Below are 55,348 nucleotides of genomic sequence, written 5' to 3' on the forward strand. Positions count from 1 at the left end.
GGTCCCCCCCCCGGCGCCCCCCCCACCCCAAACTTGGTGGGGGCCCCCCCGGGGGGGGGGGCCCCCGCCCCCCCCCCCCCCCCCCCCCCCCGGGGGGGGCCCCCCCCCCGGGCCCGGGGGGGGGGGGCCCACGGCCGTTGTGCGGCTCCCGGACGGGTCAGGGGGTCAGCTGTTGGCGCCGGTGAAGTAGTTCTGCAGGCCGGGGACCTTGAGCGAGCCGCCGAACTGGCCCGCCTGGGTCACCGTGGCGTCGGTGAAGAAGGCGAAGGGCACGTTCAGTGGCGGAGGGGTCTCCGGGCTGAAGGTGACGGGGATGATGCCGAAGAGGTTGCCCTTCAGGCTCTCCGTGTACATGGTCACCGTGCCGTTGCGGATGGTGGAGGTCGAGCCCTCCTCCGCCTTGACGTGACCGGTGGTGCCGGCCGGGCCCTTCGTCAGCTGGTGCAGGTCCCGGATGTCGATGGTGTCGGCGGTGAACTTCAGCACCTTCTTGATGCTGCCGCTGTACGTCTTCACCTCGACGATGCCCTTGTAGTCGAGCCCGGTGAGCGTCAGCTTGGAGGTCTCCAGCGTCCACGGGTCGTCCGGGAGCAGCGGGATGCCCTGCTCCAGGTCGGCCGCGGCGAGCGCCTCGGGGTCGGCGGTCGGGCACGGGAAGCGCTCCTTGGCGCCGTCCGGGATGTCCTCGTCCTTCACGGGGTCGAGGCCCTTGACGTCCTCGTCGAGCTCCTCGACGTCCTCGCCCGCCTTCTCCGCGGCGTCACGGATGGCGTCGGTGGTCTCGCCCGCCGCTTCCTCCGCCTCGTCCGCGGCTTCCTTCACGGGCTCGGTGGTGGCGGTGGACTCCGAGGGCGCGGGGGTCTCCTCGGTGGCGGATGGGGACGGCTCGGCCGTCGCCTCGTCCTTGCCGTCGAAGAGGTCCTTGAGCGCGTCGCCGACACCCAGCGGGTCGAGCGGGTCGGTCGACTCCGTGGGCGTGGGAGTGGCCGTCGGTGCGGCCTTCTCCTCGGCCTTCTCCTCGGTCCCGTCCTCGGCGGACGGGCTCGCGGAGGGCTTCGGCGCCGTGGTCCCGTCGTCCGTGCCGCCCTCGTCGGTCGTGCCCTCGCCGGCGTCGTCCTTGCCCGCGTCCTCGGACGGGGTGGCGCTCGGCGTCGGCTCCGCCTCCGGTTCCTGCGATTCGGCCGGCTCGTCCGAGCGGGTCACGCAGGGGCCGGGCGCGAAGGGGATGTCCGAGCTGTCGTCGGCCATGGCCAGCTTCGGGGTGAGGCCCATACCCACGAAGACCGCCGTCGGCATCGCGGCGAGCGCGAACGCCTTCTTGCCCGCGGGCATGTGCAGCTTCGTCAGCAGCGACTTCCTGGGCGCCGCGTGGCGGGGGCCTCTTCGGTCCGGAAGGTCCTCCGGTCCGAGGTCGTTCATCCGCGTCTCGTCACCCCGCACGATGACTCCCGCCGTCGGCGTCGGCCACGTCGAACAGCAGCGGCTTGTGCGGGGCCTCCGCGGTGTCGTGGAACCCCTGGCCCTGCGCCGGCATCTGCGGGGCCTCGCCCTGGGCGCCTTCGGGCGCCGTGGCGGCCTTGGCCTCGCCCGGCACCCAGGCGATGGAGAGGGCTCCGCCCAGGAGGGAGAACAGGAAGCCGATGATGAAGCCGCCGATGTTGGCGACCGGTATGGAGATCAGTGCGAGCAGGATCGCGGCGACACCGGCGAACACCCGCACGATGCTGTGGAACCACATCGTCAGGCCCAGTGTGACGAGCAGGACCCCGATGATCAGCGACCCCGCACCCGCAGTGGTGGACATCGCGATCGTCATGTTGCCGAGGTGCATGTTGGCGTACGGGAAGTACGCGATGGGTACACCACCCAGGATGGTGAACAGGCCCGCCCAGAACGGCCGGTTACCCCGCCAGGTGCGGAATCCCCGCCGGTAGACGGTGAGGTAGTGCTCGTTCTGCCCTGTGGACTCGGGGCTCATGGAAAACAGCTCCCTGGAACCGGTACTGCTGTGAGAAGAGAAGGGGTGGGCAGCCGGAGTCCCTCACGGAGCTCCGGCCACCCGGGCGAGTGCTAGAAGCACTCCTTGACGCCCTTGTGCAGCTTCAGGCTCAGGTTGCTGAGCTTGAAGGTGCCGGCCGTGGTCGCCCACGCCGTCTGCTCCACGTTGCTCAGCGTGGCCGTCTTGGCCCGCTGCGCGAAGCCGTTCGGGTTGACGGCCCTCTCCGTACCGGCCTGGATGCCCGGCTTGCCCACCGAACCGGCTGCGACGCCGATGTCGATCTGCTCGAAGTACGCGTCCGCGTCGAGCTGGGCGACGTCGAGGTACAGGTTGGTCGCCTCGACGGGCTTGTCCGGGTCAGTGCCGGCCTTCAGCTGGAGGCTGACGCTGCCCAGCCCGAAGGGCAGGTCCGGCGTCACGACCGACTGGCACATGTTCGTGATCGTGGCCTTGCTGAAGCCCGAGACGGCCACCGGGTGCGCCGCGTCGTTGCCCTTGAGGTCCTTGCCGACAGCGACGCTGCCGTACTGGACGAAGTCCTCACCGACCAGCTTGTCGGTGGAGACCTTGAAGCTCTGACCGGAGACGCTGAACGACGCGGCGAGCGCACCCTGCGCCAGGCCGACGCCGACTGCGGCGGTCGCGACGACGCTCGGCACCATGACCAGAGCGAAACGCTTCCATCTGGTACCACCGCGAACCTGCGAACTCATATATTTCCTCCTTCTCGGACGTACATCTCCGGTACGGGCATGTGCCCGCCCTGGGATGGGAGAAGTGCTACGTCCTCGGGAAGGAGAGCGCCTCGGACCGGAGGCGCGTACCGCATCCGAATCACCGGCGATCACCCCCGAGCGACAACCACTGGCCGCGCGTCTGCGCAGCCGGTTCGGACAGGCCCTGCCCAGGGGCAGGAACCCCCCTGTCCGCGATCGGCGCCACTGCCGCCGACCACCCGGTGGGGACCCAACGGACCCGTCTGCGCCGACTGGCCGTCGAGCGGGCGGGTATTGGACCGAGCGTGGCCGATCGTGGTGCATTCGCGGCCGTGACACAAGGGGGGTCGTTACTCGCTAGTAACGACCCGATAACCCGGACACGACAGGGGGGTACCGTCCGGCCACGCAGGGTGGCACCAAAGGGACGCGAGAAGCGGGGGATTACAGCCCGAAACCGGACAGACCCCAGGAGGTGATTTACTGCGAGTAACAGGGCGTACTTTTATCAAGTTTTGGTAAAGCGAGCGCGTTTTTGTCGTTCACCCGCGAAAACGGCCGCGGTGCCCGGAGGGCTCCACGGCCGTGTTGTCACATCAGAACAAGACCCGCGCCAGAGCGGTCCGGGACGCGACGACGCGGGGGTCGTCGGGGCCGATCACCTCGAAGAGCTCCAGGAGCCGCACCCGTACCGCGTCGCGGTCGTCGCCGACGTTGCGCCGCACCGTCTCCACCAGCCGGCCGAAGGCGTCCTCGACGTGACCGCCCACGAGGTCCAGGTCGGCCGCCGCCATCTGCGCCGCCGGCTGGGCCGGGTTCTCCGCGGCCTCCTTGCGGACCTGCTGCGGGTCCATGCCCGCGACCCGGCCCAGCAGTTCGGCCTGGGCGAGGCCCAGCTTGGCCTCGGTGTTGACCGGGTCGTCCGCCAGGATGCCCCGGTAGGCCGCGACCGCACCGTCGAAGTCGTTGGCGTCCAGCGCCTGCGCGGCGGCCTCCAGCTGCGCGTCGTACGGTCCGGCGGGCACCTCGGCGGGGGCGCTCTGCGCGTCCGCCGCCCCGGCGTCCGGGTCGACGACGAGACCGGTGAGGCCGAAGCGCTCCTCGCCGACCTGGATCAGCTGGTCCAGCGTCTGGCGGATCTGGCTCTCGGGAGCCGCGCCCTGGAAGAGCGGGAGGGCCTGTCCGGCCACCACCGCGAAGACGGCCGGGATGCCCTGGATCCCGAACTGCTGCATCAGCATCTGGTTGGCGTCGACATCGACCTTGGCCAGCACGAAGCGGCCGTTGTACTCGGCGGCGAGGCGCTCCAGGAGCGGGCCGAGCTGCTTGCACGGCTCACACCACTCGGCCCAGAAGTCGATGACGACCGGGACTTCGGTGGAGCGCTGGAGGACGTCGGTCTCGAAGCCCGCCTCGTCGACGTCGATCACCAGGGAGGCCGGGGACACGCCGCCGCCACCCCCCTGCCGGGCCGACTCCGCGCGGGCCTGCTCCGCCTTCGCCTTGGCCTCGCCGGCCGCCTTCACAGCGGCGAGGTCGACGACGCCGCTCATGGACATGTTCCTAGGCTGCATACGTACATCCTCCCCCCTGAGCACACCGATCCGGAAAGCGATCCCCGAACCGCTCCCGCCCACAGCCGCACCGGCGTGCGCGGCGCGTGGACGCAAACGGCTCCGAGGCCCTGGAACACCCCGTGTTCGGTGCCGGGTCCCCACCCGGCACCAGTGGCTGTCACTCGTTCGTGGCGTCACGACGGCGGACCGTCGCTTCTTACGCTACGACCCGTAGCGTAACTGCCCGCACCCCCCACGAGGCAAGAGCGCACGGTGATCTGTCTCACGGGCTCCGGGCCCGGTCAGCGGTACTTACCGGCCGGTATGGTCACCGCATGCTGAGCCGCAGTCCCACCGAACCAGCCCGATCCGGACGTCCCCGCAGTGCCGAGGCCGACGCCGCGATCCTGGAGGCGACCCGCGCGTCGCTGGTCGACCTGGGCTGGTCGAAGCTGACCATGGGCGACGTGGCGACGCGGGCGGGCGTCGCCAAGACGACGCTCTACCGCCGCTGGGCCGGCAAGAACGAGCTGGTCGTCGACGCGGTCGCCGTGCTCTTCGACGAGCTGGAGCTGCCGGACCTGGGCAGCCTGGCGGCCGATGTGGAGGCCGTGGTGCTGCAGTTCGCGGCACTGCTGGAGCGGCCGGAGACCAAGACGGCACTGATGGCCGTCGTGGCGGAGTCGACCCGCGACGAGGCGCTGCGGGACCGGATACGCAACTCGATCGTGGCCCGGCAGAAGCACCTCGTCCTCCAGGGCCGGGAGCGGGCGCAGGAGCGCGGGGAGCTCCCCGTCGAACCGGACCCCGGGGTGGCCGCCCGCACCGTGGACCTGATCTTCGACGTGATAGCCGGCGCGGTGGTGCACCGCGCACTGGTGAGCGCCGAGCCCGTCGATGCCGACTGGGCCCGGCGCTTCACGCTGCTGCTGCTCTCGGGGCTGGGCGCGGAGTCCTCGCGGGAGGACTGACCGCGACCCATCAGAAGCCGGGCGGCTCCGTGTAGACGCCCCACTCGTCGCGCAGGACACCGCAGATCTCGCCGAGGGTCGCCTCGGCCCGTACGGCGTCCAGCATCGGCGCGATCATGTTCGACCCGTCCCGCGCCGCGGCCAGCATCGCGTCGAGGGCGCCGCGCACCCGGGCGTCGTCGCGGCCCTCCTTGCGCGCGGCGAGCTCACGCACCTGCTCGCGCTCGACCTCGTGGCTGACCCGCAGGATCTCCAGGTCCCCGGTGACGGAGCCGTGGTGGACGTTGACGCCGACGACCTTCTTCTCGCCCTTCTCCAGCGACTGCTGGTACCGGAAGGCGGACTCGGCGGTCTCGCCCGTGAACCAGCCGTCCTCGATGCCGCGCAGGATGCCCGAGGTCATCGGCCCGATCGGGTGCCTGCCGTCCGGGTGGGCCCGGGTGCCGCGCTCCCTGATCTGCTCGAAGATCTTCTCGGCGTCGGCCTCGATGCGGTCGGTGAGCTGCTCGACGTACCACGAACCGCCCAGCGGGTCGGCGACGTTGGCGACGCCGGTCTCCTCCATGAGGACCTGCTGGGTGCGCAGGGCGATCTCGGCGGCCTGCTCGGACGGGAGGGCGAGCGTCTCGTCCAGGGCGTTGGTGTGCAGGGAGTTGGTCCCGCCGAGCACGGCGGACAGCGCCTCCACCGCGGTGCGTACGACGTTGTTGTACGGCTGCTGGGCGGTGAGCGAGACGCCGGCCGTCTGGGTGTGGAAGCGGAGCCACTGCGCCTTGTCGGTCCTGGCGCCGTAGGTCTCCTTCATCCAGCGGGCCCAGATGCGACGGGCGGCGCGGAACTTGGCGATCTCCTCGAAGAAGTCGAGGTGCGCGTCGAAGAAGAAGGACAGCCCGGGTGCGAACGTGTCGACGTCCAGGCCCCGGGAGAGGCCGAGCTCCACGTAACCGAAGCCGTCGGCGAGGGTGTACGCGAGCTCCTGCGCGGCCGTCGCCCCGGCCTCGCGGATGTGGTAGCCCGAGACCGAGAGCGGCTTGTACGCCGGGATGTCGCGGGCGCAGTGCTCCATCAGGTCGCCGATGAGGCGCAGGTGCGGCTCGGGCTGGAAGAGCCACTCCTTCTGCGCGATGTACTCCTTGAAGATGTCGGTCTGGAGCGTGCCGTTGAGCACCGCGGGGTCGACACCCTGGCGCTCGGCCGCGACCAGGTACATGCAGAAGACGGGGACGGCGGGCCCGCTGATGGTCATCGAGGTGGTGACGTCGCCGAGCGGGATGTCCCGGAAGAGGACCTCCATGTCGGCGGTGGAGTCGATGGCGACCCCGCAGTGGCCGACCTCGCCGAGCGAGCGGGCGTCGTCGGAGTCGCGCCCCATCAGGGTCGGCATGTCGAAGGCGACACTGAGCCCGCCCCCGCCGTTGGCCAGGATGGTCTTGTACCGCTCGTTGGTCTGCTCGGCGTTGCCGAAGCCGGCGAACTGGCGGATGGTCCAGGTGCGGCCCCGGTAGCCGGTGGCGTGCAGGCCCCGGGTGAACGGGTACTCGCCGGGCCAGCCGATCCGTTCGAATCCCTCGTACGTATCGCCGGGGCGCGGCCCGTACACCGGCTCCACAGGGTCCCCGGAGAGGGTGGTGAAGTCCGCGTCGCGCTTGCGGGCCTTGTCGTAACGGGCCTGCCAGCGACGGCGGCCTTCCTCGATCGCGTCAGCGTCCATGGGACAAATTTACTAGGACGTCCTAGTAAATGTCGATGGCAAACCGCCCGGCGCATCGCGCGGGGCGGTTCGGCGGCGCGGATCAGACCTTGACGGCCTGGGCGGACCCGTCGGTGATCAGCGGCTGGACCTCGCGGACCACCTTGCGCTCGACGAAGAACGCGGCGGTCGGGATCGTGCCGGAGATCAGCACCCAGAGCAGCTTGCCGACCGGCCACTTCGCCTTGGAACCGAGGTCGAAGGCGAAGATCAGGTAGATGATGAACAGGACGCCGTGGAGCTGCGAGACCACGAGGGTCAGGCCCTCACCGGTGTCGAATCCGTACTTGAAGACCATGCACACGCACAGGATCATCAACATGACGGCGGTGACGTAGGCCATCACCCGATAGCGGGTCAGCACGCTGGATTTCATGGCATCGAGCGTAACCGGACGGCGGGGGCGATCTTGCAGCGCCCCGGGCCCGGAGGGAGCGGCGGCCCCCGTCACTCCTTGTCCTCGAAGTCCTGGGCGGCCACCCGCAGCGGCCGGAGCATCGCGAAGATCTCGGCGCACTCCTCGTCGTCGTACACCCCGAGCCCGAAGTCCATCGCCATCAGGTCCTGGCTCGCCGCCTCGACGACCTCGCGGCCCTTGTCCGTGATGGAGGCCAGGGTCCCGCGCCCGTCGTTGGGGTTGGGTCGCTTGGCGACCAGCCCGGACCGCACCAGCCGGTCCACGGTGTTGGTCACGGAGGTGGGGTGCACCATGAGGCGCTCGCCGATCTTGGACATCGGCAGCTCCCCGGCCTGCGAGAAGGTGAGGAGCACGAGCGCCTCGTAGCGGGCGAAGGTCAGTCCGTACGGTTTGACCACCGCGTCCACCTCGGCGAGCAGGATCTGCTGCGCACGCATGATCGAGGTGATCGCCCCCATGGAGGGCACCGGCCCCCAGCGCCGGTGCCAGAGTTCCTCGGCGCGGGCGATGGGATCGAAGGGGAGGCTGAGCGGCTTCGGCACGGGACGACCTTACCCACTGGTCACATGGCGGTCAGCCCTGTCTCGCACTTCGGTACCGGACACGCGTTCTACGGACCTCCAGGGCGAGCAGCAGGGTGCAGAGGCTTCCGGCCGCCCCCGAGACCGCCACCACCTGGTGCACCGGGAAGAACTCCGCGGCCAGCCCCGCCAGCGCCATGCCCAGCCCCTGGACCGTCATCAGCCCGGCGGTGAGCAGGGTCATCGCGCGGCCCCGCAGCGGTTCGGGAACCGCCTCGACGAACCACTGGTCGAGCCCGATGACGTACGCCGCCCCGGCCCCGGCCAGCACGAGGGCCCCCACGGTCACGGCCGTGCCCGGGCGGAAGGCGTACAGCACCAGGGGCAGCAGCCCGAGCACCGCCACCGGCAGCACCATCCGGGAGCGGGCCCGGGGGCCGAGCGCGGTCCCCACGTACAGTTCCGCGCCGATGTGCCCGACGGCCATCGCCCCCATGAGCAGCCCGAGGGTGGCGGGGCCCGCCCCGAGCGCGTCCGCGTACGGGGCCGCGAGGGCCTCCGGGGCCACCACGAAGAAGGCGGGCACCCAGAACAGGAGCAGCAGCCCCCGCACCCGCCGGTCGCCCAGGACGGCGCGGGCGCCGGCGAGCGACTCGGCCGGCAGCGAGCCGTTCCCCCGCCCTGCCGTACGGGCGGGCCGGTCCCTGGTGCCGAGGCGCAGCAGCGCGGCGGAGCAGAGGAACGTGACCACGGTGACCGTGATCGCCCCGCGCGGGGACAGGGCCGCCAGCAGGATGCCACCGGCGCCGAAGCCGACCAGCAGGGCGCTCTGCGACACCAGCCGGAGCAGCGAGCGCCCGAGGACGTAGAGGTCGCCCTCTCCGAGGATGTCGGTGAGCGCCGCGGTACGCGTGCCGGTGAAGACGGGCGCCACCGCGGCCACCACGCAGCGCAGCGCCAGGAGCCCCCACACGGGCGTGCCGGGGACCACCATCACGGCCACGCATCCGGCACAGATCAGATCGCAGGTGACCAGGACCCGGCGGGCCGGGTACCGGTCGGCGACCCCGGCGAAGAGCGTGCCGCCGACGATGTACGGGAGGAAGCCCAGCGCGAAGGTGAGGGCGGACAGCAGGGGTGAACCGGTGAGGTCGTAGACGAGCACGGTGAGCGCCAGCTCGCTGACGACGACGCCGAGGAGGGAGAGCAGGTGCGCGGCGAAGACCGCCCGGAACTCCCGCACGGCGAACACGGCCCGGTATCCCCCGCGCCCCGGCTCCTTCCCCGGGGCCGGGCCCGGGCCGGCGCAGGGTGGCCGCTCCGGAGGCGGGGCGGACGGCGCGCCGGGGGCGCGCGCTTCGCGGGGCGTACCCGCCGCGGTGGTGGTCTCGTTCGGCATGGAGGCAGCGTGGAGCAGGGCCCCGGCCCCTCCGTAGACTTTCGGCTCACACCGAATCTTCGAGGGGCGTATGCCGTTCCATCTGCACTTCGACGAGAGCGATCTCCTGCGCTGCCGCTTCGCGCTCTCTCCGCTCTGGGAGACCCAGGAGGCGGTGCGCACGCTGCACCGCCCCGGCCGCCACGGCTATCACCTGCCCTGGCTCCGGCGGATCGAGCAGGAATCGGCCGGACTGGACCTCGCACCGCTGTGGGCGCTGATGCCGGACGGCGGGCACAATCCGGACTTCCTCTGCCCCCCGCCGCTCGGACCGCTCGCCACCTTCGGGCAGGAGATCGCCGCGGTGCGCGCGACCGATCCGGTGACCGCCCGCGACGACATGGCGCGGGCACTCGCCGACGTACCGGGCGGAACGCACTCCCCCACGGGCCGGCGCCTGCTGGCCGACCCCGCGCGGGCGGTCCAGGAGCTGGCGGATCTGCTGGAGCGGGCCTGGCAGGTGCTGGTCGAGCCGCACTGGCCCCGGCTGCGCGCGCTCCTCGAGGCGGACGTCGCCTACCACTCGCGGCGCATGGCCGAGGTGGGCTTCGAGCGGCTGCTCGGCGAGATCAGTCCCCGGCTGCACTGGAGGGACTCGACGCTGACCGTGGCCGGCACCCGGGGGAACCACAGCAGGGTGCTGGGCGGACAGGGCCTGGTCCTGATGCCCAGCGCCTTCGTGTGGCCGGACGTGGTCGGCGGCTACGAGCCTCCCTGGCAGCCCGCCGTGATCTATCCCGCCCGTGGCATCGGAGGGCTGTGGGCCCGGTCGGCCGACCGCACCCCGGACGCGCTGGCGCGTCTGCTGGGCCGGGCCCGCGCCGATGTGCTCTGTGCCCTCGCCGAACCGGCCGGGACGAGCACGCTGGCCCATCTGCTCTCGCTGGCCCCGTCCTCCGTGTCGGCGCATCTGTCGGCCCTGCGCGCTGCGGGTCTGCTCACCTCACGGAGGTACGGGCACCAGGTGCTCTACGAGCGCACGCCGCTCGGCATCGCGCTGGCGGCCCAGGAGACCTGAGCCGCCGGCGGTCCCTGGTCAGCTCCCCGCGGCAGGGGTCCCGCCGGCGGAGGCCAGCGCGCGTTCCGCCTCCTGGGCCGGACGCGCGGGCCGGGGCCGGTACCCGGCCGCCCCACGGGTCCCGCGCTCACGCGGCGGCGCGAGGGAGCGCACGGCGGCCGGTGCGAGGGCGAGCAGCAGGACCGCCGTCGCCCCGGGCAGGATCTGCGGGTGGAGGACGGCCGAGAGGCAGCCGAGCGCACCGAGCGGCCGGGCGAGGGCCGCCAGGGGCCGGTGGGCGAGCAGCAGCGTGTAGCCGGTGAGCCGCCCGGGCGGCACCCGGAACAGCGTCGTCCCGTACTGCCGCGACAGCGGCCCCCACGCGGGGCGGGGCCTCCGGCCGGAGGCGTCCCCACCGGCCGTCGCGTCCGGGACGGCCGGCACGTCCGGCGTGCGGACGGAACGCCAGTGGCGCCCGGTCAGCGGGTTGCGGCGCCGGTGCATCTCCAGGCCGGTGACCAGGTCCGCGGTGGGCGAGTTCCTGAAGCCCCCGGCCCCGCGCAGCGCGGCGACGCGGACGACGCTCCCGGCGCCGGCCAGGACGGGCGCCCCGTAGCGGTTGCCCGCGCGCTGGACCAGGGCGCGGAGGCCGTGCTCGCGGTGCAGCCGCGGACCGACGGCGAAAGCGGTGTCCGGGTCGCGGAAGTAGCCCGTCGTCCGCTCCAGGAACTCCGGCCGGGGCACGTGGGCGGTGTCCGCCGAGGCGAGCAGGTCGTAGGCGTCACCGTGCTTGGCGAGCCAGGCGTTGAGGTTGCCGTGCTCCGACCCGGCCCGGTGCGGCCCTTCCTCCCGGTTCCACTCGGGCACCCCGAGGCGCGTGAAGTGGTGCACGCCCAGTTCGGCGCAGAGCATCCTGGCCTCGGGGTCGTCGCCCTCGTCGAGCAGCCAGACGTCCAGGGGCCCGCGGTGCCGCATCCCTACGGCGCCCTCCAGGACGGCCCGCACCGCGGAGAGCGGCCGGCGGCCCGGAACGTACGTGGTGAGGAAGGCGACCCGGATGCCGGACTCCGGCGCCACCGGGACGGGATCCCCGGCCACGGCCAGGGCGTGGAGGGTCAGGACGGCGACGGCCGAGGCGTACAGCGTGATCAGGCAGGCGCACACCAGGGTCAGGGAGTCCGCGAGGACGAGCCATCCCTGCGCCTGCGCCCGTCCGGCTCGGTACACGGGCAGGAGCGCGACGAGCAGCAGCAGCCCCGCGAGCGCGGGGGCGAGCACCTGCGGGAGGACCGCTCGTATTCGCGGGCGTCCGGTGCGGGTGCGGCCGCGAAAGCGCACGCGGTACCCGGTCGCGGGCGGCTCGGTGAGCGGTCCGGCGGGACGCCCGCGGCGTTCGTGGTCGTGTCTGTCCGACGGCATCGCGCCTCCAACGGTCGGATATGCCGGTATCCCCACAGAAGGGGAGACGGCGCGAGGTGTCGACCCGGCGCGTCCGAGTGAGCGGTTTTCTTCGCCCGAACGCGACGGGCCCCCGGGCGCCGGGTGGCGCCGGGGGCCCGTTCCGGGGTGGGCGCCCCGCGCGGGGGTGCGGGGTGTGCGGATTCGCGCGGGGTGTCGCCGGTGTGCGTCCCGCGCGGGGCTGCGTCAGCCGGCCAGGTGGCGTTCCACCGTCTCGACCTTGGAGGTCAGGCCGTCGGTGACGCCCTGCCGGATGTCGGCCTTGAGGACCAGGGAGACCCGGCCCGCACGGGCCTCGACGGCGGCCACGGCCCGCTTCACGACGTCCATGACCTCGTCCCACTCGCCCTCGATGGAGGTGAACATGGCGTCCGTGCGGTTGGGCAGCCCGGACTCACGGACGACCCTGACGGCGTCGGCGACGTACTCGCCGACGTCCTCGCCGACGCCCAGCGGACTGACGGAGAAGGCGACGATCACGCGTTCACCGTGCCCTCGGCGCGGGCGCGGGCGGCGATGACGCCGTCGGCCTCGTACTTCTTGAGCAGCTTCTCGCCGTAGAGCCCGCCGAAGGGGACGACCGCGAGGAGGAAGAACAGGGCCACGCGCTTGAGCGGCCACTTCGCCTTGACCCACACGTCCAGGAGGAACACCACGTAGATGGTGAAGAGAAGGCCGTGCAGCGCGCCGAGGGGCGGCATCAGGAAGTCGATGTCCGAGATACGCATGAGCAGCGAGCCGAAGATCAGCAGCGCCGGGAAGGACAGCGCCTCGGGAAGCGAGATGAGGCGCAGCCGGTGCAGGGCGGAAGCGGTCTTGATGTCCACGAGGGCACCTTCGGTGGGAGGGGCGTGTCGGCTTGTGAACGCAGGCACAAGCACAGCCATTGTGGCATCGCGCCCCGCCCCCTGGATCGGGGGGTCCGTGTCCGGCCCGTGCGGCACGTATCGGCGCATATCAGGGTCGTCTCGAGGTCGGGATCGGCCCCCGGGCCCTGTCCGCGGGACTCCCCTGGGGCTACCGTCGGACCGTGGCGATGTTCCGACTCCAAGGCAGCAAGACGCTCGCCGTCGACCTGACAGGCGACGCCGTCAAGGCGAAGAACGGCTCGATGGTCGCGTACGACGGCCGGATGGCGTTCAAGAAGATGTCCGGCGGCGGTGAGGGCCTCCGCGGGATGGTGACCCGCCGGCTGACCGGCGAGCAGATGGAGATGATGGAGGTGAAGGGGCAGGGCACCTGCTATTTCGCCGACCGGGCGAGCGAGATCAACCTCGTCTCGCTGCACGGCGAGACGCTGTACGTCGAGGCGAGCAATCTGCTGGCCGCCGACGCCGGGCTGCGCACCGGCACCAGCTTCACGGGCCTGCGGGGCGGGGCGAGCGGCAACGGCCTGTTCACCACGACCGTCGAGGGCACCGGGCAGGCGGCGATCATGTCGGACGGCTCGGCGGTGGTGCTGCGGGTGACGCCCCAGTACCCGCTGAACGTCGACCCGGGCGCCTACATAGCCCACCAGGGCAGGCTCCAGCAGCACTTCCAGTCCGGGGTGAACTTCCGGACGCTCATGGGCGAGGGCTCGGGCGAGTCCTTCCAGATCCGCTTCGAGGGCGAGGGGCTCGTCTATGTGCAGCCCAGCGAGCGCAACACCGTCGGGGGCGATGTCTGATGCCGTTCCGTGAGATCAACTCGAAGATGGTCGAGGCCCAGGTGGTGCCGGGCCAGAAGATGTACAGCCAGCGCGGCGCGATGCTCGCCTACCGCGGCGACGTCTCCTTCACCCCCGACATCCAGGGCGGCCAGGGCGGCCTGGCGTCGATGATCGGCAGGCGGGTGGCCGGCGAGGCGGCCCCGCTGATGACGGTCGAGGGCAGCGGCACCGTGATGTTCGGGCACGGCGGGCACCACATCCAGGTGATCACCCTGGCCGGCGACACCCTCTACGTGGAGGCCGACCGGCTGCTCGCCTTCGACGGGTCCCTCCAGCAGGGCACTATGTTCATGGGCTCGCAGGGCGGGGTGATGGGCATGGTCCGCGGCCAGGTGACCGGCCAGGGCCTGTTCACCACGACGCTCAAGGGCCACGGCGCGGTCGCGGTGATGGCCCACGGCGGGGTGATCGAGCTGCCGATCACCCCGGGCAGGCCGGTCCACGTGGACCCGCAGGCGTACGTCGCCCACCACGGGGACGTGACCAACAAGCTGTCCACCGCGCTCGGCTGGCGCGACATGGTGGGACGCGGCTCGGGCGAGGCGTTCCAGCTGGAGCTCGACGGCAACGGTGCGGTGTACGTCCAGGCGTCGGAGGAGAAGCTGTGAGCACGCCGGTGGTTTTCGATCCAATGACGCTGCCCTCGGACGACAACGTCAACGCGTACACCTTCTGCGTGGAGCTCAAGGGGAGCCAGTGGTTCCTGCAGAAGGGCAAGATGATCGCCTATTACGGGCAGATCGACTTCAACGGCATCGGGCACGGCCGGTTCGAGCGGCTGATCCGCACGAGCTTCCACTCGCCGCTGCACGCGAGCGACTGGGTGGTGGCCGAGGGCAGCGGGAAGATGCTGCTCGCGGACCGGGCCTTCGACGTGAACTCCTTCGACCTGGAGGACGGCAACCTCACGATCCGGTCCGGCAACCTGCTGGCGTACCAGCCGACGCTGGCGCTGAAGCAGTCCATCGTGCCGGGATTCCTGACCCTGATCGGCACGGGGAAGTTCGTCGCCGCCTCCAACGGCCCCGTCGTCTTCATGGAGCCGCCACTGCGCGTGGACCCTCAGGCGCTGGTGGGCTGGGCCGACTGCCCCTCCCCGTGCCACCACTACGACCACGGCTACATGACGGGCGTCATGGGCGGGCTGCGCTCCCTGACCGGGATCGGCGGCACCTCGGGCGAGGAGCACCAGTTCGAGTTCGTCGGGGCCGGTACCGTACTGCTCCAGTCGACCGAGGTACTGATGCCCGAGCAGGCGACGGGCGCGGTGCCGCACCAGCCGGGCGTGCCCGGCGGCGGCCCCGGGGCGGGGGGTCAACACGGCTCCACACCCCGCACGCCCGGTCAGCTGGGGGACCTCCAGCGCCGCTTCGGATTGTGAACGGTAGTCTGCGGAGTGTGACGCCCGGCCTCACGTGCGCGGGGTCACACTCCCCGACTTCGTCCGTCTTTCAACTTCTTAGGTAGAATCCATACATGGAGACCGAGACGGCCACCCGCTGGCTTACCGATGCGGAGCAGTGCGCCTGGCGCACGCACCTGGACGTCAGCAGGCTGCTGACGCATCAGCTGGAGAAGGACCTCCAGCCGTTCGGCCTGACCATGAACGACTACGAGATCCTGGTCAATCTCTCCGAGTCCGAGGACCAGCGGATGCGGATGAGCGATCTCGCCGCCGCCACCCTCCAGTCCAAGAGCAGGCTCTCGCACCAGATCACCCGCATGGAGAACGCCCAGCTGGTGCGGCGTGAGCACTGCGAGTCCGACCGGCGCGGGCTGTTCGCCGTCCTCACGGACCTCGGCGCGGAGACGATGCGCAAGGTGGCGCCGCACCACGTCGAGTCGGTGCGCAGGCACTTCATGGACCTGCTCTCCCCCGAGCAGCTCACCGCGCTGCACTCGGCGCTGACCCCGATCGCGGACCACCTGCACGGGCGGCGCGGCAAGCCGTAGCGGGACGCGGTCTCAGCCGGGCCGGCGCCCGCTCCCACCGGGGCCGGGCGCCGCCGGGAGCCGCAGGGTGAACCGCGCTCCGCCGCCCGGTGCCGCGCCCACCGTGAGCGTGCCGCCGTGCCGGGCGGCCACGTCCCGGGCGATGGCCAGGCCGAGCCCCGCTCCCCCGTCGTCACGGCTGCGCGCGTCGTCCAGCCGTACGAAGCGCTCGAAGATGCGCTCCCGCTCGGCCGGGGGCACACCGGCGCCGTCGTCGACGACCTCCACGAGCACCTCACCCCCCTCCCGGCGCACCGTGACGGCGACCGAACCCTCCGCGTGCCGCTGGGCGTTGTCCAGGAGATTGCCGACGACCCGGGCCAACTGCGAGCGTGAACCGGCGACTTCGCACGATCCCCCGTCCGCGACGGTCACCTCGGTCGGCATCCGGTCCGCCGGCCGCTGGGAGGCCTCCTCGCGCACCAGCGCCCCGAGGTCGACCACCGCCCGCCCCGGCCGCTCCCCCGCGTCCAGCCGGGCGAGCAGCAGCAGATCGGCGGCCAGCCCCTGGAGCCGCACGGTGTCGGCCACCGCGCCCGGCACGTCCAGCAGCTCCGGATGGGCCTGCCCGACCTCCAGCTGGGTACGCAACGAGGCGATGGGGCTGCGCAGTTCGTGCGAGGCGTCGGCGACGAAACGCCGCTGCCGGTCCACCGACGCCTCCAGCACCGCCAGGGTCTCGTTGGTCGTACGGGCCAGCCGGGCGATCTCGTCGCGCGAGTCCGGCTCGGGGACCCGGCGGGCGAGGTCCTCGGACGCGGTGATCGCGGCCAGCTCCCGCCGGATGCCCTCCACCGGGCGCAGCGCGCGCCGGGTCACCAGCCAGGTCACCCCGGCGACGACCAGCAGCATCAGCGGCAGCCCGGTCAGCATGGCGGTGCGTACGGTGCCCACGGCCTCCTGCTCGGCCGCGAGCGGGGCGCCGGCGTGGACGGTCAGGGTGACGTCGCGCTCGGTGGTGACCTCCACGGCGGCGAAGCGGTAGTCCGCGCTCTCGCCGTCGACGGTGGCCGAGCCGTTGGCGAAGTCGGGTGCCCCGGAGGAGACCTGGCTGCGCGCCGGGTCGTCGTCATCGTCGTCGTCGTCGTTGCGCGCCGGGGCCGACGGTGCCGGTGCGACCGCCCCGGTGCCCGTTCCCGAGATGGCCTCCAGGTCCTGGGAGACGGCCACCACACGCCCCGCCTCGTCGGTCACCTGGACGGGACGGGTCTCCTCGTCGCCCAGCTCAAGATCCGTGTAGGGCACTCCCAGGGCGATCTGGCCGGCCACCTCACGCGCGGCCACCTCCGCCTCCAGGCCGGCCCGGTCGGTCAGATTGCCCCGCAGCACCGTCAGGACGGCGAGGCCCGCGAGGACCAGGGCGACGGCGACGACCAGTGTGGCTCCCAGCGCGGCCCTGGCGCGTACGGACCTCACGGCGTCTCCAGCCGGTAACCCGCGCCCCGCACCGTACGGATCGAGGCGGCGCCGAGCTTGCGCCGCAGGGTGCTGATGTAGACCTCGACGATGTTCGGGTCCCCGTCGTACGCGAAGTCCCAGACGTGCTCCAGGATGTCCGCCTTGCTGACCACCTCGCCGGCCCGCAGCACGAGCTGTTCCAGGACGGCGAACTCCTTGGCCGTGAGCGCGACTTCTTCGTCGCCCCGGTGGACCCGCCGGGCGGAGGTGTCCATCCGCAGCGTGCCGGCGCTCAGCACGGGCGAGGCGGAGCCGCCGCGCCGGCGCAGCAGCGCCCTGATCCGGGCGACGAGCACGACGTACGAGAACGGCTTGGTCAGATAGTCGTCGGCGCCGGTGTCGAGCCCCTCCGCCTCGTCGTACTCCCCGTCCTTCGCGGTCAGCATCAGGATCGGCGTCTCGTGCCCGGCCGCGCGCAGGGCGGCGCAGATCCGGTAGCCGTTCATCCCGGGGAGCATGATGTCGAGGACCACCAGGTCGTGGACGCCCTGGCCGGCCAGGTGGAGCCCCTCCAGACCGTCGTGCACGACGTCCACGGCGAAGCCCTCGGCGGTGAGTCCCCGTGCCAGGGACGTCGCCAGACGCTTCTCGTCCTCCACGATCAACAGGCGCATGGGAACAGCTTCCCGCACCGGACCTGAAGAAGCCTTCAGGCGGCTTCAGCCTGCGTTCAGCATCGCCGGGCCAGTGTGGATCCCGTCGCACCGCACATCCCATCGGGGAGGAACACACCCATGAAGCGCAACATCGCCATCGCCACCCTCACCGCCGCCGTACTCGTCGGCGGCGGGCTCGTCACGACCGCGGCGTTCGCGGACTCCGACGACGGCGTGAAGGAGGGCAGGACGGCGGCCCCGGAACGGGCGGCCGCCGACTCCGCGCCGGCGGGGAACACCGCGACGGCCGGGCGCGCCGGGATCGACAAGGCCGTCGCCGCCGCGCTGAAGGCCGTCCCCGGCACGGTCACCGAGGCCGAGCGGGACGATGACGACGACAGCGCCCGTACGGTCTGGGAACTCGACGTGTACGGCGCCGACAAGGTCTGGCACGACGTGACGGTGGACGCCGCGAGCGGCAAGGTGCTGTCCGACCGCGAGGACGACGGCGAGGACCGTGACCGGCACGCGCCCCGTTCGGCGGGCGTCTCGCTGGACGCGGCCGTGAAGGCCGCACTCGCCCAGCAGCCGGGCACGGTGACGTCGGTGGACCTGGACGACGACGATGACGACGCCGGGCGCGGGGCGCCGCGCTGGGACGTCGAGGTCACGGGCAAGGGCGGCAAGGCGCACGAACTGCACGTGGACGCCGGGAGCGGCAAGGTCACCGTGGACCGGGACGACGACAGCGACGACGGCGACGACGACTGACCTCCCCCGGCGGCGGACACGGTCCCGCCGGGCGCGGCCTCAGGGCGCGAACCCGGAGAGGACCGTGCCGTCGTCCGGCGAGGAGAGGAACAGCGCCTCGTCCACGGCGATCAGGGCGGGTGTGGTCCCGCGGACGGGCAGCGAGAAGGTCTTGCCCGGGCCGGGAGGGTTCTCGCCCTCGGCGTCCAGTGCGTAGGAGTCCACCGTCACGTCCGCGTGGACGAACGCGCTGGAGCCCACGATCGAGACGTTCCCGGCCGCGTCGTCGAGCAGCGTGTCGACGTGGTGCCACCGTTCCTCACCGTCGCTCAGCCGGAAGGCCCGCACCCGGCCGGGCGTCGAGACCACCACCGTGCCGTCCTTCGTCACGGCCGGCTTCATCGCACCCTCCATGCCCCCGGCCAGGACGCGAGGGCGGGCGGGGCCGGACAGGTCCGTGACCGTGAGGCTGTCCCCGGCGACACAGATCAGCTCACCGCCCTTGAGGACAGGATGACCGCATCCCGCCTTCTTCTCTCCTCCACCCGGCAGGCGCTCCCCCGTCCCGGCGTCGAAGACCCGGACGTCCCTGCCCACGGCCACCACCCGGCCGTCACCGGCGAGCAGCGTGAACTCGAAGTCGTCGTAGTCCACGGCCCACTTCCGGGGCTTCTTCCCGCCGGTGAGCTGCTGGGCCACCAGGGTGCCGGCCGAGCCTCCCTTCACCCGGGCGACGTAGTAGAGGACCCCGTTCGCGTACACGGCGCCCGTGCCCAGGCGGCCGTCCGGCAGGGGCCGGCGCCACACCCGCTTGCCGTCGCTGAGCCGCAGCCCGACCAGCTCGTCCCGTACGAAGGCGTAGACCGTGCCGTCCTCCACCGCGGCGATGGACCGGCCGTCCGTGCCGGCCTCGGCCTCCCGCCCCTCGGGGAGGTTCCAGCGTTCGGCGCCGGTCGCGGCGTCCAGAGCGGTGACGCCGTGCTCACCGGAGCAGACGAGGGTGCCGGCCGACAGCACGCAGCCGTACTCGCCCGTGCCCTCCTCGGACTTCCACGGCTTCCAGCCCGCCGGACGCGCGGCGAGCTTCCCGTCGCGGGACCCGAAGTCGTCGGTACGGCCGGCGTCCGCCCCGGGCACGACCGTGGGCCCGGAGGAGGCCGGCGCGGACGCCGAGGCCGACGCACCGGGCCGGCCGGCGGCCGGACCGCCGTCGCCGTCGAGCAGACCGGGCAGGTACACGGCCCCCAGGACAGCGCAGACCACCGCGATCGCGGCCGACGCCACCAGCGTCCCCCGCCGCCGGGCGGGCGCCGGGGGCGCGGGAGGTTCCTGCGGCGGTGCGGACGGCCTCGGCGGGGCCGCCCGCACCGACGCCGCGCAGCGCAGGGCCTGTTCGGTGTGGGCGGCGAACTGCTCCCGGAGCGCGTCGTGCCACGGGAAGGGGCCGGGCACACCTCCCGGCAGGAGCAGCCCTGCGAGTTCGTGCGGGGTGGGCCGGTCCTCGGGACGGGGCGCGAGGCAGCGTTCGACCACCGCCCGCAACCCGGCCGGTACGCGGTCCAGTTCGGGCTCACCGTGGGCGATCCGGAAGATGACCGCCGCCATGTCCGGATCGTCGAACGGGCCGCGTCCGCACGCGGCGAAGGCCAGCACCGCGCCGAGGCAGAACACGTCAGAGGCCGGTACCAGCGCACGGGAGCCGTTGACGTGTTCCGGCGAGATGTAGCCGGGGCTGCCGACCACCACCCCGGTCCGGGTCAGCTGGGTGGCCTCGAAGGCCTGGGCGATCCCGAAGTCGATCACCTTGGGGCCGGCGGCCCCCAGCAGGACGTTGCCCGGCTTGAGGTCGCGGTGCAGCACCCGCACGGCGTGCATGTCGGCGAGTGCCAGGGCGAGGCGCGCACCGGCGGCCCGGACCACGGCCTCGGGCAGCGGGCCGGTGCGGGTGACCGCCTCGGCGAGCGACGGCCCCGGCACGTACTCCGTGGCGAGCCAGGGCGTGACGCCGGTGGCGTCCCCCGCGACGAGGGCCGCCGAGTGGGGACTGCGCACGGCACCGGCCGCCGCGATCTCGCGGCGGAAGCGGATCCGGAACCCGTCGTCGAGGTCGAGCCCGGGGAGCACGGTCTTCAGTGCGACCAGCCCGGCGAGGGGCGCGCCGGGGACCGGCGCGGCACCGTCCTCACGCGCGAGGTACACCTCACCCATGCCGCCCGCGCCGAGCAGCCCCAGGAGCCGGTAGGGGCCGACGTGGGTGCGGCTGCCCGGAGGCAGGGGCCCGATCATGAGGCGTCCGGGCCGGGCACGGCGACGGAGACGGCGATGCCGTGGCGGTAGACGATGTGGACGACCCGGCCCGCCGGGAAGATCTCGGGGGGCGTGTTCTCCTTGCCCAGCTCGGTGCCGAAGTCCGGGTCGTACGGGTCCTCGATCTCCGGGACCGGTACGTCCTCGATCGGGGTCCGCCTCAGCGGCCCCGGGGCACCCCCGTCGCCCAGCGCGACGCTGTACAGCGCGTCGGTGTCCGCCCAGAGGAGCGTGCCGTCGGCCGACGCCGGGGCGGAGACCGGGTTCTCCTCGCGCGCCTCCGCGTCCTCACCCAGGCCGTAGCGGCCGATGACCTTGCCGTCGGCCCGCCCGACCAGGACGATCTCCGGTTCCCCGGTGTCCGCCGCCGCGTCCTCGCCCGCCGGGGCCGACGCGCCCGTCCGGTAGACCGTCACCCGGTCGGTCTCCGCCACCACGGCGGCGTCCGCGCCCACCCCGGCGGGCGCGTCCTCACGGCCGGTTCCGTCCTGGGTCTGCGGGCAGTGGACGGCGAAGGCGGGCGGCGTCTTCCCGGGGCAGCCGGTGTCCCGTCGCGCACCGTCCTTCGTGCCGAACGCCTGCAGGCCCTTCTCGTTGCTGACGTACAGCACCCCGTCCTGGGCGCCCAGCGGCCAGAAGTCGCCGCGCTCGGCCTGGGCCAGGTCCTGCCCGACGAGCGGCTTCCGCCACTTCTCCGTCCCGTCCCGCACGTCGAAGGCGGCGATCTCGGATCCGTCGGGCAGGTCCCCGATGTCCGCGAAGACCATCCCGTCCGCCACCCGCGGTGAACTCCACGCCATGTGGGCTCCGCCGGTCCGGGCCTCCCAGCGGGTCGTACCGGTCTTCGCGTCGACGGCGAGAAGGCGGTTACCGGTGGCGAAGTACGCCGAGCCCGCGTCCACCACGGGGCGGGTGGAGCCTCCGGGCATGAAGAACTGCCCGGTGGGACTGATCCGGGCGCCCCCCGCCCCCTGTTCCTCGACGGCCGCGTACGTCCAGAGGCTCTTTCCGTTGGCGGTGGAGAGCGCCTCGTACGATCCGTCCGCCATACGGCAGACCACCGCGTCCTGGCCCGCGGCGCAGCCGAGCGGGGTACCGGAGAAGGTCGCGTGCCACGCCTTCCAGCCGGGGGGACCCGAGGGCGTGGGGCTGGTGCCTCCCCCGGCGTCCCCGCCCCCGCCGTCGCCGCCGTCCCGCAGGGCGAGCAGGCCTCCGGTGGCCGCTCCGGCCAGGACGACCGCCGCGAGGATCCCGCCGAGGAGCCGGCGACGGCGGGCGGGACGGGCCGGGGCGGTACCGGGCGGCAGTCCGGGCCCCTGGGTGGGCAGTTGGTCCACCGGGGTCCGGCTGCCGGTCGCCGCCTCCGTCGGGGTGTACCCCGGGAGCAGCGGCCCGCCGAGGGCCCGTACGGAGGCCAGCTCCCGCTCGTACTCCGCGATGTGGGCCGCGACCGGCCCCGGCCAGCGCACGGAACCTTCCGGCGCGAGGCGGGCGGCGAGCTCCGCGGGGGTGGGCCGGGCGGCCGGATCGGCCACCAGGCAGTCCTGGAGCACCGCGCGCAGGGCGCCGGGGACCCCGTCGAGGTCGGCCTCCATGTACTTGACCCGGTAGAGCACCGCGGCCACCGGGCCGTCGCCGAACGGGTCGTGGCCGGTGGCCGCGAAGCACAGGACGGACGCGAGGCAGAAGACGTCGGAGGCGGGCACCACCCGTCCGCTGCCCGCCACGTGCTCGGGTGACATGAAGGCGGGGCTGCCGATCATGCGGCTGGTGGTCGTGAGCGGGGTGTCGCCCGCGCCACGGGCGATCCCGAAGTCGATCAGACGGGGCCCGCCCGCGGCGAGCAGGACGTTGCCGGGCTTGACGTCCCGGTGGACGACACCGGCCGCGTGGACGGTCTCCAGGGCCCGGGCGAGCTCCGCCCCGAGCATCCGGACCTCTTCCTCGTCCAAGGCGCCCGAACGGCGTACGGCGGCCGAGAGCGTGGGGCCCGCGACGTAGCCGGTGGCCAGCCAGGGCACCTCCGTGCCGGCGTCCCCGTCCAGGACGGGGGCCAGGGCGGGGCCGGTGACCGAGCGGGCGACCTCGATCTCTCGGCGGAAGCGCCGGCGGAAGCCGGGGTCCTGGGCGACGTCGCGGCGGACGGTCTTGACGGCGACGGGCGCGGAGCCCTCGGCCGAGTCGCCCTCCGGGCCGTCACCGGCGCCGTCGCGCAGTCCGAGGAAGACCTCCCCCATGCCGCCCGCGCCGAGCCTGGCCAGGACCGTGTACGGCCCGATCCGCCTCGGTGAATCCTCGCGCAACGGCTCCAGCATGCGTCCCCCCGAGTGCATGACGAAGACGCGCACCGTACGCGCCCCGTGCGCGGAATCCTTTCACGGCCCGCCGTACGGGGAGCGCGGTCTCCCCGGCGCCGGTCCCCCGCGGCCGGGGGGGTTCCCGGGCGGCCCGCACGCCGCCCGGGGACCTCAGCTGCCGTCGGTGAGTCCCGCGACCAGTTCGTCCGCCGCCGCGTACGGGTCGAGGCCTCCGGCCACGATCCGTCCGGCGAGGGCGTCCAGCCTGCGGTCGCCGTGCAGATCGGCGATCCGCTCACGGAGCGCGGTGACGGCGATCGTCTCGACCTCACGGGCCGCACGCGCCGTGCGCCGCTCGGCCAGGACGCCGTGCTCCTCCATCCACGCCCGGTGCTTCTCCAGGGCCTCCACCACCTCGTCGATGCCCTCGCCCCGGGCGGCGACCGTCTTCACGATCGGCGGACGCCAGTCGCCGGGCCCCCGGGACTCGCCGAGACCGAGCATGTGGTTGAGTTCGCGGGCGGTGGCGTCCGCGCCGTCACGGTCGGCCTTGTTGACGACGTAGACGTCGCCGATCTCCAGGATTCCGGCCTTCGCCGCCTGGATGCCGTCGCCCATGCCCGGGGCGAGGAGGACGACGGAGGTGTCGGCCTGGGAGGCGATCTCCACCTCCGACTGTCCCACCCCCACCGTCTCCACGAGGATCACGTCGCAGCCCGCGGCGTCCAGGACCCGGATCGCCTGCGGTGCCGACCAGGCGAGTCCGCCCAGATGGCCCCGCGTGGCCATCGAACGGATGTAGACCCCCGGGTCGGAGGCGTGCTCCGACATCCGGACCCGGTCCCCGAGGAGCGCGCCCCCGGAGAACGGCGACGAGGGGTCGACGGCCAGCACCCCGACCCGCTTGCCCGCCCTCCGGTAGGCGGAGACCAGCGCCGAGGTGGAGGTGGACTTGCCGACCCCCGGCGATCCGGTCAGGCCGACGACGTAGGCACGGCCCGCCAGCGGCGCCAGCGCGGCCATGACCTCGCGCAACTGCGGCGAGGCACCCTCCACCAGGGAGATGAGCCGGGCCACCGCACGCGGCCTTCCCTCACGTGCCTGCTCGACCAGGGTGGGGACGTCCACCTTCACGCTCGGCCTCCTCGCTCGTTCGTACCGGCTACTTGCCCGGTACGCGGATGATCAACGCGTCGCCCTGACCGCCGCCGCCGCACAGCGCCGCCGCTCCGGTACCGCCGCCACGCCGCTTCAGCTCCAGCGCCAGGTGCAGCACCACACGGGCGCCGGACATGCCGATGGGGTGACCGAGAGCGATCGCGCCGCCGTTGACGTTGACCTTGTCGGAGGTGACGCCGAGGTCCTTCATCGACTGGACCGCGACGGCCGCGAACGCCTCGTTGATCTCGATGAGGTCGAGGTCCTCGACGCCGATGCCCTCCTTCTTCAGGGCGTGCCGGATGGCGTTGGACGGCTGCGACTGCAGCGAGTTGTCCGGGCCCGCCACGTTGCCGTGGGCGCCGATCTCGGCGATCCAGTCCAGGCCCAGCTCCTCGGCCTTGGCCTTGCTCATGACGACGACGGCCGCGGCACCGTCGGAGATCTGCGAGGAGGTGCCCGCGGTGATCGTGCCGTCCTTGGTGAAGGCGGGGCGCAGCTTCGCGAGCGACTCGGCGGTGGTCTCGGGCCGGATGCCCTCGTCCTTGGAGAAGAGGACCGGGTCGCCCTTGCGCTGCGGGATCTCGACCGGGGTGATCTCGGCCTCGAAGATGCCGTTCTTCTGCGCCGCGGCGGCCCGCTGGTGGGACAGGGCGCCGATCTCGTCCTGGTCGGCACGGGCCAGGCCGAGGCGGCTGTTGTGCTTCTCGGTGGACTCACCCATCGGGATGTTCTCGTAGGCGTCCGTCAGACCGTCGTACGCCATGGAGTCGAGCATCTCGATCGCACCGTACTTGTAGCCCTCACGGGACTTCGGCAGGAGGTGCGGGGCGTTGGTCATGGACTCCTGGCCGCCGGCCACCACGACGTCGAACTCACCGGCGCGGATCAGCTGGTCCGCGAGGGCGATCGCGTCGAGCCCGGAGAGGCACACCTTGTTGACGGTGAGCGCCGGGACGTTGAGCGGGATTCCGGCCTTGACCGCGGCCTGGCGTGCCGGGATCTGCCCTGCCCCGGCCTGGAGCACCTGGCCCATGATCACGTACTCGACCTGGTCTCCCCCGATCCCGGCCCGGTCCAGCGCGGCCTTGATGGCCACGCCTCCGAGGTCGGCTCCGGAGAAGCTCTTCAGCGAGCCGAGGAGACGGCCCATGGGCGTCCGCGCGCCCGCGACGATCACTGAGGTGGTTCCGGTCGTTCCTGACATGAGGCGCAGCCCCTTGGGATCGGTTGTGAACGAGGGTTTACCTGAATGTACTGAGCGGTACGGCGCCCGTCATCCGGCTGTCGGTGTGATCGCGCGCACGTTGCGTAACCATCGCCGGAGCGCTGCACTGGTTCCATGCTGACGCGAATCGACCACATCGGGATCGCCTGTTTCGACCTCGACGAGACAGTGAAGTTCTACCGCGACACCTACGGCTTCGAGGTGTTCCACTCCGAGGTCAACGAGGAGCAGGGCGTCCGGGAGGCCATGCTGAAGATCAACGACACCTCGGACGGCGGTGCTTCCTACCTCCAGCTGCTCGAACCGACCCGTGAGGACTCGGCCGTGGGCAAGTGGCTGGCGAAGAACGGGGAGGGCGTGCACCACATCGCCTTCGGGACCGCGGACGTCGACGCGGATGCCGCGGACATCCGCGGGAAGGGCGTCCGGGTGCTGTACGACGAGCCCAGGACGGGGTCGATGGGCTCCAGGATCACCTTCCTGCACCCCAAGGACTGCCATGGTGTGCTGACCGAACTTGTCACCTCGGCGAAGGAGCACTGACCCGACCCATACCCGGCCCGGTAGAGTGGGCGGTTCCGGGCCGGGGCCGGGTCGGGGCCGTGCCGCGTCCTCGCCGTTGATCTGTCACCATTCCCCGGGGGACCGTTCGCCGGTGAGCGGTACTCGCATGGAGAATGCGACCAGGGTTGGGGTCTCCCCTGCTCGAACGAAGTGCAGAGCTCGGGGAAGGATGGGACCGCGCAGTGCGGGGCTACGAGAGCCAGCAGAGCCACCGAGCTGAAGACGACCATCTCTCGCGGTTCGAAGCCGAGATGGACCGGCTGAAGACCGACCGGGAGAAGGCCGTCCAGCACGCCGAGGACCTCGGCTACCAGGTCGAGGTCTTGCGCGCCAAGCTGCACGAGGCGCGGCGCAATCTGGCGACCCGTCCCGCACACGACAGCGCGGACATCGGCTACCAGGCCGAACAGATGCTCCGTAACGCCCAGATCCAGGCCGATCAGCTGCGTACGGACGCCGAGCGCGAGCTGCGTGAAGCAAGGGCTCAGACGCAGCGGATCCTCCAGGAGCACGCGGAGCACCAGGCCCGCCTCCAGGCGGAGTTGCACGCCGAGGCGGTGCAGCGGCGCCAGCGGCTGGACCAGGAGCTGGCGGAGCGCCGGCAGACCGTCGAGTCCCACGTCAACGAGAACGTCGCCTGGGCCGAGCAGTTGCGCGCCAGGACCGAGGCCCAGGCCCGCCGCCTGCTGGACGAGTCGCGCGCCGAGGCCGAGCAGTCGCTCGCCGCCGCCCGCGCCGAGGCCGCCCGGCTGGCCGACGAGACCCGCAGGCGCCTCAACTCCGAGGCAGAGGCGGCCCGTGCGGAGGCCGAGGGGACGCTGCTACGGGCCCGCAGGGACGCCGAGCGGCTGCTGGAGGCGGCCTCCTCGCAGGCGCAGGAGGCGACCAGCCACGCCGAGCAGCTGCGCTCGGCAACCACCGCCGAGACGGACCAGACCAGGCAGCAGACCGCGGAGCTCAACCGCGCCGCCGAACAGCACATGCAGGAGGCCGAGACCCGGCTGCGCGAGGCGCGGCTGGAGGCCGAGAAGGTCCTCGCCGAGGCGAAGGAGGCCGCGGTCAAGCGGCTGGCCGGCGCCGAGTCGCAGAACGAGCAGCGCACCCGTACGGCCAAGTCGGAGATCGCCCGGCTGGTCGGCGAGGCCACGAAGCAGGCCGAGACCCTCAAGGAGGAGGCCGAGCAGGCGCTCGCCGACGCCCGGGCCGAGGCCGAGCGGGTGGTCTCCGAGGCCGCCGAGAAGGCCCGCACACTGGCCGCCGAGGACGCCGCGGCCCAGCTCGCGAAGGCGGCGCGCAGCGCCGAGGAGGTCCTGACCAAGGCCTCCGAGGACGCCAGGTCCACCACCCGGGCCGCCGGCGAGGAGGCGGACCGGATCCGCCGTGAGGCCGAGGCCGAGGCGGACCGGCTGCGCGGCGAGGCGGCCGAGCAGGCCGATCAGCTCAAGGGCGCGGCCAAGGACGACACCAAGGAGTACCGGGCCAAGACGGTCGAGCTCCAGGAGGAGGCCCGCCGTCTCCGGGGCGAGGCCGAGCAGCTGCGCTCCGAGGCCGTGGCCGAGGGCGAGCGGATCCGGGGCGAGGCACGCCGCGAGGCGGTCCAGCAGCTGGAGGAGGGCGCCCGTACCGCCGAGGAGCTGCTCACCAAGGCGAAGGCCGACGCGGAGGAGCTGCGGGGGTCCGCCAGCGCCGAGAGCGAGCGGGTGCGGGCCGAGGCGGCCGAGCGTGCCGCCACCCTGCGCAAGCAGGCCGAGGAGGCCCTGGAACGCAGCCGCGCCGAGGCGGAGAAGGTGCGCGCCGAGGCGGAGGAACAGGCGACCGCCCTGACCGCCGCGGCGGAGACGGCGGCCGAGGCCCTGCGCGAGGAGACCGAGCGCGGGATGGAGGCCCGCAGGGCCGAGGCGGCCGAGGAGCTCGCGCGGCTGCACGCCGAGGCCGAGTCCCGGGTCGCCGCCGCGGAGGAGGCGCTCGGCGAGGCGCGCGCGGAGGCGGAGCGCATCCGCCGCGAGACCGGCGAGGAGTCCGAGCGGCTCCGCGCGGAGGCCGCGGAGCGGCTGCGCGCGCTCCAGGAGCAGGCGACGACGGAGGCGGACCGGCTGCGGACCGAGGCCGCGGCGGACGCCGCGCAGTCCCGCGCCGAGGGCGAGGCCGTGGCCGTACGGCTGCGCACCGAGGCAGCCACCGAGGCGGAGCGGCTCAAGAACGAGGCGCAGGAGACCGCCGACCGGGTGCGCTCCGAGGCCGCCGCCGCGGCCGAGCGGGTCGGCGCGGAGGCGGCGGAGGCGCTGGCAGCCGCCCAGGAGGAGGCCAACCGGCGCCGCCGCGCGGCCGAGGAGGCGCTGGATTCCGCGCGCGCCGAGGCGGAGCAGGAGCGCGAGCGCGCCCGCGAGCAGAGCGAGGAGCTGCTCGCCTCCGCCCGTAAGCGGGTCGAGGAGGCACAGGCCGAGGCGCACCGCCTGGTCGAGGAGGCGGAGAGCCGGGCCTCCGAGCTGGTCTCGGCCGCCGAGCAGACCGCTCAGCAGGTGCGGGACTCCGTGGCCGGTCTGCAGGAGCAGGCCGAGGAGGAGATCACCGGGCTCCGTTCCGCGGCCGAACACGCGGCGGAGCGGACGAGGACCGAGGCGCAGGAGGAGGCGGACCGGGTCAGGTCCGACGCCTACGCGGAGCGCGAGCGGGCCACCGAGGACGCCAACCGTGTCCGTTCGGTCGCCCACGAGGAGGCCGAGGCGGCCAAGGCCCTGGCCGAGCGGACCGTCTCGGAGGCGATCGCCGAGTCGGAGAAGCTGCGCTCGGACACCTCGGAGTACAGCCAGCGGGTCCGTACGGAGGCCTCCGACGCCCTCGCGTCGGCGGAGCAGGACGCCTCGCGCGCCCGCGCCGAGGCACGCGAGGACGCCAACCGCATCCGTTCCGAAGCGGCGGCCCAGGCCGACCGGCTGATGGCGGAGGCGGCCGGCGAGAGCGAGCGGGTCCGCGCGGAGGCCACCGATCAGTCGGAGCGGTTCGTCCGCGAGGCGACCGACGAGGCGGAGCGGCTGCGCGCGGAGGCGGCGCAGACCGTCGGGTCCGCCCAGGAGCACGCCGCCCGCACCCGCGAGGAGGCCGAGCGGCTGCGCGCCGACGCCGAGGCCGCGGCGGAGCAGCTGCGAGCGGAGGCCCGCCAGGAGGCGGACCGGATGCTGGACGAGGCACGCGAGTCGGCGGCCAAGCGCCGTGCCGACGCCGCCGAGCAGGCCGACCAGCTCGTCGAGAAGGCCCAGGAAGAGGCGCTGCGCGCCGCCACCGAGGCCGAGGAGCAGGCCGACAGGATGGTCGGTGCCGCGCGCAACGAGGCGGTCCGGATCACCTCGGAGGCGACCGTCGAGGGCAACTCCCTGGTGGAGCGGGCCCGTGCGGACGCGGACGAACTGCTCGTCGGCGCCCGCCGGGACGCCACCGCCACCCGGGAACGGGCGGAGGAGCTCAGGGCCCGCGTCGAGAGCGAGGTCGAGGAACTGCACGAGCGCGCCCGGCGCGAGACATCGGAGCAGATGAAGACGGCGGGCGAGCGGGTCGACAAGCTGATGAAGGCGGCGACCGAACAGCGGGCGGAGGCGGAGGCCAAGGCCAAGGAGCTGCTGGCGGACGCCAATTCGGAGGCGAGCAAGGTCCGCATCGCCGCCGTGAAGCGCGCCGAGTCACTGCTCAAGGAGGCCGAGGCGAAGAAGGCCGAGCTGACCCGCACGGCCGAGAAGCTGCGCGCCGACGCCGAGGCCGAGGCGAAGCAGATGGTGGACGAGGGACGCCGGGAACTGGATCTGCTGGTGCGCAGGCGCGAGGACATCAATACGGAGATCTCCCGTGTCCAGGACGTGCTGGAGGCGTTGGAGTCTTTCGAGGCTCCGGGCGGGGCGGGCAAGGCGGCGGGCAGTGGCGCGGGGGGCGTCAAGGCGGGCGCCGCGGCGGGCACCCGGTCGGGTGGCAAGGCTTCGGACGGGTAGCCACGCACGCAATTCGCCATGAACATTCAAGCCCTGGGGTCGCAAGTGCTCCCAGGGTCAGCCACTCAAAAGGGGTGTCATTCTCCATACCAAAGCGGCATCTTCACGTTGACACGCCGCCCAGGCCCCTAGGATTCCCTCTAACACCTCACCGGTCTCATTCGACAGGAACCCCATGAGCGACCCTTCCTCCCCCTTCGGCTTCGAGCTCGTGCGACGTGGATACGACCGCGGTCAGGTGGACGACCGCATTACCAAACTCGTCGCCGACCGTGACAGTGCTCTCGCCCGTATCACCTCTCTGGAAAAGCGCATCGAGGAGCTCCACCTCGAGACGCAGAACGCCCAGGCCCAGGTCAACGACGCCGAGCCGTCGTACGCCGGGCTCGGCGCGCGCGTCGAGAAGATCCTCCGCCTCGCCGAGGAGGAGGCGAAGGACCTGCGTGAGGAGGCCCGCCGCGCGGCCGAGCAGCACCGCGAGCTGGCCGAGTCGGCCGCCCAGCAGGTGCGCAACGACGCGGAGACCTTCGCCGCGGAGCGCAAGGCGAAGGCCGAGGACGAGGGCGTCCGTATCGTCGAGAAGGCCAAGGGCGAGGCGAGCACGCTGCGCACCGACGCCCAGAAGGACGCCCAGCAGAAGCGCGAGGAGGCGGACGCCCTCTTCGAGGAGACCCGCGCCAAGGCCGCCCAGGCCGCCGCGGACTTCGAGACGAACCTCGCCAAGCGCCGCGAGCAGTCGGAGCGCGACCTCGCCTCCCGTCAGGCCAAGGCCGAGAAGCGTCTCGCGGAGATCGAGCACCGGGCGGAGCAGCTCCGCCTGGAGGCCGAGAAGCTCCGTACGGACGCCGAGCGCCGGGCGCGTCAGACGGTCGAGACGGCACAGCGTCAGGCCGAGGACATCGTGGCCGACGCGAACGCCAAGGCCGACCGGATCCGCAGCGAGTCGGAGCGCGAGCTGGCGGCGCTCACCAACCGCCGCGACTCGATCAACGCCCAGCTGACCAACGTCCGCGAGATGCTGGCCACCCTGACCGGTGCGGCCGTCGCCGCCGCCGGCTCCCCGGTGGAGGACGAGCCCGCGGGCCGCGGTGTCCCGGCTCAGCAGACCCGCTGAGACACGTACATCACCTGTACCCCTCGCACGCCCGGTTCCGCCCCTTGTGGTGGCGCCGGGCGTGCGGCCGTTCTAGCGTGAACGCATGATCGAGCTCGACGGTCTCACCAAACGCTTCGGCAACAAGCTTGCCGTCGACCGTCTCTCATGCCGGATCAAGCCGGGCATGGTGACGGGATTCCTCGGCCCGAACGGGGCGGGCAAGTCCACGACGATGCGGATGATGCTCGACCTCGACAACCCGACCAGCGGCACGGTGCGCATCGACGGCCGGCACTACCGCGAGCTCGACGAGCCGCTCAAGCACATCGGCGCACTGCTGGACGCCAAGTCGATGCACGGTGGGCGCAGCGCCTACAACAACCTGCTGTGCCTGGCCCAGAGCAACCGCATCCCGGCGAGCCGGGTCTCCCACGTGCTCGACACGGTCGGTCTGAGCGCGGTCGCGAAGAAGAAGTCCAAGGGCTTCTCCCTCGGCATGGGCCAGCGGCTGGGCATCGCGGCGGCTCTGCTCGGCGACCCCGAGATCCTCATGTTCGACGAACCCGTCAACGGTCTGGACCCGGAGGGGATCCACTGGATCCGGAATCTGATGAAGACCCTCGCCACGGAGGGCCGTACGATCTTCGTCTCCTCGCACCTGATGAGCGAGATGGCCCTGACCGCCGATCACCTGATCGTCATCGGACAGGGCAGGCTGCTCGCCGACACCTCGATGGCCGACTTCATCCACGAGAACTCACGCAGCTTCGTGCGGATGCGTTCCCCGGAGCAGGAGCGGCTGCGCGACCTGCTGTACGCGGAGGGCGTCGTCGCGGTCGAGTCGGGCAACGGCACCCTGGAGATCGACGGGGAGGCGCCGGAGCGGTTCGGTGAGCTCGCCGCCCGGCACGGGATCGTGCTGCACGAGCTCAGCTCCCAGCGCGCGTCCCTGGAGGAGGCCTTCATGCAGATGACCGCGGGCTCGGTGGAGTACCACGCGCACTCGGAGGCCGAGGCAGGACCGCCTCCGCCCGCGGGCCCGCGGTGGGGCGAGCAGTGGGACCGCCGGACCGGGTCCGCGAGCGGCGCCGGAGCGCCGGGGGCCACCGGTACTCCCGATGCCCCGGGGCAGGCAGGCCCCGGCGCCGGCGCTCCCGGCGAGACCGGTCCCGGCATCGGCGCGACCGACGACGGCACGAAGGGGGTGTGACGGCGATGGCTTCGGTACCCGCTGTCCTCACGTCCGAGTGGACCAAGATCCGTACGGTCTCCTCGACCACCTGGACCCTGATCTCCGCGTTCGCCGTCACCGTCGCGATGGGCGGGGCCCTCAGCGCCCTGCTGAAGAGTCAGTTCGACGACCTCTCCACCGCCGAGCAGGCCACCTTCGACCCGACGTTCGTGGGCTTCTCCGGGATGGTCCTGGGGCAGCTGGCGATGGTCGTCTTCGGCGTCCTGGTGGTGGGCACGGAGTACAGCTCCGGGATGATCCGCACCTCGCTCGCCGCCGTGCCGCAGCGCGGGCCGTTCCTCTTCAGCAAGATCGCCGTGGCGGGCGTCCTGGCCCTGCTGGTCGGCCTCGCCACCAGCTTCGTGACGTTCTTCCTCAGCCAGTCCCTGCTGGGCGAGCACCGCACGGACATCGGCGCGGACAACGTGCTGCGCGCGGTCTTCGGCGGCGGCCTCTACATGGGCCTGATCGCGATCTTCTCCATGGGCGTGGCGACGATGCTGCGCAGTTCCATGCTGTCGCTCGGCATCCTGATGCCGTTCTTCTTCCTCGTCTCGCAGATCCTCTCGGCGGTCCCCGGCGCCAAGCACGTGGCCCGGTACTTCCCCGACCAGGCCGGCTCCAAGATCATGCAGGTGGTGCCGGACGCCATGAACAGCGATCCGGCGCCGTACGGGCCGTGGGCCGGGCTCGGGATCATGGTTCTGTGGGTGGTGGCGGCGCTCGTCGGCGGCTACCTCGTGCTGAAGAAGCGCGACGCCTGAGCGGTCCGCCGTCGCGCGGCACCCGCCGGCGCTCCGCGTGACGGCTTGGCCGGAACCACCGGCGGCTGGTTATCCTCCTAACTCTTACGGGGGCGTGCGGCCGGCGGCCTGGGCCCCGACGACAGATAAGTCGATGGGGCTGGAGAATGATCGAGGCAGTCGGCCTGACCAAGCGCTACGGCGCGCAGACGGCCGTGCACAACCTTTCCTTCCAGGTGCGGCCCGGTGCGGTCACCGGGTTCCTCGGTCCCAACGGGTCGGGCAAGTCCACCACCATGCGCATGATGCTCGGCCTGGACCGGCCGACGTCCGGACACGTGACGATCGGCGGCCACGCCTTCCGCAGTCTTCCCAACGCGCCGCGCCAGGTGGGCGCCCTCCTCGACGCCAAGGCCGTGCACGGCGGGCGCAGCGCACGCAACCACCTGCTCTCGCTCGCGCAGCTGGCCGGCATCCCGGCGGCCCGGGTGGACGAGGTCCTCGGTGTCGTCGGGCTCCAGGACGTCGCGAAGAAGCGTTCCAAGGGCTTCTCCCTCGGCATGGGCCAGCGGCTCGGGATCGCGGCGGCCCTGCTCGGCGACCCGCAGGTGCTGCTCTTCGACGAGCCCGTCAACGGACTCGACCCGGAGGGCATCCTCTGGGTCCGCAACCTGATGAAGCAGCTGGCCTCCGAGGGGCGCACGGTCTTCGTCTCCAGCCACCTCATGAGCGAGATGGCGCTCACGGCCGACCATCTGATCGTGATCGGCCGCGGGCAGCTGCTTTCCGACATGAGCGTCACCGACTTCATCTCCGCCAACTCCGCCGACTTCGCCCGCGTACGCCTCCCGGCGGACCGGCCCGAGCTCCGGGAGAAGCTGACGGCCTCGCTGACGGAGGCGGGCGGCCGGGTCATGCCCGAACCGGACGGCGCCCTTCGGGTGACCGGCCTCGCCCTGCCCCGCATCAGCGATCTGGCGCACGAGTCGGACGTACGGCTGTGGGAGCTCTCGCCGCACCAGGCCTCCCTGGAAGAGGCGTACATGCGGATGACGCAGGGCGCCGTGGACTACCGCTCGACGGCGGACGCCAAGGCCGGCCTCCAGCTGCCGCCGCCCGGCTACGGGCAGCCCGGCTACGCGCAGCCGGGGGCCGAGGGCCACGGACAGCCCGGCTTCGCCCCGCCCGAGGTCCCGCAGCAGGGCTGGTACGCCCCGCCGCCGCCAGGACAGAACCCGTACGCCGCGCCGGCCCCGGAACCGGCCGAGCGCAAGACCAGCGAGGACTCCCGATGACGATGCCGGCGACTCCGCCGCCCGCGCAGGCTCCTCAGCCTCCGCAGCAGGCCCCTCAGCCCGCCTACCGGCAGCCGCAGGAGGGCTGGGGCGCTCCGGCCGGCCCGTACGCCTCACCGATCCCCGTGCGCACCCCCGGGCTGGGCGACGCCATCGCCTCCGAGTGGACGAAGATCCGCTCCGTGCGCTCCACGATGTGGACGCTCGGCGTGATGATCGTGCTGCTGATCGGCATCGGCCTGCTCACCGCCTTCGCGGTGAGCGTCTCGGACGCCGATCTGGACGAAACCCCCGTGCTGAGCCTCGGCTTCTTCGGCGTGCTGCTCGGCTCCATCTGCGTGATCACCCTCGGCGTGCTGACCATCGCCTCCGAGTACGGCACCGGGATGATCCGTACGACGCTGACGGCGTGCCCGAGCCGGGCCCGGATGCTGATCGCGAAGTCGGTGGTCTTCTTCCTGCTGGCGTTCACGATCACCACGGTGACCACCGGGGTCGTCGGGGTGCTTCAGACGGCGATCCTGGACGGTGCCACGCCCGGCGCCGGTTACTGGGTCCGCGCGACGGTGGGGGTCGGCCTCTACGTCGCGACGCTGGGGCTGCTCTCGCTCGCGCTCGGCGCCGTCATCCGGCACTCGGCGGGCGCCATCACGATCATGATCGCGGTGGTGCTGCTGCCCCTCGTCCTCGCGATGTTCATGTTCTCGCCGACGCTGGCCGACGTGCAGCAGGCTCTGTTCGAGTACTCCATCCCGAACCAGCTGGGCGCGATGTACGACGCCTCGGTGACCACGTCGGGGCCGACCGGCTGGGAACCGCTGTGGATCGTCCTCGGTGTCACCGCGGTGGCCCTGGCCGGCGCCTTCGTCTCGCTGGACCGGCGGGACGTCTGAGCCCCGGCCCTCAGTAGCGCGGAGCGTTCCTGGACCGCTGCACCCGTGTGGTGCGGCGGTCCTTCGCGTTCCAGCACGCCTTGTGCCAGTGCCTGCGGTCCTCGACCCCGCCGAACTCGGGCCAGGCCACGAGGTGCGGCACCCCGGAGGGGATCTCCTGGTCGCACCCGGGACAGCGGTAGCGCTTGCCCATGGCGCTCGCGCCGCTCACCGGGCGCACCGACCACTCCTCGCCCTGCCAGCTCTCCGTGGCCCCTCCCCCGCCGTACCGGACCGCCCCCTCTGGCGTGTTGCCGGCAGGACTGTCGCCGCCTCGGGGGCGGTTGCGGCGCGGGGACACGGAACACCTCACAGGGTGTGTACGGGCAGTTCGTTCCGTCCAGCGTAGAGGCATCGGCCGTTGAGCCGCGTCGGACGGGGCACGAGAGCACTGGTGAGGCGGGTGGGTTAGCGGAAAATCGCAACAACTTCTTCACGGACCGTGCCTTTGGCACGTGTCAGACGTTGTTGCCGGTGGGGGATGGCCGCGTCGGCCGCAAGGAGGCAATTGGCGATGCGCGTAGGAACGTTCGTACTGGCAGCCCAGTTTCCCGGTCAAGGGCAGGGCGAGGCCCTGCACCGGGCCGTCCGCTCCGCGGAGGTCGCGGAGGAGTCCGGGCTCGACTCCGTCTGGCTGGCCGAACATCATTTCGTACCGTACGGAGTGTGCCCGTCCGCGGTGACCCTGGCCGGGCTGCTGCTCGGCCGCACGCGCAGAATCCGCGTCGGCACGGCGGTGAGCGTCCTGCCGACCCAGCACCCCGTCACGCTCGGCGAGCAGGCGGCGCTCCTGCATCTGACCAGCGGCGGGCGCTTCACGCTCGGCGTGGGGCGTGGCGGCCCCTGGGTCGACCTGGAGGTGTTCGGAGGCGGGCTCGACGCGTACGAGAACGGCTTCCCCGAGTCCCTGGAGCTGCTGCTCGACTGGCTGGGCAAGCCCCGGGTGGCGGGCCGCGGGGAGCGTTACGGCTTCCGCGAGGTGGCCGTCGTGCCCCGGGCGGACGAGCTCCTCGGGGACGGTCCGCCGGGCCCCGAGGTGATCGTCGCGTGCACCTCCCCGAAAAGCGTGAAACTCGCCGCTGGAAAGGGTTTGCCCATGCTTCTCGGGATGCATTGCGGCGACGAGGAGAAGGCCGACATGGTGGCGCTCTGGCGTTCCGCCGCCCGGGAGGCCGGCCAGCCGGCCGAGGTCGTGGAGCGGGTAGCACATGTGTCCGCAGGGGTGGCTCAGATCGCGGACCGTCCCGCGGACGCCGTGGAGACGCTCGTGAAGGCCATGCCGGGGTGGCTGCGCCAAGGGCTCGACGCGCATGTGACGGTCGACGGCAGGCACCGGGTGATGCGCGACCCCGTCGCGTACACCGAGTTCCTCTGCGGTCTGCATCCGGTGGGTCCGCCGCGTTTCGCCGCCGACCGGCTCGCGGCCACCGCGGAGCGTACGGGCATCACCCGCTTCGCCCTCATGGTGGAGGGCTCGGGCGATCTCGCGGCGACGGAGGCGAATGTGCAGCGCCTGGGCACGGAAGTGCTGCCCATGCTGGAGTGAGGCGTTCACGCTGGTCGTCCTGGTGGTGCCACGGTGGTGCGAGAGCTGCCGCCCCGGAGCCAGTTGCACCTCCCGCGGCCCGGAGCGGCAGCAGAAGCGTTCAGCAGTCCCGGAGTTCGGGCGATTGGTTGAGCAACTGACCCCTCACCGAGGTGAATCGGGCCAGCCGCTCGTCGACCGACGCGTCCAGCGGGAACACCGCGACGCGGTGGCAGTTCTGGAATGCCAGGCGCACCCCGAAGTGCCGCTGGAGCGCACCGCGTATCGCATCACTGGCGAGCGCGCGCAGCAGCTGACCACGTGCCTGCTCGTCCGGCGGAGGCGTCTGGTTGTCGGCGAACTCTCCGCCGTCGACCTTCAGCTGGGCCACCAGGGAGCTGATCATCTCCCATGCGTAGGGCAGGGAGGTCCGGACGCAGTCGACGAAGTCGGCTTCGTCGACCTCGCCTCGCTCGGCCTGTTCCAACAGCGCCGGTGAGACGTCGAGCGACATGGGTTCTCCTCTCGCGACCCCGACGGGTGGCCGGGGCCTTACGGGCAGGGCAGGACGGCGACGCTGCGTACACAGACGGCGACCTCCTGCTTCCACGGTAAGGGCGCAGTCCGGGCCGCACCAGGAGATTGGGAACACAACCGGCCAATGACGAACGGTCGCAAAGAGGGGCAAGCCCGCGTGGCATACGTCAAGGGGTGTACGGGGTGCGTGGGGCGGGAATCGCGTGGACCCGTGGTCGTCGAGTAGCGTTGCGGACCATGCGTCTCGTCATCGCCCGTTGCTCCGTCGACTACGCGGGCCGGCTCACCGCCCACCTGCCCTCCGCTCCCCGTCTGATCCTGGTGAAGGCGGACGGCAGTGTCTCGATCCACGCCGACGACCGGGCGTACAAACCGCTCAACTGGATGTCCCCGCCGTGCACCCTGAAGCAGGGTGCCGACGACAGCGAGGGCATCTGGACCGTGGTCAACAAAGCGGGCGAGAAACTGATCATCACGATGGAAGAGATCCTCCACGACTCGTCCCATGAGCTGGGTGTGGACCCGGGCCTCATCAAGGACGGCGTCGAGGCGCACCTCCAGGAGCTGCTGGCCGACCGCATCGAGACGATCGGCGAGGGCTACACCCTGATCCGCCGTGAGTACCCGACCGCGATCGGCCCGGTCGACATCCTGTGCCGGGACGCGGACGGCGCGACGGTGGCCGTGGAGCTGAAGCGCCGGGGTGACATCGACGGCGTGGAGCAGCTGACCCGCTATCTGGAGCTGCTCAACCGCGACCCGCATCTGGCTCCGGTGCGGGGCGTGTTCGCCGCTCAGGAGATCAAGCCGCAGGCCCGGGTGCTGGCCACGGACCGCGGGATCGGCTGCCTGGTCCTGGACTACGACGCGATGCGCGGCATCGAGGACGACAAGCTGCGGCTGTTCTGATCCCGGGGCTGTCGCCCCTCGCCTGCCCCCGTCGCCGTACGGGTCCCGTCGCCGGGCCGCCCGTACGGCGATGTCGCGTTCAGGCGACGGCCGGGGCCGCGGGGCCGGTCTCCGTGGACGACGCGGTGACGGTCTCCGCCGGTCCGCTCGCCGAGTTGGAGGAGCCCGGCTCCGTCGTCGCCGTCTCCGTCGGGGTCGGCGACGGGGTGGGCGTGTCGGTGGGTGTCTCGGTCGGGGTCTCGGACTCGCTGGGTGTGGGGGGCTTCGTCGTCGGCCGCTTCGTGGGCGTGGGGCTGCCGGACGTGGGACGGCCGCTGGGGCCGTCGCTCGACGGGGTGCCCGTGCCCGGGCTCGCCGAGGAGGCGGACGCGCCCGGCGACGGGGAGCCGCTCGCGGACGGAGTGGCGGAACCCGAAGGGCGGGGGGACTGCGAGGTGCCGGGGGTGCCGACGCCGGACGCGCCCTCGCCGGCCGGCTCGTCCGCGGAGAGGCCGCTCTCGCTGTCGTCCTCGCTCGCCGACTGTTCGGTCGTGACGTTCCGGCCTTCCGGCTCCTCGTTCCCGGCCGTGGCTCCCAGGGTCACCACCGTGCCGAGGACCGCCGCCAGCAGGGCCCCCGCGCCGACCGCGACCACGTTGCGCCGAGCGCCGCGCAGGAGACCCATGCCGGCGCCCGGTGTACCGGCGGGGGACGGGACCTGACGGGCGATCAGAGTCGCGGACGTCTCGGTCTGCCGGGGGAAGAGGGGCATGGCCGCCGGTACGCCGCCGGGCGGCGACGCCGACTCGTCGTGCCGCGGTGCGGGCACCTCCTCGCCCGCCGGGGTGCTGAGCACCGGCTCGCCGGAGCGGTCGGCCACGAGCGCGAGGGCCCTGCGGCCCGCCACCGCGCCGGGCTTGTCGGCGAGGGCGCCGCGCATCCCGATGGAGGCCTCCAGTTCGGCCCTGGCCCGGTCCAGGTGACCGGAGCAGAGCGCGAGGACGCCCAGCTCGTGGTGGAAGTACGCCTCCTCCGCCACCTCGCCGGCGATCCGGGCGGCCTCCTGGCCGGCCCTGAGCGCCTTCTCCCAGGCCCCCCAGTGCAGGCCCGCCGCGAAGGCGGGGGCGGCGCTGCGGGCCAGCAGCACGGCCGCGCTGGCCTGGCCCGCCTGGTCACCGGGGACGAGGCGGGTCATCGCCGCGAGGAGGGCGTCCGCCTCGGCGACCGCCCGCTCCGGGGTGACGGAGGGGTGACCGGCCCACCAGGCGTAGTGCTGCGCGGCGCTGCGGGCGTGCGCGTCGGCGTCCTCGCCGTAGCCGCTCGCCTCCAGCTGGGCCAGGGCGCCGGCGGCCAGCCGGTAGCGGGAGCCCGCCGGGGAGAGCAGTCCGCTCCGGGACAGCTCGCCGAGCGCGGCATCGGCGTGGGTGTCGCCCACGAGGGCCGGCAGATGCGCCTGGTGCGGCACCTCGCCGCCGAGGGCGACGGCGAAGCGCAGGGTCTCGCGGGCGGCCTCGCTCAGCCGGGAGGCGAGCAGCGGGGCGGGCGCCGCGCCGTCACCGAGGCTGGGCAGCGGCACGTCCGCCGGCCGTGCGGTCCCGAAGGCGGGCGCGTCGTCCGGATCGTCCTCGTAGCCGTCGAGGCCGGCCTGGCCGGTGCGCAGCTCGTCGCGCTGGCGCAGCAGGGCGCCGGCCTGGACGAAGCGCAGGGGCAGTCCCTCGGACTCGAACCAGAGGTCTCCCGCCCAGTTCGCCTCCTCCTCCGTGAGGGGGCGTTCCACGACCTGTTCGAGGAGCTCGATCGAGGCGGCGCGGCCGAGTCCGGTGAGGAAGACCTCTTCCAGCGCCGAGTCGGCGGAGGGCGCGGGCACCTCGGCGGTCGCGCCGAAGAGGAACGCGCACTCGGGGGTCGCGTCGAGCAGTTCCTGGAGCGCGGCGCCGCCGAGCTCCAGGTCGTCGACGACGACGACGGCGCCGATGCCGTGGACGTGGGCGAGGAGCCCTTCGCGGTCGGGCCGGTACGACGGGGAGTGGTGCACGGCCTCGAAGAGCCCGTACAGCAGGTCCGTGACGGTGCGCTTGTAGCCGGACAGGCGGACGACCCCGTCGGGTGCCAGGTCCACGCAGTCGCCTGCGACGGCGTCCAGCAGGGCCGTGCGGCCGGAGCCGGCCGGGCCGGTGAGGCACACCGAGCGCCCCCGGGCGAGCAGCCGCACGAGGCGCTCACGCTCGTCCTGGCGCTCCAGGAGGGGGAGCTGGGCCGGGGGCGGCCCCGGGGGCACCGGAGGGGCGGCGGCACGCTCCCGGTCCGCACGCTGGACGGGGGTGTGCCGCACGGGCGGCTCGGGCCGCTCCCCGGGCCGGCAGGGCTCGATCTCGCTGCCGTCGACGGGATTGACGGTGAGCAGGAAGTCGCCCGATATCAGCCGCACCGTGCGGGACTGCTGGGGCGTCTGGTGCCCGAAGTCGGGTGTCAGGGGGTCACGGGACTGGCGCCGGCGCCCGGCGTCGTCAGCGGGCCGGTCGTTGCCGTGGCCCTGCTCTTCCGGTCCCCGGCTGATCGGGTCCATCGTCAAAGTCCCCCAGACGCGCAGCGCGCGGTTGCCCCCTCCGGCCTCGCACGCCCGTCGTCGCTCCCGGTCCGGTGTCCGCCAGCGGGTCCTTGTCTATCGGCAGACGGCCGAACCCTAAACCTTCGCACAGTATCTACGAACCAGTGGGGGGCCGCGCCGCCCACGACGTCACGTTCTCGTGAGGATTGTGCGTGTATCGCCCGGAGCGGGCCGGACACGGCCCTCCCCGGACCCCGGGGCCCCGTGCCGATCGGGCCCGGCGCGGGCCGCTCCGGGCCCTCAGACGCGGGGCAGGGAGTCCGCCGCGATTCCCCCCTCGATGGCCAGGATCCGGTGGAGTCTCGTCGCGACCAGGAGCCGCTGCATCTGCGGAGGAACTCCGCGCAGCACCAGCCTCCGGCCCGCCCGGCCGGCTCTGCGGTGCGCCCCCATGATGACGCCGAGTCCGGTGGCGTCCCACGAGTCCAGCTCGGTCAGGTTCAGCACGAGGTCGCCGGAACCGTCGTCGACCGCGGAGTGCAGAACCGTACGGGCGTCCGCCGCGCTGCGGACGTCGAGGCGGCCCCCGACGACCAGTTCGGCGTGGTCGCCCCTGATGTGCATATGCGCTCCCCGGAAGTACCCCGTAGCAAGGCCGGTCTGTCTGGTTTCTCTTTCTGTCTCTGCCACAACTGACTGCCGCAGCGACAGGGAAGTTGCCGTCTGTAAGCGAACCGATACCGAATTCACCCCGAGGAGTGAAGCAGGTCCGGTGGTACGCGTGGATCCGTGCGCCGCGCGGCGTAGGGATCCCGGTCCCCCGGGTCTGATTGACGGCGCATCAGACAGCCCGGGGGGCCGGTCGTGATCAGTAGGTGTAGAAGCCCTGCCCGCTCTTGCGCCCGATGTCACCTGCGTCGACCATCCGGCGCATCAGCTCGGGAGCGGCGAACTTCTCGTCCTGGGACTCGGTGTAGATGTTGCCCGTGGCGTGCAGGAGGATGTCGACACCGGTCATGTCGGCCGTGGCGAGGGGCCCCATGGCGTGACCGAAGCCCAGCTTGCACGCGGTGTCGATGTCCTCGGCCGAGGCGACGCCCGACTCGTACAGCTTGGCCGCCTCGACGACGAGAGCCGAGATCAGCCGGGTGGTGACGAAGCCCGCGACGTCACGGTTGACGACGATGCAGGTCTTGCCGACGGACTCGGCGAACTCCCTCGCGGTGGCCAGGGTTTCGTCGCTGGTCTTGTAGCCGCGCACCAGCTCGCACAGCTGCATCATCGGCACGGGCGAGAAGAAGTGCACGCCGACGACCCGCTCCGGGCGCTCCGTCACGGCCGCGATCTTGGTGATCGGGATGGCGGAGGTGTTGGAGGCGAGGACGGTGTCCTCCCGCACGACCTTGTCGAGCGTACGGAAGATCTCGTGCTTGACCTCCAGCTTCTCGAAGACGGCCTCGACGACGATGTCCGCGTCCGCGACGGCGTCCAGGTCGGTGGTCGTGGTGATGCGGGCGAGCGCGGCCTCGGCGTCGGCGGCGTCCAGCTTGCCCTTGGCCACGAACTTGCCGTAGCTGGCCTCGATACCGCCGCGCCCACGGGCCAGCGCCTCGTCGGTGACATCACGCAGCACCACGTCCCAGCCCGCCTGTGCGGAGACCTGCGCGATACCGGACCCCATGAGTCCGGCGCCGATGACGGCGAGCTTCCTGGCCACGTTTCGCACCCCTATGCATTCTCGGTCGTTCGCATGCTCTCCGGCGGAGATTAGTACCCGTGAGGGGCCCTGGGGCCGCGAAGAGATGCGCGTCACGTCTCACATGACGGACATCACACCGGCCCCCGTCACGGTGCGGCGCGCCGCGCGTAGCCGAGCACCTTCGCGCCGAGGAGATCCTCCATGTCGTCGAGCAGGACGAGGGCGTCGCGCGAGACCGCGTCCGGCCGCCGCCCCGCGACCATCTCGCGTCCGATGTACGCCATCAGGGTGCTGTGCACCCAGGCGAGCTGACCCGCCACCAGGACGGGGGTGAGGTCGTCGGCTCCGGCGCCGGACTCCTCCCGCAGGGTCTCCTCCAGACGGAGCTGGACCTCCTGCTGGATGTGCCAGAGGCGGGCCTTGAGACCGTCGGCTCCCTCGATGACCCGCATGAAGCGCTCGTACCCCTCCATGAGGCCGACGGCCGGCGAGACGCCCTCCACCTGGATCCGCAGCTCCCGCAGGACCGCCTCGGCCGCCGACTCGCCCTCGTCGCGGCCCCGGACGTAGCGCGACAGCCGGTCGACGATGCCGCTGCTCCGGTCGAGGAAGAGATCCTCCTTGGCCGGGAAGTAGTTGTACACCGTGTTCACCGAGACGTCGGCGGCCTGGGCGATCTCCGCGATCGTGACCGCGTCGAAGCCGCGTTCCAGGAAGAGTCCGGTCGCCACGTCCGAGAGCTGCTGCCTCGTCCGGCGCTTCTTCCGCTCCCTGAGCCCTTCAGCCATGGCCCCATCCTACGACTCCCCTGGGGTCCCTGAAATTTTGGGGCCATTGCAATTTTTGGGTCACTCTGTTTTTGTGGTCACCATGCCAATCATCAGCACGTCCGGGCTGGCCCGGACCTTCCGGACCAAGGCGGGACCGGTCCACGCGGTGCGCTCGGTCGACATGACGGTCATGCCCGGGGAGATCGTCGGCCTGCTGGGACCCAACGGTGCGGGCAAGAGCACCACGCTGCGGATGCTCACCACACTGCTCGCCCCCACGGGTGGAGCCGCCACGGTCGCCGGCTTCGATCTGACCGCCGATCCGGCGGGAGTCCGCGGGACGATCGGTTACGTCGCCCAGTCCGGCGGGGTCGATCCGCACGTCAGTGTGCGGGAGGAACTGGTCACCCAGGGGCGGCTGTACCGGCTGGGCAAGGCCGAGGCGGTCGGGCGCGCGGCCGAACTCGCCGCGGCCCTCGGCCTCACCGGCCTGCTCGACCGCCCGACCGCCGCCCTCTCCGGCGGGCAGCGCCGCCGTCTCGACCTCGCGATGGGTCTCACCCACCGCCCGGCCGTGCTCTTCCTCGACGAGCCCACCGCCGGACTCGATCCGCCGAGCCGCCAGGACCTGTGGGACCTGGTCCGGGGGCTGCGCGACGACTTCGGCACGACCGTCGTGCTCACCACCCATCACCTCGACGAGGCGGACACCCTCGCCGACCGGCTCGTCGTCATCGACGGCGGCCTGGTCGTCGCCGAGGGCGCACCGGCCGCGCTCAAGGCCGAGCACGCCGGCTCACCGGACGCCTCGCTCCACGACGCCTTCCTCGCGATCACCGGGCGCTCCCCGGCCACCGCCGGGGCCTCCCCCGTAGCCGTATAGGACCCCTCGATGCTTCTGCACGACACCTCACTGGTCTTCGGGCGCCACGTCCGCCAGACCCTGCGCTCCCGGTTCCAGATCTTCTTCGGGATCCTGATGCCGCTGCTGTACCTGATCTTCTTCGGCCCGCTGCTGACAGGTCTCCCCCTCGGCTCCCCGGGTGACTCCTGGCAGGTCCTGGTTCCCGGACTGTTGCTGCAACTGGCCCTCTTCGGAGCGTCGTTCGCGGGATTCTCGATCATCATCGAGCAGTCGACGGGGGTGGTCGAGCGCATGCGCGTGACCCCCGTGAGCCGCTTCGCGCTCCTGCTGGGACGGGTGCTGCGGGACACCCTGCTCTTCATGTTCCAGGCGGTGCTGCTGGTGCTCGCCGCCCTGGTCATGGGGCTGCGCGCACCGCTGCCCGGGGTCCTCGTCGGATTCGCCTTCGTCGGCCTGCTCACGGTCGCGCTGGCCTCGCTCTCCTACGCCCTGGCCATGAAGGTGCGTACGCCGCAGGAGTTCGGGCCGGTGATCAACGCGCTCACCATGCCGGCCATGCTGCTCTCCGGGCTGATGCTCCCGATGACGCTCGGCCCCGCGTGGCTGGACGTCCTGTCGCACCTCACACCGTTCCGGTACCTCGTGGACGCGGTGCGGGACGCGTACGTCGGCCGGTACGCCACGGCGCACATGCTCCACGGGGCGCTGGTCGCGCTCGCCTTCGCCCTCCTGGCCATGACGGCCGGCACGCGTGTCTTCCGCAGGGCCGGAGCGTGACCAGGGCCTTTCCGGCGGCCGGGCTCGCGTGCACCGGCCCCCGCTCCCTGCTCCGGCCCGGCCCGAACCCCTACGCTGACCCCATGGTCAATCTGACGCGCATCTACACCCGTACCGGCGACAAGGGCACCACCGCCCTCGGCGACATGAGCCGGACCGCCAAGACCGATCTGCGGATCTCGGCCTACGCCGACGCCAACGAGGCCAACGCCGTCATCGGCACGGCCGTCGCACTCGGGAACCTTCCCGAGGCCGTCGTGAAGGTCCTCGTCCGTGTGCAGAACGACCTGTTCGACGTGGGCGCGGACCTGTCCACCCCGGTGGTGGAGGACCCGAAGTACCCGCCGCTGCGCGTGGAGCAGTCCTACGTCGACAAGCTGGAGGCGGACTGCGACACCTTCCTGGAGGAGCTGGAGAAGCTCCGCAGCTTCATCCTTCCGGGTGGCACGCCCGGGGCGGCGCTGCTGCATCAGGCCTGCACGGTCGTCCGCCGTGCGGAGCGGTCGACCTGGGCGGCGCTCGAGGTCCACGGGGACACGATGAACGCCCTGACGGCGACGTATCTCAACCGCCTCTCCGACCTGCTGTTCATCCTCGCCAGGACGGCGAACAAGGAGGTCGGCGACGTGCTGTGGGTGCCGGGCGGCGACCGCTGATCAGCGCTCCGCCCCCGCCCGGTCCTTCGGCTCCCGCTTGGGGAAGAGCGTGTAACTCCCGGCGATGACCAGGTTGATCCCGATCACCCAGAGCATCGTCCGCTGCCACATCCGCAGCGACTCGGTGTCGCCGTCGCCGCCCACGTACCAGGCCGCGGCCTGGAGCAGCACGGCCGCCGTCAGCGCCGCCACGATCCAGCGGGCCGCGGTGCGCCACTCGTGGGCGGCCCGCGCCCTCCCGTACCTCGGGGGCTTCGGGGGCGGCGGGCCGCCCGCGAAGCGGTGGGCGACCCTGGCGTCGGCCCACAGGACGGTGGAGTGGCCGAGCCCCACGGTGAAGCCGATGTAGACGGCGGCGAGGCCGTGCTTCCAGTCCGGCTCCGCGCCGTTCTTCAGGTCGACGGCCGTCACCACGAGCAGGACGACCTCCAGCAGGGGTTCGCACAACAGCACGGCCGCGCCCGCCCGGGGTTTCCCGGCGACGTACCGCAGTCCGAGTCCGGCTGCCAGCAGCACCCAGAAGCCGACCTCGCAGAGCACGATGAGTGTGACGATCACGGCCCTTCCCCTTCCCTCCTCTCCAGGCTCCCTTCCGGAGGGCGCCGGATCGTCGTCAGCAGTGACGAGACGTGACTGCATCCTTCGATGTAGCCGCACCTCCCTCCCCGTCCCGACGTCCGGCGGCCCGCCACCCTGTTGGATGGGAGGGTGTTCTCCCTTGCGCGCCCGCACCGCGACGACGTCCTCCTCGCGGTCACCGGGCTGGCCGGCGGCGTCTTCCTGTGGCTGGTCGGCCTCCACATCCAGAACGGCCGGCTCTTCGACGCCCCTTGGGTCTCCCTGCTGCCGCTCGTGGTGATGTCGGCCCTGGAGCTGCTCCGGCGCAGCGCCCCGCTGACCGCGCTGGCGATCGGCTCGGTCGCGCTGGTGGCCGACCAGTTCACCGTGGGCAGCCTGGCGACCCTGCTGCTCTTCACCGACCTGGTCTACGCCGCGGTGCTCTACGGCCGGCCTGCGGCCTCGCGCCGCATCCCGGTGATCGCACTGCTCGTCACGGTCGCCGTGACGGCCGGGTTCATCGCCCTGGTGCCGTCGGCGGACGCCCTGCTCCTCGGCATCCTCACCGGCATGGTCTCCTTCGGGCCCGCCCTGACCGGTGCCGCCGTGCGCAATCACCGCGACGCCGCCGAGGCGGCCAGGCTGCGCGCCGACCAGACCGCGCTGCTGGCCGAGATGGACCGGGTGCAGGCGGTGACGGCCGAACGGGCGCGCATGGCCCGGGAGCTGCACGACATTGTCGCCAACCACCTGTCCGCGATCGCCATCCACTCCACCGCCGCTCTCTCCATCGACGATCCGGGCACCTCCCGCGACGCCCTCGGGGTGATCCGGCAGAACAGCGTCGACGGGCTGGCCGAGATGCGGCGGCTCATCGGGCTGCTGAGGGAGAACGGCGCGGCCGGGCCACCGAGCGTGGCGCCGACCCTCGCCTCGCTCGACACCCTCGTGGAACAGGCCGGCGCCAACTCCGCCTCCAGCGGTCTCACCGTCACCCTGGACGACGCCCGCGAGGAGGCGGGACCACTGCCCGCGCCCGTGGAACTGGCGGCGTACCGCATCGTCCAGGAGTCGCTGACGAACGCGCTGAAGCACGCGGCCCCCGGTCCGGTGACCGTACGGTTGCGCAGGTCGCGCGAGGTGCTGGCCGTGGAGGTGAGCAGCGTGTCGGGGGAACGGCCGGGTCCGCGCGCCCCGGGCTCGGGTGCCGGTCTGGTGGGGATGCGCGAACGGGTCGCGCTGCTGGGCGGGACGATCGAGGCGGGGCCTCGTCGCCGCGGGGACGGTACGGAGATCTGGCTGGTCCGGGCTGAACTGCCCGTCGAGGAGAGGGCGTAGGGGACATGACGATCCGGGTGGTGGTCGCGGAGGACCAGGCGGCCGTGCGCGCGGGACTGGTGCTGATCCTGGGCAGCGCCCAGGACATCGAGGTGGTGGGCGAGGCGGGCGACGGCGAGACGGCGGTGCGCCTGGCCCGTGAACTCCGGCCGGATCTGGTGCTCATGGACGTGCAGATGCCGAGGCTCGACGGGGTGTCCGCGACGCGGCAGGTGGTGGCGGAGCGGCTGGCGGACGTGCTGGTGCTGACGACCTTCGACCTGGACGAGTACGTCTTCGGCGCGCTGCGCGCGGGGGCGTCGGGCTTCCTGCTGAAGAACACCGACGCCCGGGACCTGCTCGACGCGGTACGCACCGTGGCTCGCGGGGAGGGCATGATCGCCCCGGCCGTGACCCGGCGCCTGATCGCGGAGTTCGCCGGTTCCCCCTCCGCGCGCGAACCGGCGCCCCACACCGCGGAGGCTCTCGGCACGCTGACGCGCCGGGAACGCGAGGTGCTGGGCTGCCTCGGCGAGGGGATGAGCAACGCCGAGATCGCGGAGCGGCTCTCCATGGCCGAGGCGACGGTGAAGACGCACGTCAGCAGGCTGCTGGGGAAGCTGGAGCTACGCAGCCGGGTGCAAGCGGCGGTGCTCGCTCAGGAGTTGGGCCTCTGACCCGTGCCGGGATCTTTGGTCTGGACCTCTTGACGATTGGTCCAGACCTTCCTAATCTCACCGAACACGCTGCGGTGAGTACGCCATGACAAAAGCGGCTCAGGGCGACGCAGGGTCTGCAGGTTACGGATCATCCCCGTTTGCCGGACCTCACCCGAGGAGCACCGTTGAGCACTGACAACCCCGTACGCCGGTCCCGACTCAGATGGAGACGTGAAGCCGGCACAGCCACCAGGTCCAAGGCGGTCGCGGGTCTCACCGCGCTGCTGCTGCCGCTCGCCGCGATGGTCGGCCTGGCCTCTCCCGCCGAGGCCGCCACCTCCGCCACCGCGACGTACGTCAAGAAGTCCGACTGGGGCACCGGCTTCGAGGGCCAGTGGACCGTCAAGAACACCGGCACCACCGCGCTCTCCTCCTGGACGATCGAGTGGGACTTCCCCTCCGGCACCGCGGTCGGCTCCGCCTGGGACGCCTCCGTGACGGGCTCCGGGACCCACTGGACCGCCAAGAACCTCAGCTGGAACGGCTCGGTCGCCCCGGGCGCCAGCGTCTCCTTCGGCTTCAACGGCACCGGCACCGGCTCCCCCACCGGCTGCAAGCTGAACGGCGCCTCCTGTGACGGCGGCCCCACCGTCCCCGGCGACAGCGCCCCGTCGAAGCCCGGCACCCCCACCGCGAGCAACGTGACGGACACCTCGGCGAAGCTCAGCTGGAGCGCCGCCACGGACGACAAGGGCATCAAGAACTACGACGTCCTGCGGGACGGCGCCAAGGTCGCGACGGTCACCACGACGACGTACACCGACACCGGCCTCACCAAGGGCACCGACTACTCGTACACGGTGCAGGCCCGTGACACCGCCGACCAGACCGGTCCGGTCAGCGCCTCGGTCGCGGTCCGCACCACCGGCACCACCGACCCGGGAACCCCCGGCACCGGCGACAAGGTCAACCTCGGTTACTTCACCGAGTGGGGCGTCTACGGGCGCAACTACCACGTGAAGAACCTCGTGACCTCCGGCTCCGCCGCGAAGATCACGCACATCAACTACGCGTTCGGCAACGTCCAGGGCGGCAAGTGCACCATCGGTGACGCCTACGCCGACTACGACAAGGCCTACACCGCCGACCAGTCGGTCGACGGCGTCGCCGACACCTGGGACCAGCCGCTGCGCGGCAACTTCAACCAGCTGCGCAAGCTCAAGGCGAAGTACCCGCACATCAAGGTGATCTGGTCGTTCGGCGGCTGGACCTGGTCCGGCGGCTTCGGTGCCGCGGCGCAGAACCCGGCCGCGTTCGCCCAGTCCTGCTACGACCTGGTGGAGGACCCCCGCTGGGCCGATGTCTTCGACGGCATCGACATCGACTGGGAGTACCCCAACGCCTGTGGCCTCACCTGTGACACCAGCGGCCCCGCCGCGCTCAAGAACCTCTCGTCCGCCCTGCGGACGAAGTTCGGCTCCAGCAACCTGGTCACCGCCGCGATCACCGCGGACGGCTCGGCGGGCGGCAAGATCGACGCGGCCGACTACGCGGGCGCCTCGGCGTACTTCGACTGGTACAACGTCATGACGTACGACTTCTTCGGCGCCTGGGAGGCCAAGGGCCCGACGGCCCCGCACTCCCCGCTGACCTCGTACAGCGGCGTTCCGCAGGAGGGCTTCAACAGCGCGGCGGCGATCGCCAAGCTGAAGGCGCAGGGCGTCCCGGCGAAGAAGCTGCTGCTCGGCATCGGCTTCTACGGGCGCGGCTGGACCGGAGTCACCCAGGCGGCACCGGGCGGCACGGCGACCGGCGCGGCGCAGGGGACGTACGAGGCGGGCATCGAGGACTACAAGGTCCTGAAGAACAGCTGCCCCGCCACCGGCACGATCGCCGGCACCGCTTACGCGCACTGCGGCACCAACTGGTGGAGCTACGACACCCCGGCGACGATCGCGTCCAAGATGGCCTGGGCGAACACCCAGGGTCTGGGCGGGGCGTTCTTCTGGGAGTTCAGCGGTGACACCGCGAACGGTGAGCTCGTGAGCGCGATGGACAGCGGCCTCAACTAGCACCTCCAGTCGGTCGCACCCCCGAAAAGCGCCGGGGAGACAGGTCCGCCCCCTGTCTCCCCGGCTTTCGCGTGCGCGAGGGCTCGCCGGTCTTCGCGTACGCAGGGACTCGCGGTCTTCCGTGCGCAGCGACGCGCGGCCATTCCTGTCCTCGGCAGCGCGCGGCTTTCCCGGGCTCGGCCCCTCGCGGCTGAGCCGTGCTCAGCGGCTCGCGGTTCTCCGTGCCCAGGGCGTGCGCCAGGCCCGGCCGTCCGGATCCCCTGGTCGCGGGCCACTCGGGATCTTCCCGGGCCTGCGGGCCCGGACCCTCCCGGGCCCGATCCCCGGGACTCCTCGCCGCCGGGTGCCGGGCTCCCCCGGTCCTCCAGGACACTCCGCGCCGACGGAAAAGGGTCTCTCCCCGGACGGAATCCGGGGAGAGACCCTTTCTACGCAACCACCTCGGCACCGCCCGGGGTCACCCCACCCGGCGAGAGCCCCTCTAGGCCACGTTGACCCGCTGGCCGGGCGGTGCCGCCTCCAGCCAGGCGAGGAAGCCGGTCAGGGCGTCCTCGCTCATCGCCAGCTCCAGGCGCGTCCCCCGGTGGAGACAGCCGAGCACGACGGAGTCGGACAGGAGCGCGAGCTCCTCCTCGCCCTCGGGCAGCCGGCGCGCGACCACCTCGATGGCGGAGCGCTCCAGGCCACGGCGCGGCCGGGGCGAGTAGGAGAACACCCGGAACCAGTCCACGCGGTCACCGCTGTAGCGGGCCACCCCGTACACCCAGCCCTTGCCGGACTGATCCGGTTCCTCCGACACGTCCCAGCGCAGGCTGCAGTCGAAGGTGCCGCCCGAACGCTGGATGAGCCGCCTGCGGAGGCCGAAGACGAACAGCCCCACCGCGACCAGCACGACGACCAGGCCGCCCACCCACAAAGCGAGGACCATCTCCACCGACCTCCTCGCATCGTCGAGTAACGGATACCGAACCGAGCCGAAACGCACTGCACCTGCATCGCCTCAGCCGCGACACGGTCTGGATCTCTCCAGCACGGGCCGCGGCTGAGTCAGAAACTCCTGGTGGGGACGCTCAGTGCGCCGCCACCGCACGCAGTCGCACATCGGCGCGCCGCTCGGCGGCGGCGTCCGTGTCCGACTTCGCGCGCTCCAGCGCACGCTCGGCGCGCTGGACGTCGATCTCGTCGGCAAGCTCGGCGATCTCCGCCAGCAACGAGAGCTTGTTGTCCGCGAACGAGATGAAACCGCCGTGCACAGCGGCGACAACAGTCCCGCCGTCGCTCGTACGGATCGTCACGGGGCCCGATTCCAGCACACCCAGGAGCGGCTGGTGACCGGGCATGACGCCGATGTCGCCGGACGTGGTACGTGCGACAACGAGGGTGGCCTCGCCGGACCAGACACTGCGGTCCGCGGCGACCAGCTCGACATGCAGCTCAGCAGCCAAGGGTGGCTCCTCGGGTCACCACCCGGCGGTCGTGCCGGGTGTCGGTTCAATTCTACGGGGCGTGGTGAGGGGGGCGGGACACACCCACCCCCCTCGGTGAGCCGGTGGCTCAGGAGACGCCGAGCTCCTTGGCCTTCGCCTTCAGGTCGTCGATGCCACCGCACATGAAGAACGCCTGCTCGGGGAAGTGGTCGTACTCCCCGTCACAGATCGCGTTGAACGCGGCGATCGACTCGTCGAGCGGGACGTCCGAACCGTCCAGGCCGGTGAACTGCTTGGCGGCGTGGGTGTTCTGCGACAGGAAGCGCTCGACGCGACGGGCGCGGTGGACGACGAGCTTGTCCTCTTCGCCCAGCTCGTCGATACCGAGGATCGCGATGATGTCCTGGAGGTCCTTGTACTTCTGCAGGATCCCCTTGACGCGGCTGGCCGCGTCGTAGTGGTCCTGCGCGATGTAGCGCGGGTCCAGGATGCGGGACGTGGAGTCCAGCGGGTCCACGGCCGGGTAGATGCCCTTCTCCGAGATCGGACGGGAGAGAACCGTCGTCGCGTCGAGGTGGGCGAACGTGGTGGCCGGGGCCGGGTCGGTCAGGTCGTCCGCGGGGACGTAGATCGCCTGCATCGAGGTGATCGAGTGACCACGCGTCGAGGTGATGCGCTCCTGGAGCACACCCATCTCGTCGGCGAGGGTCGGCTGGTAACCCACTGCGGACGGCATGCGGCCGAGCAGCGTGGAGACCTCGGAACCGGCCTGCGTGAAGCGGAAGATGTTGTCGATGAAGAGCAGCACGTCCTGCTTCTGCACATCGCGGAAGTACTCCGCCATGGTCAGGGCGGACAGCGCGACCCGCAGACGGGTGCCCGGCGGCTCGTCCATCTGGCCGAAGACCAGCGCGGTCTTGTCCAGGACGCCCGACTCGGTCATCTCGTCGATGAGGTCGTTGCCCTCACGGGTGCGCTCACCGACACCGGCGAACACCGACACACCCTCGTGCAGCTTCGCCACACGCATGATCATTTCCTGGATGAGGACCGTCTTGCCGACGCCCGCACCACCGAACAGACCGATCTTGCCGCCCTTGACGTACGGGGTCAGCAGGTCGACGACCTTCAGGCCGGTCTCGAACATCTCGGTCTTGGACTCGAGCTGGTCGAAGGCCGGGGCCTTGCGGTGGATCGGCCAGCGCTCGGTGATCTGAGCCTCGGCCTCCGGCTCGTTCAGGATCCTGCCGAGGGTGTTGAACACCTTGCCCTTGGTGATGTCACCGACGGGGACGGTGATGCCCGCGCCCGTGTCGGTCACCGGGGCCTGGCGGACCAGGCCGTCGGTGGGCTGCATCGAGATCGCGCGGACCAGGCCGTCACCCAGGTGCTGGGCGACTTCCAGGGTCAGCGTCTTACGAGCGCCGGCCTCGGCCGGGTCGTCGACCTCGACGTGGAGGGCGTTGTAGATCTCCGGCATCGCGTCGACGGGGAACTCCACGTCGACGACCGGGCCGATGACCCGGGCGACGCGGCCCGTGGCAGCGGCCGTCTCAACTGTCGTCGTCATTACTTGTCACTCCCCGCGGACGCGTCGGCCAGCGCACCTGCACCGCCGACGATCTCGCTGATTTCCTGGGTGATTTCGGCCTGGCGGGCCGCGTTGGCAAGCCGGGAGAGGCTCTTGATCAGGTCCCCGGCGTTGTCGGTCGCCGACTTCATCGCACGACGGCGGGCGGCGTGCTCGGAAGCGGCGGCCTGCAGCAGTGCGTTGTAGATGCGGCTCTCGACGTAGCGCGGCAGAAGGGCGTCGAGGACGTCCTCAGCCGACGGCTCGAACTCGAACAGCGGAAGGATCTCGCCCTTCTCGGTGCTCGCCTCCTCGCCCTTGTCGAGCGACAGCGGCAGCATCCGGCCGTCGACCGCGTTCTGCGTCATCATCGACACGAATTCCGTGAAGACGATGTGCAGCTCGTCGACGCCGCCCTCGGCCGTGTCCTTCTGGATGGCCTCGATGAGGGGCTCGGCGATCTTCTTGGCATCCGAGTACTCGGGGCTGTCGGTGAAGCCGGTCCACGACTCCGAGACCTTGCGCTCACGGAAGCCGTAGTACGCGACGCCCTTGCGGCCGACGATGTACGTGTCGACCTCCTTGCCCTCGGCCGCCAGCCGCTCACGCAGCCGCTCCGCCGCCTTGATGGCGTTGGAGGAGTAGCCGCCGGCCAGACCGCGGTCGCTCGTGAGGAGCAGGACCGCCGCCCGGGCCGGGGCCTCGGCCTCGGTGGTGAGGGGATGCTTGGTGTTCGAGCCGGTCGCGACCGCGGTCACCGCACGGGTGAGTTCGGTCGCGTACGGCATCGACGCCGCCACCTTGCGCTGCGCCTTGACGATGCGCGAGGCGGCGATCATCTCCATCGCCTTGGTGATCTTCTTGGTCGCGGTGACGGCTTGGATGCGGCGCTTGTAAACGCGAAGCTGAGCGCCCATCGATCAGCCCTCGCCCAGGAGCTTGCCGTCCGAGGTCTCGAACTGCTGCTTGAAGGAGGCGATCGCGTCGGCGATCGACTGCAGCGTGTCGTCGGACATCTTGCCGCCCTCGGCGATGCTGGTCAGCAGGTCCTTGCGCTCGCGGCGCAGGAACTCGAGCAGCTCGGTCTCGAAGCGGCGGATGTCCTCGACCGGGACGTCGTCCATCTTGCCCGTGGTGCCGGCCCAGACGGAGACGACCTGCTCCTCCATCGGGAACGGCGCGTACTGGGGCTGCTTCAGCAGCTCGACCATGCGCTTACCGCGCTCCAGCGACGCCTTGGAGGCCGCGTCCAGGTCGGAACCGAAGGCGGCGAACGCCTCCAGCTCTCGGTACTGGGCGAGGTCCACGCGGAGGCGGCCGGACACCTGCTTCATGGCCTTGTGCTGGGCGGAGCCACCGACTCGGGAGACCGAGATACCGACGTTGAGCGCCGGACGCTGACCCGCGTTGAACAGGTCGGACTCCAGGAAGCACTGGCCGTCGGTGATGGAGATGACGTTGGTCGGGATGAACGCCGACACGTCGTTCGCCTTGGTCTCGACGATCGGGAGACCCGTCATCGAACCGGCGCCCATCTCGTCGGAGAGCTTGGCGCAGCGCTCCAGGAGACGCGAGTGCAGGTAGAAGACGTCGCCCGGGTAGGCCTCGCGGCCCGGCGGACGGCGCAGCAGAAGCGACACGGCGCGGTAGGCGTCGGCCTGCTTCGAGAGGTCGTCGAAGATGATGAGGACGTGCTTGCCGTCGTACATCCAGTGCTGGCCGATGGCCGAACCGGTGTACGGCGCCAGGTACTTGAAGCCGGCCGGGTCGGACGCCGGGGCGGCGACGATGGTCGTGTACTCGAGCGCGCCGGCCTCTTCGAGGGCACCGCGCACGGAGGCGATGGTGGAGCCCTTCTGACCGATGGCGACGTAGATGCAGCGCACCTGCTTGTTCACGTCGCCCGAGCGCCAGTTGTCGCGCTGGTTGATGATCGTGTCGACGGCCAGAGCGGTCTTACCCGTCTGACGGTCGCCGATGATCAGCTGACGCTGGCCGCGGCCGATCGGCACCATGGCGTCGACGGCCTTGTAGCCGGTCTGCATCGGCTCGTGCACCGACTTACGGACCATGACGCCAGGCGCCTGCAGCTCGAGGGCGCGACGGCCTTCGGTCGCGATCTCGCCGAGACCGTCGATCGGGTTGCCGAGCGGGTCGACGACGCGGCCGAGGTAGCCCTCGCCGACGCCGACGGAGAGCACCTCACCGGTGCGCTGCACCGGCTGGCCCTCCTCGATACCGCTGAACTCGCCGAGGACGATCGCACCGATCTCGCGCTCCTCGAGGTTGAGGGCGAGACCGAGGGTGCCGTCCTCGAACTT

50 protein-coding genes and 1 pseudogene (1 of these 51 cut by a window edge) are annotated in these 55,348 nt (G+C 71.9%); 22 read left to right on the forward strand and 29 right to left on the reverse strand.

The window, feature by feature from the left end; translation table 11 throughout:
• Positions 1-165 precede the first annotated feature (165 nt).
• The 4 genes from ACFY8O_RS01640 to ACFY8O_RS01655 form a co-directional block, all read right to left on the reverse strand.
• Complete coding sequence (locus ACFY8O_RS01640; RefSeq protein WP_387897799.1) at positions 166-1,440, reverse strand: hypothetical protein; 1,275 nt, start codon at positions 1,438-1,440, stop codon at positions 166-168.
• The gene (locus tag ACFY8O_RS01645) at positions 1,430-1,978 is read right to left on the reverse strand and encodes a DUF6114 domain-containing protein (protein WP_145803059.1); all 549 of its coding nucleotides are present in this window, start codon (positions 1,976-1,978) and stop codon (positions 1,430-1,432) included. Before ACFY8O_RS01645 ends, ACFY8O_RS01640 begins: the two co-directional genes overlap by 11 nt.
• A gap of 92 nt (positions 1,979-2,070) precedes the next feature.
• Positions 2,071-2,712, reverse strand: a complete 642-nt coding sequence (locus ACFY8O_RS01650) for a DUF6230 family protein (RefSeq protein ID WP_145803061.1) — start codon at positions 2,710-2,712, stop codon at positions 2,071-2,073.
• Between the two features lie 599 nt (positions 2,713-3,311).
• Entirely contained in the window at positions 3,312-4,289 is a 978-nt protein-coding gene (locus ACFY8O_RS01655) for a tetratricopeptide repeat protein (RefSeq protein ID WP_387897803.1), read from the reverse strand.
• Between the two features lie 317 nt (positions 4,290-4,606).
• Here ACFY8O_RS01655 and ACFY8O_RS01660 point away from each other — a divergent pair, with 317 nt between their 5' ends.
• On the forward strand, positions 4,607-5,242 hold the full coding sequence (locus tag ACFY8O_RS01660; RefSeq protein WP_145803065.1) for a TetR/AcrR family transcriptional regulator: 636 nt from the start codon (positions 4,607-4,609) through the stop codon (positions 5,240-5,242).
• A gap of 10 nt (positions 5,243-5,252) precedes the next feature.
• Here the strand turns inward: ACFY8O_RS01660 and ACFY8O_RS01665 are convergent, their stop codons facing one another.
• The 4 genes from ACFY8O_RS01665 to ACFY8O_RS01680 all read right to left on the reverse strand — a co-directional run bounded on the left by ACFY8O_RS01665 (position 5,253) and on the right by ACFY8O_RS01680 (position 9,330).
• A complete protein-coding gene (locus ACFY8O_RS01665) occupies positions 5,253-6,953 on the reverse strand; it encodes an acyl-CoA mutase large subunit family protein (protein WP_387897806.1) in 1,701 nt (566 codons plus the stop codon).
• 82 nt (positions 6,954-7,035) lie between these two features.
• The gene (locus ACFY8O_RS01670; RefSeq protein WP_145803069.1) at positions 7,036-7,368 is read right to left on the reverse strand and encodes a DUF3817 domain-containing protein; all 333 of its coding nucleotides are present in this window, start codon (positions 7,366-7,368) and stop codon (positions 7,036-7,038) included.
• 71 nt (positions 7,369-7,439) lie between these two features.
• A complete protein-coding gene (locus ACFY8O_RS01675) occupies positions 7,440-7,952 on the reverse strand; it encodes a MarR family winged helix-turn-helix transcriptional regulator (protein WP_145803071.1) in 513 nt (170 codons plus the stop codon).
• 31 nt (positions 7,953-7,983) lie between these two features.
• Positions 7,984-9,330 (reverse strand): MFS transporter, encoded by a 1,347-nt coding sequence (locus ACFY8O_RS01680; RefSeq protein ID WP_387897811.1) that lies wholly within the window; start codon positions 9,328-9,330, stop codon positions 7,984-7,986.
• Positions 9,331-9,400: 70 nt separating this feature from the next.
• Here ACFY8O_RS01680 and ACFY8O_RS01685 point away from each other — a divergent pair, with 70 nt between their 5' ends.
• Positions 9,401-10,387 (forward strand): ArsR/SmtB family transcription factor, encoded by a 987-nt coding sequence (locus tag ACFY8O_RS01685; RefSeq protein ID WP_387897814.1) that lies wholly within the window; start codon positions 9,401-9,403, stop codon positions 10,385-10,387.
• A gap of 18 nt (positions 10,388-10,405) precedes the next feature.
• Here ACFY8O_RS01685 and ACFY8O_RS01690 read toward each other — a convergent pair whose 3' ends face one another.
• The 3 genes from ACFY8O_RS01690 to ACFY8O_RS01700 all read right to left on the reverse strand — a co-directional run bounded on the left by ACFY8O_RS01690 (position 10,406) and on the right by ACFY8O_RS01700 (position 12,651).
• Complete coding sequence (locus ACFY8O_RS01690) at positions 10,406-11,785, reverse strand: glycosyl transferase (RefSeq protein ID WP_387897817.1); 1,380 nt, start codon at positions 11,783-11,785, stop codon at positions 10,406-10,408.
• A gap of 225 nt (positions 11,786-12,010) precedes the next feature.
• Positions 12,011-12,304, reverse strand: coding sequence for an MTH1187 family thiamine-binding protein (locus tag ACFY8O_RS01695; protein ID WP_145803078.1), 294 nt, complete (start codon positions 12,302-12,304; stop codon positions 12,011-12,013).
• The gene (locus tag ACFY8O_RS01700) at positions 12,301-12,651 is read right to left on the reverse strand and encodes a DUF3817 domain-containing protein (protein ID WP_145803080.1); all 351 of its coding nucleotides are present in this window, start codon (positions 12,649-12,651) and stop codon (positions 12,301-12,303) included. The genes ACFY8O_RS01695 and ACFY8O_RS01700 overlap by 4 nt, the downstream gene beginning before the upstream one ends.
• 209 nt (positions 12,652-12,860) lie before the next feature.
• Here ACFY8O_RS01700 and ACFY8O_RS01705 point away from each other — a divergent pair, with 209 nt between their 5' ends.
• The 4 genes from ACFY8O_RS01705 (at position 12,861) to ACFY8O_RS01720 (ending at position 15,488) form a co-directional block, all read left to right on the forward strand.
• Positions 12,861-13,493, forward strand: a complete 633-nt coding sequence (locus ACFY8O_RS01705; RefSeq protein ID WP_145804746.1) for an AIM24 family protein — start codon at positions 12,861-12,863, stop codon at positions 13,491-13,493.
• On the forward strand, positions 13,493-14,143 hold the full coding sequence (locus ACFY8O_RS01710; RefSeq protein ID WP_387897821.1) for an AIM24 family protein: 651 nt from the start codon (positions 13,493-13,495) through the stop codon (positions 14,141-14,143). Before ACFY8O_RS01705 ends, ACFY8O_RS01710 begins: the two co-directional genes overlap by 1 nt.
• Entirely contained in the window at positions 14,140-14,916 is a 777-nt protein-coding gene (locus tag ACFY8O_RS01715; protein ID WP_387897824.1) for an AIM24 family protein, read from the forward strand. Before ACFY8O_RS01710 ends, ACFY8O_RS01715 begins: the two co-directional genes overlap by 4 nt.
• A gap of 95 nt (positions 14,917-15,011) precedes the next feature.
• Complete coding sequence (locus tag ACFY8O_RS01720; RefSeq protein ID WP_145803086.1) at positions 15,012-15,488, forward strand: MarR family winged helix-turn-helix transcriptional regulator; 477 nt, start codon at positions 15,012-15,014, stop codon at positions 15,486-15,488.
• A 12-nt stretch (positions 15,489-15,500) separates the two neighbouring features.
• Here the strand turns inward: ACFY8O_RS01720 and ACFY8O_RS01725 are convergent, their stop codons facing one another.
• Both ACFY8O_RS01725 and ACFY8O_RS01730 read right to left on the reverse strand, forming a co-directional pair.
• Positions 15,501-16,943: a sensor histidine kinase gene (locus ACFY8O_RS01725; RefSeq protein ID WP_387897827.1), complete on the reverse strand. Its 1,443-nt coding sequence runs from the start codon at positions 16,941-16,943 to the stop codon at positions 15,501-15,503.
• The gene (locus ACFY8O_RS01730) at positions 16,940-17,599 is read right to left on the reverse strand and encodes a response regulator transcription factor (protein WP_145803090.1); all 660 of its coding nucleotides are present in this window, start codon (positions 17,597-17,599) and stop codon (positions 16,940-16,942) included. The genes ACFY8O_RS01725 and ACFY8O_RS01730 overlap by 4 nt, the downstream gene beginning before the upstream one ends.
• 120 nt (positions 17,600-17,719) lie before the next feature.
• Here ACFY8O_RS01730 and ACFY8O_RS01735 point away from each other — a divergent pair, with 120 nt between their 5' ends.
• The gene (locus ACFY8O_RS01735) at positions 17,720-18,352 is read left to right on the forward strand and encodes a PepSY domain-containing protein (protein ID WP_387897831.1); all 633 of its coding nucleotides are present in this window, start codon (positions 17,720-17,722) and stop codon (positions 18,350-18,352) included.
• A 39-nt stretch (positions 18,353-18,391) separates the two neighbouring features.
• Here ACFY8O_RS01735 and ACFY8O_RS01740 read toward each other — a convergent pair whose 3' ends face one another.
• From ACFY8O_RS01740 to ACFY8O_RS01755, 4 genes are all read right to left on the reverse strand, one after another.
• The gene (locus ACFY8O_RS01740; protein ID WP_387897833.1) at positions 18,392-20,617 is read right to left on the reverse strand and encodes a protein kinase domain-containing protein; all 2,226 of its coding nucleotides are present in this window, start codon (positions 20,615-20,617) and stop codon (positions 18,392-18,394) included.
• Positions 20,614-22,971, reverse strand: a complete 2,358-nt coding sequence (locus tag ACFY8O_RS01745) for a protein kinase domain-containing protein (protein WP_387897836.1) — start codon at positions 22,969-22,971, stop codon at positions 20,614-20,616. The genes ACFY8O_RS01740 and ACFY8O_RS01745 overlap by 4 nt, the downstream gene beginning before the upstream one ends.
• Positions 22,972-23,106: 135 nt before the next feature.
• On the reverse strand, positions 23,107-24,069 hold the full coding sequence (gene meaB, locus ACFY8O_RS01750) for a methylmalonyl Co-A mutase-associated GTPase MeaB (protein WP_387897839.1): 963 nt from the start codon (positions 24,067-24,069) through the stop codon (positions 23,107-23,109).
• Positions 24,070-24,097: 28 nt separating this feature from the next.
• Complete coding sequence (locus ACFY8O_RS01755; RefSeq protein WP_145803099.1) at positions 24,098-25,300, reverse strand: acetyl-CoA C-acetyltransferase; 1,203 nt, start codon at positions 25,298-25,300, stop codon at positions 24,098-24,100.
• A 135-nt stretch (positions 25,301-25,435) separates the two neighbouring features.
• Between ACFY8O_RS01755 and mce the strand changes: the two genes are divergently transcribed.
• The 7 genes and pseudogenes from mce (at position 25,436) to ACFY8O_RS01790 (ending at position 35,120) form a co-directional block, all read left to right on the forward strand.
• Entirely contained in the window at positions 25,436-25,864 is a 429-nt protein-coding gene (gene mce / locus ACFY8O_RS01760; RefSeq protein ID WP_145803101.1) for a methylmalonyl-CoA epimerase, read from the forward strand.
• Between the two features lie 203 nt (positions 25,865-26,067).
• Positions 26,068-29,862 (forward strand): polarized growth protein Scy, encoded by a 3,795-nt coding sequence (gene scy, locus ACFY8O_RS01765; RefSeq protein WP_387897842.1) that lies wholly within the window; start codon positions 26,068-26,070, stop codon positions 29,860-29,862.
• 175 nt (positions 29,863-30,037) lie between these two features.
• Positions 30,038-30,976, forward strand: coding sequence for a cellulose-binding protein (locus tag ACFY8O_RS01770; RefSeq protein ID WP_145803105.1), 939 nt, complete (start codon positions 30,038-30,040; stop codon positions 30,974-30,976).
• Positions 30,977-31,061: 85 nt separating this feature from the next.
• Positions 31,062-32,168: an ATP-binding cassette domain-containing protein gene (locus ACFY8O_RS01775; RefSeq protein WP_387897847.1), complete on the forward strand. Its 1,107-nt coding sequence runs from the start codon at positions 31,062-31,064 to the stop codon at positions 32,166-32,168.
• Between the two features lie 5 nt (positions 32,169-32,173).
• The gene (locus tag ACFY8O_RS01780; protein ID WP_145803107.1) at positions 32,174-32,953 is read left to right on the forward strand and encodes an ABC transporter permease subunit; all 780 of its coding nucleotides are present in this window, start codon (positions 32,174-32,176) and stop codon (positions 32,951-32,953) included.
• A gap of 146 nt (positions 32,954-33,099) precedes the next feature.
• Positions 33,100-34,224: pseudogene (locus tag ACFY8O_RS01785) on the forward strand (ABC transporter ATP-binding protein); the annotation flags it as partial.
• Positions 34,224-35,120, forward strand: coding sequence for an ABC transporter permease subunit (locus tag ACFY8O_RS01790; RefSeq protein WP_387897850.1), 897 nt, complete (start codon positions 34,224-34,226; stop codon positions 35,118-35,120). The pseudogene ACFY8O_RS01785 and the gene ACFY8O_RS01790, both read left to right, overlap by 1 nt.
• A gap of 10 nt (positions 35,121-35,130) precedes the next feature.
• Here ACFY8O_RS01790 and ACFY8O_RS01795 read toward each other — a convergent pair whose 3' ends face one another.
• A complete protein-coding gene (locus ACFY8O_RS01795) occupies positions 35,131-35,460 on the reverse strand; it encodes an ATP/GTP-binding protein (protein WP_387897853.1) in 330 nt (109 codons plus the stop codon).
• A gap of 213 nt (positions 35,461-35,673) precedes the next feature.
• Between ACFY8O_RS01795 and ACFY8O_RS01800 the strand changes: the two genes are divergently transcribed.
• Positions 35,674-36,705: an LLM class flavin-dependent oxidoreductase gene (locus ACFY8O_RS01800; protein ID WP_387897856.1), complete on the forward strand. Its 1,032-nt coding sequence runs from the start codon at positions 35,674-35,676 to the stop codon at positions 36,703-36,705.
• A gap of 100 nt (positions 36,706-36,805) precedes the next feature.
• On the opposite strand, the gene ACFY8O_RS01805 is transcribed toward ACFY8O_RS01800, so the two are convergent.
• Positions 36,806-37,198 carry an SCO5389 family protein gene (locus tag ACFY8O_RS01805; RefSeq protein ID WP_030971516.1) on the reverse strand — a complete coding sequence of 131 codons (393 nt, stop codon included), beginning with the start codon at positions 37,196-37,198 and terminating at the stop codon, positions 36,806-36,808.
• A 260-nt stretch (positions 37,199-37,458) separates the two neighbouring features.
• Between ACFY8O_RS01805 and nucS the strand changes: the two genes are divergently transcribed.
• Positions 37,459-38,130 (forward strand): endonuclease NucS, encoded by a 672-nt coding sequence (gene nucS, locus ACFY8O_RS01810; protein WP_387897858.1) that lies wholly within the window; start codon positions 37,459-37,461, stop codon positions 38,128-38,130.
• A gap of 79 nt (positions 38,131-38,209) precedes the next feature.
• On the opposite strand, the gene ACFY8O_RS01815 is transcribed toward nucS, so the two are convergent.
• The 4 genes from ACFY8O_RS01815 to ACFY8O_RS01830 all read right to left on the reverse strand — a co-directional run bounded on the left by ACFY8O_RS01815 (position 38,210) and on the right by ACFY8O_RS01830 (position 43,144).
• Positions 38,210-40,675, reverse strand: coding sequence for an ATP-binding protein (locus ACFY8O_RS01815; protein ID WP_387897860.1), 2,466 nt, complete (start codon positions 40,673-40,675; stop codon positions 38,210-38,212).
• Positions 40,676-40,957: 282 nt separating this feature from the next.
• Positions 40,958-41,281 (reverse strand): STAS domain-containing protein, encoded by a 324-nt coding sequence (locus ACFY8O_RS01820; RefSeq protein ID WP_145803121.1) that lies wholly within the window; start codon positions 41,279-41,281, stop codon positions 40,958-40,960.
• A gap of 244 nt (positions 41,282-41,525) precedes the next feature.
• The gene (locus ACFY8O_RS01825; protein WP_145803123.1) at positions 41,526-42,374 is read right to left on the reverse strand and encodes a 3-hydroxyacyl-CoA dehydrogenase family protein; all 849 of its coding nucleotides are present in this window, start codon (positions 42,372-42,374) and stop codon (positions 41,526-41,528) included.
• A gap of 128 nt (positions 42,375-42,502) precedes the next feature.
• A complete protein-coding gene (locus tag ACFY8O_RS01830; protein ID WP_387897865.1) occupies positions 42,503-43,144 on the reverse strand; it encodes a TetR/AcrR family transcriptional regulator in 642 nt (213 codons plus the stop codon).
• Between the two features lie 82 nt (positions 43,145-43,226).
• Here ACFY8O_RS01830 and ACFY8O_RS01835 point away from each other — a divergent pair, with 82 nt between their 5' ends.
• The 3 genes from ACFY8O_RS01835 to ACFY8O_RS01845 all read left to right on the forward strand — a co-directional run bounded on the left by ACFY8O_RS01835 (position 43,227) and on the right by ACFY8O_RS01845 (position 45,424).
• A complete protein-coding gene (locus ACFY8O_RS01835; protein WP_387897868.1) occupies positions 43,227-44,009 on the forward strand; it encodes an ABC transporter ATP-binding protein in 783 nt (260 codons plus the stop codon).
• 9 nt (positions 44,010-44,018) lie between these two features.
• Complete coding sequence (locus tag ACFY8O_RS01840; protein WP_387897871.1) at positions 44,019-44,768, forward strand: ABC transporter permease; 750 nt, start codon at positions 44,019-44,021, stop codon at positions 44,766-44,768.
• Positions 44,769-44,851: 83 nt separating this feature from the next.
• The gene (locus tag ACFY8O_RS01845; protein WP_145803130.1) at positions 44,852-45,424 is read left to right on the forward strand and encodes a cob(I)yrinic acid a,c-diamide adenosyltransferase; all 573 of its coding nucleotides are present in this window, start codon (positions 44,852-44,854) and stop codon (positions 45,422-45,424) included.
• Here ACFY8O_RS01845 and ACFY8O_RS01850 read toward each other — a convergent pair whose 3' ends face one another.
• Positions 45,425-45,982, reverse strand: coding sequence for a hypothetical protein (locus ACFY8O_RS01850; RefSeq protein WP_145803132.1), 558 nt, complete (start codon positions 45,980-45,982; stop codon positions 45,425-45,427). It abuts the gene before it with no gap.
• Positions 45,983-46,132: 150 nt separating this feature from the next.
• Here ACFY8O_RS01850 and ACFY8O_RS01855 point away from each other — a divergent pair, with 150 nt between their 5' ends.
• The 3 genes from ACFY8O_RS01855 (at position 46,133) to ACFY8O_RS01865 (ending at position 50,030) form a co-directional block, all read left to right on the forward strand.
• A complete protein-coding gene (locus ACFY8O_RS01855) occupies positions 46,133-47,320 on the forward strand; it encodes a sensor histidine kinase (protein ID WP_387897876.1) in 1,188 nt (395 codons plus the stop codon).
• A 5-nt stretch (positions 47,321-47,325) separates the two neighbouring features.
• Positions 47,326-47,976, forward strand: coding sequence for a response regulator (locus ACFY8O_RS01860; RefSeq protein WP_145803136.1), 651 nt, complete (start codon positions 47,326-47,328; stop codon positions 47,974-47,976).
• Between the two features lie 167 nt (positions 47,977-48,143).
• Positions 48,144-50,030 (forward strand): glycosyl hydrolase family 18 protein, encoded by a 1,887-nt coding sequence (locus tag ACFY8O_RS01865; RefSeq protein ID WP_145803138.1) that lies wholly within the window; start codon positions 48,144-48,146, stop codon positions 50,028-50,030.
• A 481-nt stretch (positions 50,031-50,511) separates the two neighbouring features.
• Here ACFY8O_RS01865 and ACFY8O_RS01870 read toward each other — a convergent pair whose 3' ends face one another.
• The 5 genes from ACFY8O_RS01870 to atpA all read right to left on the reverse strand — a co-directional run.
• Positions 50,512-50,958 (reverse strand): DUF2550 domain-containing protein, encoded by a 447-nt coding sequence (locus ACFY8O_RS01870; protein ID WP_361573738.1) that lies wholly within the window; start codon positions 50,956-50,958, stop codon positions 50,512-50,514.
• 142 nt (positions 50,959-51,100) lie between these two features.
• The gene (locus ACFY8O_RS01875) at positions 51,101-51,475 is read right to left on the reverse strand and encodes a F0F1 ATP synthase subunit epsilon (protein ID WP_069170672.1); all 375 of its coding nucleotides are present in this window, start codon (positions 51,473-51,475) and stop codon (positions 51,101-51,103) included.
• 109 nt (positions 51,476-51,584) lie between these two features.
• On the reverse strand, positions 51,585-53,027 hold the full coding sequence (gene atpD / locus ACFY8O_RS01880) for a F0F1 ATP synthase subunit beta (RefSeq protein ID WP_145803142.1): 1,443 nt from the start codon (positions 53,025-53,027) through the stop codon (positions 51,585-51,587).
• The gene (locus tag ACFY8O_RS01885) at positions 53,027-53,944 is read right to left on the reverse strand and encodes a F0F1 ATP synthase subunit gamma (protein ID WP_145803144.1); all 918 of its coding nucleotides are present in this window, start codon (positions 53,942-53,944) and stop codon (positions 53,027-53,029) included. Before ACFY8O_RS01885 ends, atpD begins: the two co-directional genes overlap by 1 nt.
• Before the next feature lie 3 nt (positions 53,945-53,947).
• A protein-coding gene (gene atpA / locus ACFY8O_RS01890) for a F0F1 ATP synthase subunit alpha (protein ID WP_145803146.1) crosses the window boundary here: on the reverse strand, positions 53,948-55,348 show its 3' portion. The gene runs 171 nt beyond the window's last position; the window shows 1,401 of its 1,572 coding nt (coding positions 172-1,572); the start codon falls outside the window, past its right edge; the stop codon is at positions 53,948-53,950.

This window comes from Streptomyces argenteolus, assembly GCF_042902585.1.
Lineage (GTDB): Bacteria > Actinomycetota > Actinomycetes > Streptomycetales > Streptomycetaceae > Streptomyces > Streptomyces argenteolus.

What these genes read in the sequence shown, in the direction of transcription:
- ACFY8O_RS01790 (WP_387897850.1), top strand. Translation starts at nt 34,224, where the DNA reads ATGACGATGCCGGCGACTCCGCCGCCCGCGCAGGCTCCTCAGCCTCCG.
- ACFY8O_RS01885 (WP_145803144.1), bottom strand. Translation starts at nt 53,944, where the DNA reads ATGGGCGCTCAGCTTCGCGTTTACAAGCGCCGCATCCAAGCCGTCACC.
- nucS (WP_387897858.1), top strand. Translation starts at nt 37,459, where the DNA reads ATGCGTCTCGTCATCGCCCGTTGCTCCGTCGACTACGCGGGCCGGCTC.
- ACFY8O_RS01665 (WP_387897806.1), bottom strand. Translation starts at nt 6,953, where the DNA reads ATGGACGCTGACGCGATCGAGGAAGGCCGCCGTCGCTGGCAGGCCCGT.
- ACFY8O_RS01670 (WP_145803069.1), bottom strand. Translation starts at nt 7,368, where the DNA reads ATGAAATCCAGCGTGCTGACCCGCTATCGGGTGATGGCCTACGTCACC.
- ACFY8O_RS01720 (WP_145803086.1), top strand. Translation starts at nt 15,012, where the DNA reads ATGGAGACCGAGACGGCCACCCGCTGGCTTACCGATGCGGAGCAGTGC.
- ACFY8O_RS01650 (WP_145803061.1), bottom strand. Translation starts at nt 2,712, where the DNA reads ATGAGTTCGCAGGTTCGCGGTGGTACCAGATGGAAGCGTTTCGCTCTG.
- ACFY8O_RS01755 (WP_145803099.1), bottom strand. Translation starts at nt 25,300, where the DNA reads ATGTCAGGAACGACCGGAACCACCTCAGTGATCGTCGCGGGCGCGCGG.
- ACFY8O_RS01805 (WP_030971516.1), bottom strand. Translation starts at nt 37,198, where the DNA reads ATGTCGCTCGACGTCTCACCGGCGCTGTTGGAACAGGCCGAGCGAGGC.
- ACFY8O_RS01690 (WP_387897817.1), bottom strand. Translation starts at nt 11,785, where the DNA reads ATGCCGTCGGACAGACACGACCACGAACGCCGCGGGCGTCCCGCCGGA.
- ACFY8O_RS01835 (WP_387897868.1), top strand. Translation starts at nt 43,227, where the DNA reads ATGCCAATCATCAGCACGTCCGGGCTGGCCCGGACCTTCCGGACCAAG.
- atpD (WP_145803142.1), bottom strand. Translation starts at nt 53,027, where the DNA reads ATGACGACGACAGTTGAGACGGCCGCTGCCACGGGCCGCGTCGCCCGG.
- ACFY8O_RS01655 (WP_387897803.1), bottom strand. Translation starts at nt 4,289, where the DNA reads ATGCAGCCTAGGAACATGTCCATGAGCGGCGTCGTCGACCTCGCCGCT.
- ACFY8O_RS01860 (WP_145803136.1), top strand. Translation starts at nt 47,326, where the DNA reads ATGACGATCCGGGTGGTGGTCGCGGAGGACCAGGCGGCCGTGCGCGCG.
- ACFY8O_RS01685 (WP_387897814.1), top strand. Translation starts at nt 9,401, where the DNA reads ATGCCGTTCCATCTGCACTTCGACGAGAGCGATCTCCTGCGCTGCCGC.
- ACFY8O_RS01645 (WP_145803059.1), bottom strand. Translation starts at nt 1,978, where the DNA reads ATGAGCCCCGAGTCCACAGGGCAGAACGAGCACTACCTCACCGTCTAC.
- ACFY8O_RS01845 (WP_145803130.1), top strand. Translation starts at nt 44,852, where the DNA reads ATGGTCAATCTGACGCGCATCTACACCCGTACCGGCGACAAGGGCACC.
- ACFY8O_RS01870 (WP_361573738.1), bottom strand. Translation starts at nt 50,958, where the DNA reads ATGGTCCTCGCTTTGTGGGTGGGCGGCCTGGTCGTCGTGCTGGTCGCG.
- ACFY8O_RS01840 (WP_387897871.1), top strand. Translation starts at nt 44,019, where the DNA reads ATGCTTCTGCACGACACCTCACTGGTCTTCGGGCGCCACGTCCGCCAG.
- ACFY8O_RS01660 (WP_145803065.1), top strand. Translation starts at nt 4,607, where the DNA reads ATGCTGAGCCGCAGTCCCACCGAACCAGCCCGATCCGGACGTCCCCGC.
- ACFY8O_RS01680 (WP_387897811.1), bottom strand. Translation starts at nt 9,330, where the DNA reads ATGCCGAACGAGACCACCACCGCGGCGGGTACGCCCCGCGAAGCGCGC.
- ACFY8O_RS01830 (WP_387897865.1), bottom strand. Translation starts at nt 43,144, where the DNA reads ATGGCTGAAGGGCTCAGGGAGCGGAAGAAGCGCCGGACGAGGCAGCAG.
- ACFY8O_RS01770 (WP_145803105.1), top strand. Translation starts at nt 30,038, where the DNA reads ATGAGCGACCCTTCCTCCCCCTTCGGCTTCGAGCTCGTGCGACGTGGA.
- ACFY8O_RS01820 (WP_145803121.1), bottom strand. Translation starts at nt 41,281, where the DNA reads ATGCACATCAGGGGCGACCACGCCGAACTGGTCGTCGGGGGCCGCCTC.
- ACFY8O_RS01745 (WP_387897836.1), bottom strand. Translation starts at nt 22,971, where the DNA reads ATGCACTCGGGGGGACGCATGCTGGAGCCGTTGCGCGAGGATTCACCG.
- ACFY8O_RS01800 (WP_387897856.1), top strand. Translation starts at nt 35,674, where the DNA reads ATGCGCGTAGGAACGTTCGTACTGGCAGCCCAGTTTCCCGGTCAAGGG.
- ACFY8O_RS01775 (WP_387897847.1), top strand. Translation starts at nt 31,062, where the DNA reads ATGATCGAGCTCGACGGTCTCACCAAACGCTTCGGCAACAAGCTTGCC.
- ACFY8O_RS01780 (WP_145803107.1), top strand. Translation starts at nt 32,174, where the DNA reads ATGGCTTCGGTACCCGCTGTCCTCACGTCCGAGTGGACCAAGATCCGT.
- ACFY8O_RS01710 (WP_387897821.1), top strand. Translation starts at nt 13,493, where the DNA reads ATGCCGTTCCGTGAGATCAACTCGAAGATGGTCGAGGCCCAGGTGGTG.
- ACFY8O_RS01730 (WP_145803090.1), bottom strand. Translation starts at nt 17,599, where the DNA reads ATGCGCCTGTTGATCGTGGAGGACGAGAAGCGTCTGGCGACGTCCCTG.
- mce (WP_145803101.1), top strand. Translation starts at nt 25,436, where the DNA reads ATGCTGACGCGAATCGACCACATCGGGATCGCCTGTTTCGACCTCGAC.
- ACFY8O_RS01735 (WP_387897831.1), top strand. Translation starts at nt 17,720, where the DNA reads ATGAAGCGCAACATCGCCATCGCCACCCTCACCGCCGCCGTACTCGTC.
- ACFY8O_RS01705 (WP_145804746.1), top strand. Translation starts at nt 12,861, where the DNA reads ATGTTCCGACTCCAAGGCAGCAAGACGCTCGCCGTCGACCTGACAGGC.
- ACFY8O_RS01740 (WP_387897833.1), bottom strand. Translation starts at nt 20,617, where the DNA reads ATGATCGGGCCCCTGCCTCCGGGCAGCCGCACCCACGTCGGCCCCTAC.
- ACFY8O_RS01815 (WP_387897860.1), bottom strand. Translation starts at nt 40,675, where the DNA reads ATGGACCCGATCAGCCGGGGACCGGAAGAGCAGGGCCACGGCAACGAC.